At 71.4% G+C, this 56,731-nt stretch carries 54 protein-coding genes (2 of these 54 running past the window's edge); 18 read left to right on the top strand and 36 right to left on the bottom strand.

Features of this window, described 5'->3' with window-relative positions; genetic code table 11:
- Nucleotides 1–178: the 5' end (the start) of a MurR/RpiR family transcriptional regulator gene (locus AC27IY_RS40200; protein WP_344218553.1), read on the bottom strand. The gene continues 701 nt to the left of window position 1, outside the view; 178 of the gene's 879 nt are visible here — the first part of the coding sequence; it begins with the start codon at nt 176–178; its stop codon lies beyond the left edge, outside the window.
- 85 nt (nt 179–263) lie between these two features.
- Here AC27IY_RS40200 and AC27IY_RS40195 point away from each other — a divergent pair, with 85 nt between their 5' ends.
- The 9 genes from AC27IY_RS40195 to AC27IY_RS40155 are packed head-to-tail and all read left to right on the top strand — an operon-like array spanning nt 264 to nt 9,739.
- A complete protein-coding gene (locus tag AC27IY_RS40195; RefSeq protein ID WP_371251683.1) occupies nt 264–1,823 on the top strand; it encodes an ABC transporter substrate-binding protein in 1,560 nt (519 codons plus the stop codon).
- Nucleotide 1,824: 1 nt separating this feature from the next.
- Nucleotides 1,825–2,793 (top strand): ABC transporter permease, encoded by a 969-nt coding sequence (locus AC27IY_RS40190; protein WP_344218549.1) that lies wholly within the window; start codon nt 1,825–1,827, stop codon nt 2,791–2,793.
- The gene (locus AC27IY_RS40185; RefSeq protein WP_344218547.1) at nt 2,790–3,617 is read left to right on the top strand and encodes an ABC transporter permease; all 828 of its coding nucleotides are present in this window, start codon (nt 2,790–2,792) and stop codon (nt 3,615–3,617) included. Before AC27IY_RS40190 ends, AC27IY_RS40185 begins: the two co-directional genes overlap by 4 nt.
- Complete coding sequence (gene murQ / locus AC27IY_RS40180) at nt 3,614–4,513, top strand: N-acetylmuramic acid 6-phosphate etherase (RefSeq protein WP_487181175.1); 900 nt, start codon at nt 3,614–3,616, stop codon at nt 4,511–4,513. Before AC27IY_RS40185 ends, murQ begins: the two co-directional genes overlap by 4 nt.
- Nucleotides 4,510–5,688 carry an anhydro-N-acetylmuramic acid kinase gene (locus AC27IY_RS40175; RefSeq protein WP_449945458.1) on the top strand — a complete coding sequence of 393 codons (1,179 nt, stop codon included), beginning with the start codon at nt 4,510–4,512 and terminating at the stop codon, nt 5,686–5,688. Before murQ ends, AC27IY_RS40175 begins: the two co-directional genes overlap by 4 nt.
- On the top strand, nt 5,685–6,752 hold the full coding sequence (locus AC27IY_RS40170; protein WP_487181174.1) for a serine hydrolase domain-containing protein: 1,068 nt from the start codon (nt 5,685–5,687) through the stop codon (nt 6,750–6,752). The genes AC27IY_RS40175 and AC27IY_RS40170 overlap by 4 nt, the downstream gene beginning before the upstream one ends.
- Nucleotides 6,749–8,344: an ABC transporter ATP-binding protein gene (locus tag AC27IY_RS40165; protein ID WP_487181173.1), complete on the top strand. Its 1,596-nt coding sequence runs from the start codon at nt 6,749–6,751 to the stop codon at nt 8,342–8,344. Before AC27IY_RS40170 ends, AC27IY_RS40165 begins: the two co-directional genes overlap by 4 nt.
- A 4-nt stretch (nt 8,345–8,348) precedes the next feature.
- The gene (locus AC27IY_RS40160; RefSeq protein WP_449945464.1) at nt 8,349–9,095 is read left to right on the top strand and encodes a carbon-nitrogen hydrolase family protein; all 747 of its coding nucleotides are present in this window, start codon (nt 8,349–8,351) and stop codon (nt 9,093–9,095) included.
- Nucleotides 9,096–9,133: 38 nt separating this feature from the next.
- Nucleotides 9,134–9,739: a VOC family protein gene (locus AC27IY_RS40155; RefSeq protein WP_344218535.1), complete on the top strand. Its 606-nt coding sequence runs from the start codon at nt 9,134–9,136 to the stop codon at nt 9,737–9,739.
- Between the two features lie 53 nt (nt 9,740–9,792).
- Here AC27IY_RS40155 and AC27IY_RS40150 read toward each other — a convergent pair whose 3' ends face one another.
- On the bottom strand, nt 9,793–11,418 hold the full coding sequence (locus AC27IY_RS40150; RefSeq protein WP_487181171.1) for an endo-1,4-beta-xylanase: 1,626 nt from the start codon (nt 11,416–11,418) through the stop codon (nt 9,793–9,795).
- Nucleotides 11,419–11,707: 289 nt separating this feature from the next.
- Between AC27IY_RS40150 and AC27IY_RS40145 the strand changes: the two genes are divergently transcribed.
- The 4 genes from AC27IY_RS40145 (at nt 11,708) to AC27IY_RS40130 (ending at nt 15,760) form a co-directional block, all read left to right on the top strand.
- Nucleotides 11,708–13,372 (top strand): class I adenylate-forming enzyme family protein, encoded by a 1,665-nt coding sequence (locus AC27IY_RS40145; protein ID WP_487181169.1) that lies wholly within the window; start codon nt 11,708–11,710, stop codon nt 13,370–13,372.
- A 186-nt stretch (nt 13,373–13,558) separates the two neighbouring features.
- On the top strand, nt 13,559–13,966 hold the full coding sequence (locus AC27IY_RS40140; RefSeq protein ID WP_344218529.1) for a hypothetical protein: 408 nt from the start codon (nt 13,559–13,561) through the stop codon (nt 13,964–13,966).
- Between the two features lie 19 nt (nt 13,967–13,985).
- Complete coding sequence (locus tag AC27IY_RS40135; RefSeq protein ID WP_364445116.1) at nt 13,986–14,357, top strand: nuclear transport factor 2 family protein; 372 nt, start codon at nt 13,986–13,988, stop codon at nt 14,355–14,357.
- A 107-nt stretch (nt 14,358–14,464) separates the two neighbouring features.
- Nucleotides 14,465–15,760, top strand: coding sequence for an MFS transporter (locus AC27IY_RS40130; RefSeq protein ID WP_423450379.1), 1,296 nt, complete (start codon nt 14,465–14,467; stop codon nt 15,758–15,760).
- Between the two features lie 93 nt (nt 15,761–15,853).
- Here the strand turns inward: AC27IY_RS40130 and AC27IY_RS40125 are convergent, their stop codons facing one another.
- Nucleotides 15,854–16,099, bottom strand: coding sequence for a hypothetical protein (locus AC27IY_RS40125; RefSeq protein WP_344218523.1), 246 nt, complete (start codon nt 16,097–16,099; stop codon nt 15,854–15,856).
- Between the two features lie 77 nt (nt 16,100–16,176).
- Here AC27IY_RS40125 and AC27IY_RS40120 point away from each other — a divergent pair, with 77 nt between their 5' ends.
- Complete coding sequence (locus AC27IY_RS40120; protein ID WP_487181168.1) at nt 16,177–16,782, top strand: Uma2 family endonuclease; 606 nt, start codon at nt 16,177–16,179, stop codon at nt 16,780–16,782.
- Nucleotides 16,783–16,829: 47 nt separating this feature from the next.
- On the opposite strand, the gene AC27IY_RS40115 is transcribed toward AC27IY_RS40120, so the two are convergent.
- The 16 genes from AC27IY_RS40115 to AC27IY_RS40040 form a co-directional block, all read right to left on the bottom strand.
- Nucleotides 16,830–19,385 carry a phenylalanine--tRNA ligase subunit beta gene (locus AC27IY_RS40115; protein WP_487181167.1) on the bottom strand — a complete coding sequence of 852 codons (2,556 nt, stop codon included), beginning with the start codon at nt 19,383–19,385 and terminating at the stop codon, nt 16,830–16,832.
- A complete protein-coding gene (pheS, locus tag AC27IY_RS40110) occupies nt 19,385–20,425 on the bottom strand; it encodes a phenylalanine--tRNA ligase subunit alpha (RefSeq protein WP_344218608.1) in 1,041 nt (346 codons plus the stop codon). The genes AC27IY_RS40115 and pheS overlap by 1 nt, the downstream gene beginning before the upstream one ends.
- A 141-nt stretch (nt 20,426–20,566) precedes the next feature.
- Nucleotides 20,567–21,661, bottom strand: coding sequence for a sensor histidine kinase (locus AC27IY_RS40105; protein ID WP_344218517.1), 1,095 nt, complete (start codon nt 21,659–21,661; stop codon nt 20,567–20,569).
- Between the two features lie 50 nt (nt 21,662–21,711).
- Nucleotides 21,712–22,515, bottom strand: coding sequence for a TrmH family RNA methyltransferase (locus tag AC27IY_RS40100; protein WP_020547115.1), 804 nt, complete (start codon nt 22,513–22,515; stop codon nt 21,712–21,714).
- Nucleotides 22,516–22,608: 93 nt separating this feature from the next.
- Nucleotides 22,609–22,992 (bottom strand): 50S ribosomal protein L20, encoded by a 384-nt coding sequence (gene rplT / locus AC27IY_RS40095; RefSeq protein WP_020547116.1) that lies wholly within the window; start codon nt 22,990–22,992, stop codon nt 22,609–22,611.
- Nucleotides 22,993–23,016: 24 nt separating this feature from the next.
- Entirely contained in the window at nt 23,017–23,211 is a 195-nt protein-coding gene (gene rpmI / locus AC27IY_RS40090) for a 50S ribosomal protein L35 (RefSeq protein ID WP_344218514.1), read from the bottom strand.
- Nucleotides 23,212–23,337: 126 nt separating this feature from the next.
- Entirely contained in the window at nt 23,338–23,907 is a 570-nt protein-coding gene (gene infC, locus AC27IY_RS40085; RefSeq protein ID WP_329592416.1) for a translation initiation factor IF-3, read from the bottom strand.
- Nucleotides 23,908–24,249: 342 nt separating this feature from the next.
- A complete protein-coding gene (locus AC27IY_RS40080) occupies nt 24,250–25,119 on the bottom strand; it encodes a shikimate dehydrogenase (RefSeq protein ID WP_423476379.1) in 870 nt (289 codons plus the stop codon).
- A gap of 122 nt (nt 25,120–25,241) precedes the next feature.
- Nucleotides 25,242–26,399: an endolytic transglycosylase MltG gene (mltG, locus tag AC27IY_RS40075; RefSeq protein ID WP_423450389.1), complete on the bottom strand. Its 1,158-nt coding sequence runs from the start codon at nt 26,397–26,399 to the stop codon at nt 25,242–25,244.
- Between the two features lie 211 nt (nt 26,400–26,610).
- Nucleotides 26,611–27,735 carry an endolytic transglycosylase MltG gene (gene mltG / locus AC27IY_RS40070; RefSeq protein WP_487181166.1) on the bottom strand — a complete coding sequence of 375 codons (1,125 nt, stop codon included), beginning with the start codon at nt 27,733–27,735 and terminating at the stop codon, nt 26,611–26,613.
- Between the two features lie 649 nt (nt 27,736–28,384).
- Nucleotides 28,385–28,864 carry a Holliday junction resolvase RuvX gene (ruvX, locus tag AC27IY_RS40065; protein ID WP_449945475.1) on the bottom strand — a complete coding sequence of 160 codons (480 nt, stop codon included), beginning with the start codon at nt 28,862–28,864 and terminating at the stop codon, nt 28,385–28,387.
- A 7-nt stretch (nt 28,865–28,871) separates the two neighbouring features.
- The gene (alaS, locus tag AC27IY_RS40060; protein WP_423450392.1) at nt 28,872–31,544 is read right to left on the bottom strand and encodes an alanine--tRNA ligase; all 2,673 of its coding nucleotides are present in this window, start codon (nt 31,542–31,544) and stop codon (nt 28,872–28,874) included.
- A gap of 60 nt (nt 31,545–31,604) precedes the next feature.
- On the bottom strand, nt 31,605–31,838 hold the full coding sequence (locus tag AC27IY_RS40055; RefSeq protein ID WP_344218504.1) for a hypothetical protein: 234 nt from the start codon (nt 31,836–31,838) through the stop codon (nt 31,605–31,607).
- Entirely contained in the window at nt 31,835–32,236 is a 402-nt protein-coding gene (locus tag AC27IY_RS40050) for a DUF948 domain-containing protein (RefSeq protein WP_344218502.1), read from the bottom strand. Before AC27IY_RS40050 ends, AC27IY_RS40055 begins: the two co-directional genes overlap by 4 nt.
- Nucleotides 32,237–32,299: 63 nt before the next feature.
- Nucleotides 32,300–33,565 carry a replication-associated recombination protein A gene (locus AC27IY_RS40045; protein ID WP_344218604.1) on the bottom strand — a complete coding sequence of 422 codons (1,266 nt, stop codon included), beginning with the start codon at nt 33,563–33,565 and terminating at the stop codon, nt 32,300–32,302.
- 69 nt (nt 33,566–33,634) lie between these two features.
- Nucleotides 33,635–34,117, bottom strand: coding sequence for a hypothetical protein (locus AC27IY_RS40040; protein WP_449945478.1), 483 nt, complete (start codon nt 34,115–34,117; stop codon nt 33,635–33,637).
- Nucleotides 34,118–34,284: 167 nt separating this feature from the next.
- On the opposite strand from AC27IY_RS40040, the gene AC27IY_RS40035 reads away from it, so the two are divergent.
- Nucleotides 34,285–35,181 (top strand): peptidylprolyl isomerase, encoded by an 897-nt coding sequence (locus AC27IY_RS40035; RefSeq protein WP_364445097.1) that lies wholly within the window; start codon nt 34,285–34,287, stop codon nt 35,179–35,181.
- A gap of 63 nt (nt 35,182–35,244) precedes the next feature.
- On the opposite strand, the gene aspS is transcribed toward AC27IY_RS40035, so the two are convergent.
- From aspS to AC27IY_RS40020, 3 genes are read right to left on the bottom strand one after another with little or no spacing between them, the layout of a single operon-like run.
- Nucleotides 35,245–36,978, bottom strand: coding sequence for an aspartate--tRNA ligase (gene aspS / locus AC27IY_RS40030; RefSeq protein WP_344218496.1), 1,734 nt, complete (start codon nt 36,976–36,978; stop codon nt 35,245–35,247).
- Nucleotides 36,975–38,231: a histidine--tRNA ligase gene (hisS, locus tag AC27IY_RS40025; protein WP_344218494.1), complete on the bottom strand. Its 1,257-nt coding sequence runs from the start codon at nt 38,229–38,231 to the stop codon at nt 36,975–36,977. Before hisS ends, aspS begins: the two co-directional genes overlap by 4 nt.
- On the bottom strand, nt 38,231–38,911 hold the full coding sequence (locus tag AC27IY_RS40020) for an MBL fold metallo-hydrolase (protein WP_344218492.1): 681 nt from the start codon (nt 38,909–38,911) through the stop codon (nt 38,231–38,233). Before AC27IY_RS40020 ends, hisS begins: the two co-directional genes overlap by 1 nt.
- A 138-nt stretch (nt 38,912–39,049) precedes the next feature.
- Here AC27IY_RS40020 and AC27IY_RS40015 point away from each other — a divergent pair, with 138 nt between their 5' ends.
- The 3 genes from AC27IY_RS40015 to AC27IY_RS40005 all read left to right on the top strand — a co-directional run bounded on the left by AC27IY_RS40015 (nt 39,050) and on the right by AC27IY_RS40005 (nt 42,433).
- Complete coding sequence (locus tag AC27IY_RS40015; protein WP_344218490.1) at nt 39,050–39,919, top strand: peptidylprolyl isomerase; 870 nt, start codon at nt 39,050–39,052, stop codon at nt 39,917–39,919.
- A 62-nt stretch (nt 39,920–39,981) separates the two neighbouring features.
- Nucleotides 39,982–41,211, top strand: coding sequence for a DUF349 domain-containing protein (locus AC27IY_RS40010; RefSeq protein ID WP_344218488.1), 1,230 nt, complete (start codon nt 39,982–39,984; stop codon nt 41,209–41,211).
- Nucleotides 41,212–41,341: 130 nt separating this feature from the next.
- A complete protein-coding gene (locus tag AC27IY_RS40005; RefSeq protein WP_449945486.1) occupies nt 41,342–42,433 on the top strand; it encodes a cupin domain-containing protein in 1,092 nt (363 codons plus the stop codon).
- Between the two features lie 10 nt (nt 42,434–42,443).
- On the opposite strand, the gene AC27IY_RS40000 is transcribed toward AC27IY_RS40005, so the two are convergent.
- The 14 genes from AC27IY_RS40000 to AC27IY_RS39935 all read right to left on the bottom strand — a co-directional run.
- A complete protein-coding gene (locus AC27IY_RS40000; RefSeq protein WP_364445165.1) occupies nt 42,444–44,636 on the bottom strand; it encodes a RelA/SpoT family protein in 2,193 nt (730 codons plus the stop codon).
- Nucleotides 44,637–44,839: 203 nt separating this feature from the next.
- Nucleotides 44,840–45,358 (bottom strand): adenine phosphoribosyltransferase, encoded by a 519-nt coding sequence (locus AC27IY_RS39995; RefSeq protein ID WP_364445092.1) that lies wholly within the window; start codon nt 45,356–45,358, stop codon nt 44,840–44,842.
- 323 nt (nt 45,359–45,681) lie between these two features.
- The gene (gene secF / locus AC27IY_RS39990) at nt 45,682–46,680 is read right to left on the bottom strand and encodes a protein translocase subunit SecF (RefSeq protein ID WP_344218482.1); all 999 of its coding nucleotides are present in this window, start codon (nt 46,678–46,680) and stop codon (nt 45,682–45,684) included.
- A 1-nt stretch (nt 46,681) separates the two neighbouring features.
- A complete protein-coding gene (gene secD, locus AC27IY_RS39985) occupies nt 46,682–48,508 on the bottom strand; it encodes a protein translocase subunit SecD (protein WP_364445091.1) in 1,827 nt (608 codons plus the stop codon).
- Between the two features lie 40 nt (nt 48,509–48,548).
- On the bottom strand, nt 48,549–48,926 hold the full coding sequence (gene yajC, locus AC27IY_RS39980) for a preprotein translocase subunit YajC (RefSeq protein WP_487181165.1): 378 nt from the start codon (nt 48,924–48,926) through the stop codon (nt 48,549–48,551).
- A 211-nt stretch (nt 48,927–49,137) separates the two neighbouring features.
- A complete protein-coding gene (ruvB, locus tag AC27IY_RS39975) occupies nt 49,138–50,169 on the bottom strand; it encodes a Holliday junction branch migration DNA helicase RuvB (protein ID WP_344218475.1) in 1,032 nt (343 codons plus the stop codon).
- A gap of 678 nt (nt 50,170–50,847) precedes the next feature.
- A complete protein-coding gene (ruvA, locus tag AC27IY_RS39970; protein WP_487181164.1) occupies nt 50,848–51,468 on the bottom strand; it encodes a Holliday junction branch migration protein RuvA in 621 nt (206 codons plus the stop codon).
- 69 nt (nt 51,469–51,537) lie between these two features.
- Nucleotides 51,538–52,068, bottom strand: a complete 531-nt coding sequence (gene ruvC, locus AC27IY_RS39965; protein WP_344218471.1) for a crossover junction endodeoxyribonuclease RuvC — start codon at nt 52,066–52,068, stop codon at nt 51,538–51,540.
- Nucleotides 52,069–52,199: 131 nt separating this feature from the next.
- A complete protein-coding gene (locus AC27IY_RS39960) occupies nt 52,200–53,345 on the bottom strand; it encodes a GNAT family N-acetyltransferase (RefSeq protein WP_423450404.1) in 1,146 nt (381 codons plus the stop codon).
- A 114-nt stretch (nt 53,346–53,459) separates the two neighbouring features.
- Nucleotides 53,460–54,218, bottom strand: coding sequence for a YebC/PmpR family DNA-binding transcriptional regulator (locus tag AC27IY_RS39955; protein WP_091082748.1), 759 nt, complete (start codon nt 54,216–54,218; stop codon nt 53,460–53,462).
- 3 nt (nt 54,219–54,221) lie between these two features.
- Entirely contained in the window at nt 54,222–54,800 is a 579-nt protein-coding gene (pdxT, locus tag AC27IY_RS39950) for a pyridoxal 5'-phosphate synthase glutaminase subunit PdxT (protein ID WP_329574837.1), read from the bottom strand.
- Between the two features lie 86 nt (nt 54,801–54,886).
- Nucleotides 54,887–56,107, bottom strand: coding sequence for an MFS transporter (locus AC27IY_RS39945; protein WP_487181163.1), 1,221 nt, complete (start codon nt 56,105–56,107; stop codon nt 54,887–54,889).
- 27 nt (nt 56,108–56,134) lie between these two features.
- On the bottom strand, nt 56,135–56,557 hold the full coding sequence (locus tag AC27IY_RS39940) for a MarR family winged helix-turn-helix transcriptional regulator (RefSeq protein ID WP_344218464.1): 423 nt from the start codon (nt 56,555–56,557) through the stop codon (nt 56,135–56,137).
- Nucleotides 56,558–56,602: 45 nt separating this feature from the next.
- Nucleotides 56,603–56,731, bottom strand: the 3' end of a protein-coding gene (locus tag AC27IY_RS39935) for an alkaline phosphatase D family protein (protein ID WP_423476384.1). 1,536 nt of this gene lie beyond the right edge of the window; 129 of the gene's 1,665 nt are visible here — the last part of the coding sequence; its start codon lies off the right edge, out of view; it ends in the stop codon at nt 56,603–56,605.

Raw genomic sequence — 56,731 nt, 5'->3', positions numbered from 1 at the left:
GGTAGAAGCGGACGACCGAGGTCGTCGAGGTGGCGCAGCGGGCGGCGAGGTCGGCGATCGACAGGTTGGCCGCGGCGGGGTCGGCGGCGAACGCCTCGGCGATGCGCCGCTCGGACGGGCGCAGGCCGGGCATGGCCGCGCGGATGCGGATCAGCAAGGTGCCGGCGTCCTCGGCCATCGTCAACCATCCCGGTCAGGAAAAGAAAATACCCTGGTGGTAGGGTCTCGGTAATTTTATAACCCAATGTCCTGAGGAGGCCACCATGCCCCGTGGCGCGCTTTCCGCGGCCGCCCTCGCCGCGACCCTGTCCCTTGCCCTCGCCAGTTGCTCGTCCTCCTCCGGGTCCGACTCCTCCGGGCCCGCCCCCGGCGCCGAGGGCACGGGCGGCGGCAAGCCGCTGGTGGTCGGCGTGACCTCCGACCCGGACACCTTGTTCCCCTGGAAGGCCACCCAGTTCCAGGCCGTCAACGTGCTGCAGAACCTGTACGGCACGCTGACCGAGTTCGACAAGGACCTCAACGTGGTCCCCGGGCTCGCCGAGTCGTGGGAGGCGTCGGAGGACGGCAAGACCCTGACGCTCAAGCTGCGCCAGGGCGTCACCTTCGCCGACGGCAGCGCCTTCGACTCCGCGGACGTCAAGTCCTCCCTCGACAAGATCATGGACGAGAAGACCGCGGCCGTGGCCCGTGCCTCGCTGTCGTCGGTGAAGTCCGTCGAGGCGCCCGACGCGACCACGGTGGTGCTCAAGCTGTCCGCCCCGGACGCCGCGCTGCCCGCCAACCTGGCCACGGTGAACATGGCGATGCTCTCCTCCGACGACACCGAGGAGAAGCTGTCGGCCACCCCCAACGGGACCGGTCCTTTCAAGCTGGGCAAGCGGGTGCCGAGTCAGTCGATCACGCTGACCAGGAACGACGCGTACTGGGGCGCGGAGAAGGCGAAGTCGCCGGCGGTCGAGTTCCGGGTGATCCCCGACGAGTCGTCCATCGTCTCGGCCATGCAGTCGGGCAACGTGCAGCTCGCCGTCTTCAACGACCCGCTGGTGGCGCAGACCGCCGAGGGCGGCGGCACGATCACCGTCGCCAAGACCCCGCAGCTCAACTATCACGTGCTCCAGCTCAACGCGCGCCGCGGCGAGCTCGGCGACGTCAACGTGCGCCTGGCCGTGCAGTGCGCCATCGACCGCAAGCAGGTGCTCGACACCGCCGCGCTGGGCGAGGGCGAGGTGACGGGACCCAACACCGCGCCGGCCTTCAAGTCGGACCCGAACAAGCGGCCCTGCCCCGCCCGCGACCTGGCCAAGGCCGCCGACTACCTCGCCAAGGCCGGCAAGTCCGGCGGGGTGACCATCAAGACCATCGTCTCCCAGGGCGAGTACGCCACCTCCGTCAACGAGGCCCAGAACCTCAAGGCCCAGCTCGCCGAGGCCAAGATCAACCTGGACCTGGAGGTGCTGGAGTCCGGCGCGTTCGTGGACCGCTGGGTGGCCGCCGACTTCGACGCGGCCGTGGCGCTCAACGGCGGCCGTCCCGACCCCGACGGCTCCTACGGCCGCTACTTCACCAGCGACGGCAACCTCAACAAGGTCGCCGGCTACAGCTCCGACAAGCTGGACAAGCTGTTCGCCGAGGGCAAGGCGACCACCGACCAGGCCGCCCGCAAGGCGATCTACGACCAGGTGGCCGCCGAGCTGGAGGACAACGCGGCCTGGATCTGGCTGTTCTCCGGCTACACCTACACGGCGACGACCTCGGGCGTGCAGGGCTTCACGCCGATGGCCAACGGCTCGCTGCAGTCGCTGCGCGCCGCGTCCGTCTCCTGACATGAGAGCGTTCCTCCGCAACCGGGCCGTCCGGCGGGCGGCGGGCACGGCGGGCACCCTGTTCGGGGTGGCGGTGTTCGTGTTCGTCATGCTCCGGGCGATCCCCGGCAACCAGATCACCGCGGGCCTCGGCACCGAGGCCGCCGCGCTCACCCCGGCCCAACAGGCGGCGCTGGAGCGCTACTACGGGCTCGACCGGCCCCTGGTCGCGCAGTTCTTCGCCTGGCTCGGCAACATGTTCACCGGCAACTTCGGCTACTCCGCCCGCAACCAGCAGAGCGTCCTCGACCTCACGTTGCGCTCGCTGCCGGTGACGGCCGAGCTGGCGGTGCTGTCGATCCTGCTGGCGCTGCTCATCGGGGTGCCGCTCGGCATGCTGGCCGCCTCCCGCCCGAACGCGGCGCGGGACGCGCTCGGGCAGGTCGTGAGCCTCGCCGGGCTGTCGATCCCGGCGTTCCTGCTGGCCACCACGCTGCTGTCGGTGTTCGCCGCCTCGTTCGGCTTCAACCCCAACGGGCAGGGCTTCGCGACGCTGGCCGAGGACCCGCTGCTCAACCTGCGGCAGATGGTCCTGCCCGCGCTCGTGCTGGGCTTCGGCATCGCCGCGCCGATCCTGCGCACCACCCGGGCGGCGGTGCTGGAGGTGCGCTCGGAGGACTTCGTCCGCACCGCCCGCGCCAAGGGCGTGCCGGAGCGGCGGCTGCAGGTCAGGCACGTGCTCGGCAACGCGCTCGTGCCCATCGTCACCATGACCGGCCTGCAGTTCGGCTACCTGCTCGGCGGCGCGGTCGTGGTCGAGCAGATCTTCTCCGTGCCCGGCATCGGGCGGCAGGTGCTGCTCGGCATCCAGCAGAAGGAGTACGCGGTCGTGCAGAGCACCGTGCTGGTGATCGCGCTGGCGTTCGTGCTGGTGAACCTGCTGACCGACGTGCTCTACCGGGTGATCGACCCGCGGGTGAGGGCGTCGTGAGCGCGCTGCGCAGGAGCCCCGCCGCGGTGTCGGGAACGGTGATCCTGGTGCTGCTGGCCGTGGTGGCGGCGCTGTCGTTCCTCGGGCTGCTGCCCTATGACCCGATCGCGCAGAACCCGCCGGAGCGCTTCCTCGCGCCGTCGGGGTCGCACCTGTTCGGGACCGACCAGTTCGGCAGGGACGTGTTCGCGCGGGTGGCGGCCGGGGTCGGCAACTCGGCGCTCATCGCGGTCGTCGCGGTGGCGTTCGCGACCGCGCTCGGCACGCTCGGCGGCCTGGTGTCCGGCTTCTACCGGGGCCTGGCCGACGGCGCGATCGGCGGGGTGACGAACGTGCTGTTCGCGTTCCCGCCGCTGCTGCTGGCGCTGTCGCTGGCGTCGGTGCTGGAGCGCAACTGGTTCACCGTGGCGGTGGCCATCGCCATCGTGTACGTGCCGATCTTCATCCGCGTCACCCGCGGCCCCGTGCTGTCGCTCAGGGAGATCGAGTACGTCAAAGCCGCGGTGGCGACCGGCCAGAGCCGCGCGCAGATCATGTTCCGGCACGTGCTGCCCAACATCACCTCGATCATCGTCATCCAGGTCGCCCTGTCGTTGTCCTGGGCGGTGCTGACCGAGGCGTCGCTGAGCTTCCTGGGGCTCGGCACGCCGCCTCCCGCGCCGTCGCTCGGCTCGATGATCTTCGAGGCGCGCAGCCTGGTGTTCGTGGCCCCGTGGACGCTGATCGCGCCTGGCGCGGTCGTCGTGCTGCTCGTGGTGGGGCTGAACCTGCTGGGCGACGGCCTGCGTGACACACTCGACCCGCGAAACCGAGGTAAGCGGTGAATCTGACCAACCTGACCACAGAAGCGGCCGACCCCCGCTTCTCCGGCATCGACACGATGAGCGTCGCGGAGCTCGCCGCGACCATGAACGCGGCCGACGCCACCGTCCCCGCCGCCGTGGCGGGAGCGCTGCCCCAGATCGTCGCGGCCATCGAGGCCACGGCCGAGCGCATGCAGCGCGGCGGGCGGCTGATCTACGTGGGTGCGGGCACGCCGGGGCGGCTCGGCGTGCTGGACGCCTCCGAGTGCCCGCCGACCTTCGGGACGCCGCCCGACCAGGTGTTCGCGATCATCGCGGGCGGCCCGCGGGCGATCGTCGCGCCCTGCGAGGGGGCCGAGGACGACGAGGAGGCCGGCGCCGCCGCGATCGACGGGGCCGGCGTCGGGCCGCTCGACACCGTCGTGGGCATCGCCTCCAGCGGGCGGACGCCGTACGTGGTGGCCGCGGTGCGGCGGGCGGCCGAGCGCGGCGCGCTGACCGTGGGCCTGGCCTGCAACACCGGTACGCCGCTCGGCGCGGCGGCCGCGTACGCCGTGGAGGTGCCGGTCGGGCCCGAGGTGATCAGCGGCTCGACCCGGCTCAAGGCGGGCACGGCGCAGAAGCTCGTGCTCAACATGTTCTCGACCATCGTCATGGTGCGGCTCGGCAAGACGTACGGGAACCTGATGGTGGACGTGCGGCCGAGCAACGGCAAGCTGCGCGAGCGGGCCGTGCGCATCGTGCGCGCGATCACCGGGGCCGGGCGCGCCGAGGCGCTGTCCGCGCTGCGGCAGAACGGTTTCAACGTCAAGCAGGCGGTCGTCGCCTCGCGCTTCGACCTGACGCCCCAGGAGGCCGCGGCGCGGCTGGCCGGGGCCGGCGGGCGGCTGCGGGCGGCTCTTGGGGAGCGGGTATGAGGATTCTCGGGATGATCTCCGGCACCTCGCACGACGGCATCGACGTGGCCGTCGTCGACTTCACGCCGGAGGGTGAGGTGCTGCGCGGCCGGGTCGGGCACACGGCGAGCACGCCGTACCCGGCGGAGCTGCGGGCGCGGCTGCTCGCGGCGCTGCCGCCCGCGCCCGTGACGCTGGCGGAGGTGTGCGTGCTGGACACGCTCATCGGGCAGTGCTTCGCCGAGGCCGCGGCGGCGGCGATCGAGGCGGGCGGGCCGGTCGACCTGATCGTCTCGCACGGGCAGACGGTGTTCCACTGGGTGGAGGAGGCGCACGCGCGCGGCACCCTGCAGATCGGGCAGCCGGCCTGGATCGCCGAGCGGACCGGCGTGCCGGTGCTGTCGGACGTGCGCATCCGCGACATCACGGCGGGCGGGCACGGCGCGCCGCTGGTGTCGGTGCTGGACGGGCTGCTGCTGGGCGGCCTGGAGAACGGCGCCGCCGCGCTGAACCTGGGCGGCATCTCGAACATGACCGTGCTGCGCGACGGCCGGCTGTACGCCTACGACATCGGCCCGGCGAACGCGCTCATCGACGCCGTGGTGACCGCCCGCGGCCTGGACCCGAGGGGCTACGACGCCGGCGGCGCGATCGCGGCCTCCGGGCGGGTGCACCCCGGTCTGCTGGCGGCGCTGCTGGACGAGCCCTACTACCGGCTGGCCCCGCCGAAGAGCACCGGCAAGGAGCTGTTCCACCTGGGCTACGTGGAGGCCGCCCTGGCGGGCCTGCCAGAAGGGGGCACGGACGGGGAGGTGAGCGACGCCGACCTGGTGGCGACGCTCGCCGAGCTGACCGTGCGGACCGTGGCCGCCGACGTGCGAGCCGCGGGGGTGGCGACGCTGGTGGTCTCGGGCGGCGGCTGCCGCAACCCGGTCATCATGGACGGCCTGCGCGCGGCCCTGCCCGGCGTGCGGGTGTCGCCGTCGGACGCCTACGGGGCGCCCGCCGACGACAAGGAGGCCATCGCGTTCGCGCTGATCGGCTGGCTGAGCGCGCACGGCCTGCCCGGCACGGTGCCCGGCGGGACGGGCGCGTCCGCGCCGCGCGTCCTCGGCACGCTGACCCCGGGCGCGGGGCCGCTGGTGCTGCCCGCGCCGGTCACGTCGCCGCCCCGATCGCTGGTGCTGGCCCGATGAGCGGGGTTCCGGCCGCCGCCGAGCGGCCGCCCGAGCCGCCGCCCGGCCTGATCACCGCCGCCCGCACGCCGTGGTTCGACCTCGACGAGTGCACCGGCCACCGCACCGTCCGCCAGGAGGGCGGGGCGCTGGCCGGCGAGGCCCCGATGACGCCGGACACCCACCACGACCTCGCCTCGGTCACCAAGGTCGTGGCGACCACGACGGCGCTCATCCGGCTGGTGTCGGAGCGGCTCGTGGACCTGGACGCGCCGCTGAGCGCGTACCTGCCGCACTCGTACGAGGCGATCACCGTACGGGACCTGCTGCTGCACCGGGGCGGCCTGTGGGAGTGGTGGCCGCTGTACGTGCGGGCCGACCTGCCGCCGCCCCGCTACCGGCCCGGCCGCGCCCGGCACTACTCCGACCTCGGCTTCATCCTGCTCGGCCGGATCGTCTCGGCCGTGACGGGGCTGCGGCTGGACCGGGCCGTGGCCGAGCTGGTGACCAGGCCGCTCGGCCTGACCCGCACCACCTACGCCCGGCCCACGGGCACCGAGGTCGCCATGAGCGCGCTCGACGACCGGGTGGAGATGACCATGCTCGACACCGGCCGCCCGTACCCGGTCCCCTACCGCAGCTCCGACTTCGCGGGCTGGCGGCGCGGGCCGGTGCTGGGCGAGCCGGCCGACGGCAACGCCTTCCACGCCCTCGGCGGCGTCGCCGGGCACGCGGGGCTCTTCTCGACCGTGCCCGACCTGCTGCGCTACTGCCTGGTGATGTCCCGGTACGAGGAGCACGACCGTCTGTGGCGGCCGGAGACGGTCCGCGAGTTCTTCGCCCCCGGCCCCGACCCCGAGCAGGCGCTCGGCTTCCGCCGCTACGCCCTCGACCTGGGGGGCGAGAGCGTGACCGTGCTCGGCCACCCCGGGTACGTCGGCTGCGCGATCGGCTTCGTCCCCGGCCGGGACGTGGCCCTGGTCGTGGCGAGCAACCGCCTGCTCGTCACGGGCGAGCCGACGCCGACCGACGACCTCTGGCACGGCCTGCTGCAGGCCGTCACGCGACAGACGAGGAACGCATGACCCCGCTCCTGGAGATCCGCGGCCTGTCGGTCGCCTTCCGCACCCGCAAGCAGGACGTCACCGCCGTACGGAACGTCTCGATGGACATCCTGCCCGGCCAGACCGTCGCGGTCGTCGGCGAGTCGGGCTCGGGCAAGTCGACCACGGCCGCCGCGATCAACCGGCTCCTGCCGGACAACGGCCGCATCACCGCCGGGGAGATCCTGTTCGAGGGGCGCGACCTGGCGCGGGCGAGCCGCAGGGAGATGACCGCGATCCGCGGCGCGGGCATCGGCCTGGTCCCCCAGGACCCCATGTCGAACCTCAACCCGCTCATGAAGGTCGGCGACCAGATCGCCGAGGCCCTGGAGGTGCACGGCGCGGCCACCGGCAGGGCGGCCCGCGCGCGGGTGCTGGAGCTGCTGGACCTGGTCGGCATCCCCGACCCGGAGCGGCGGATCGGGCAGTACCCGCACGAGTTCTCCGGCGGCATGCGCCAGCGGGCGCTGATCGCCATGGGGCTGGCCTGCCGGCCGCGGCTGCTCATCGCCGACGAGCCCACCTCCGCGCTGGACGTCACCGTGCAGCGGCGCATCCTCGACCAGCTCGCCGCGCTCACCGCGGAGATGGGCACGGCGGTGCTGCTCATCACGCACGACCTGGCGCTCGCGGCCGAGCGGGCGGACGTGGTGGCCGTGATGTACCAGGGCGAGATCGTGGAGACGGGACCGGCGGGCGAGATCCTGGCCGCGCCCGGCCACGACTACACCAGGCGGCTGCTGCGCGCGGCCCCGAGCCTGTCGTCGGTGCGCGTGGCCGAGCCTCCGGGACCGCCGCCCGAGGACCTGGTCGTGGTCGAGGGGCTGCGCAAGGTCTTCCCGCTGCGCGGCACGGACGAGGAGCTGGTCGCGGTGGACGACGTGTCCTTCCGGATCCCGCGCGGGCGTACCGTCGCGATCGTGGGCGAGTCCGGCTCGGGCAAGTCCACGACCGCCAACCTGGTGCTCGGCCTGGAGGCGGCCACCGCGGGCGGCATCCGGTTCGACGGCACCGACCTGGCCGGGCTGGGGCGGCGCGAGCTGTTCGCCTTCCGCCGCCGGGTGCAGCCGGTCTTCCAGAACCCGTACGCCTCGCTCGACCCCCGCTACACCGTCGAGAAGTCGATCACCGAGCCGCTGCGCGTGCACGGCGTGGGCACCGCGGCCGAGCGCCGCAAGGCCGCCGCCGATCTGCTGGAGCAGGTGTCGCTGCCGGCGTCGATGGGCGAGCGGCTGCCGCACGAGCTGTCCGGCGGCCAGCGACAGCGGGTGGCCATCGCGCGGGCCCTCGCCCTGTCGCCCGAGCTGGTCGTGCTCGACGAGGCGGTCTCCGCGCTCGACGTGCTGGTCCAGGCGCAGATCCTGGAGCTGCTCGGCGAGCTGCAGCGCGAGCTGGGCCTCAGCTACCTGTTCATCAGCCACGACCTGGCGGTGGTCCGGATGATCTCGCATCAGGTGCACGTGATGCGGCGCGGCCGGATCGTGGAGAGCGGCACGACGGAGGAGATCTTCGACCGGCCGGCCGACGGCTACACGCGGGAGCTGCTGGCCGCCATCCCCGGGGGGACAGAGTAGGAGGGTGAAGATCCTCCTTGTGCAGCCGCCGCGCTACTCCCCCGACGGCCACGCCAACTTCGACGCCGTCGAGGCGCTGGTCACCCCCGGCTCCGCCGAGCTGATGATCCTGCCCGAGCTGGCCGGCGCGTCCCTGCCGCGCGCCGACTATTTAGCGAGGGTGCGGGAGCTGGCCAGGGGCTCGGGGATGGCGGTGGTCGGCGGCTCCCACTACGACGACTCGGCCCCCGGCGGGCGGGTCAACCGGGGCGCGGCGGCCGGCCCGGACGGCACGCTGCTCACCGAGTACGACAAGGCCCACCCCTACGGGCTGGAGCTGCGCTCCGGCGTCGTCCCCGGACGTCCCGGCGGCGGCTTCGAGCTGCACGGCCGCCGCCTGCACGTGCTGCTCTGCGCCGACCTGTGGTATTCGGCCAGCCTGGCGGGCGCGGACGGCCCGGACGCCGTGCTGGTGCCCGCCTTCTCGGTGACCCGCTGGGACGGCCCCGCCCCCGCCCGGCAGCTCTGGCAGCACATGAGCGTGGCCCGCGCGTACGAGTTCATGACGTACGTGGCCGTGAGCGACTGGCACCACGAGACCACCTACCACGGGCATCCGTGCGCGGGCGTGACCGGTCTCGCCAACCCCTGCCCGCACACCCATACCGGTTTCTTCACCGGGCCGCCCGACGACGCCGTCTCCGTCCACGAGCTGGACTTCGGCCGTCTGGACGCCTTCCGCCGCGACCGGTCAGAGCGCGGCTTCCGTTAGGGCTTACCTGCGATAGTTGAAAGGCATACGGTTGACGTATGGCTGAGACCCCCGATCAGGTGCACTGGCGCGGCGTGCACCATCTCGCCCTGGTGACCGCGGACATGGACGCCACCGTGCGCTTCTGGCACGGCGTGCTCGGCGCCCGGCTCGTCGCCACCCTGGCCGTCCCCGCGTTCAAGCACTACTTCTTCGACGTCGCGCCCGGCAACACGGTCGCCTTCTTCGAGTACGCCGACCAGCCGCTCGACAGCTTCGCCAAGCCCGCGGGCGTCCCGTACGCGCGGGCGGCGCAGTTCGACCACCTGTCGCTGCACCTGCCGGACGAGGAGGCGCTGAACCGCATGCGCGACCGGCTGAAGGCGCACGGCTGCGAGGTCACCGACGTCATCGACCACGGTTTCCTGCGCTCGATCTACTTCAGCGACCCCAACGGCATCGCCCTGGAGGCGTCCTGGTGGACGCTCGACCCGACCGGCCGCCCGGCCGACCACTCCGACGAGCGGCTGTTCGCCGACCCCGACCCGGTGCCGGCCGTGCGCGAGCTGCGCGAGGAGGGCCGGCTGCGCCACACGGTCGCCACCCGGCTGGTCGACGGCGTGATCGAGGACCTGCGCCGCGAGGGCATCACGCTGGAGCGCTGAACGGGACGGGCACCCCCGGAGCGCGGTCCAGGGGTGCCCGGTCTGCCCGGCCGTCAGGCGCAGGTGTAGGTGGAGGGAGTCTGCGTGTTCCCGCTCGGGCGGCTCACCTGGAAGCCGAACGAGGTGGCGGCGTTCGGGGCCAGGTTGCCGTTGTAGGCGGCGTTCTTGGCGGTCACGGTCTGGCCGCTCACCGTCAGGGTGGCGTTCCACGAGCCGACCAGGGTGTGCCCGGCGGGCAAGGTGAAGGTGACGGTCCAGCCGGTGACGGCGGAGGTGCCGGTGTTGGTGACGGTCACGGGCTGGACCACGTAGCCGCCGCTCCACTGGGTCTGCACGGTCCCGGTGGCGGTGCAGCCGCCGCCCCCGCTCGGCCCGTCCTGGGTGGTGAACGTGGCGAGCGCGGAGTTGCCGGACAGGTTGCCCGCGCCGTCCCTGGCGCGCACGTACACCTGGTACTGCGTGCTGGGGCTCAGCCCGGTCAGCGTGATCGAGGCGGTGCTGCTCTGGCCGAGCAGCGTGTCGGTGGCGCCCTGCTCGCGGTAGACGTTGTAGCCGGCCAGGCCGCTGCCGCCGGTGTCGGTGGAGGCGCTCCAGGTCAGCGCGGCGGAGTTGGAGGTGACCGTGCCGACCGTCGGCGTGCCGGGAGTGCTCGGCGGGGTGGTGTCGCCGCTCGTGCCGCCCGCCAGCGCGTCGTGCACGGCCGTGTACGCCGGCTTCTGCTGGTAGTTGGCGTCCCACGGCAGCGCGAAGCCCTCGTTGGGGAAGGTGTCCGGCACCCAGGAGTGCTTGTCGGTGAAGCCCCAGATGGTGACGCCGGCGCAGGCGGTCACCGCGAGGCAGGCGTTGACGACGTTGCGGTAGTAGGTGGCCTGGGTGGTGTCCTTGGAGCTGTCGCGCGGCGTCGGCATGCGCACGTCGAGCTCGGTGACCCGGACCTGCACGCCGAGCGCGGCGAAGCGCTCCATGTTCCGCTGCATGTCGCTCGGGAAGCCGTACTGGATGGAGAGGTGGCTCTGCAGGCCCACGCAGTCGACGGGGACGCCCTGCTGGCGCAGCGACGAGACGAGGTTGTACATCGCGGTGCTCTTGGCGTTGATGCCCTCGACGTTGTAGTCGTTGATGCACAGCCGGGCGTCGGGGTCGGCGGCGCGGGCGGCGCGGAAGGCGTCGGCGACGAAGCTCTGGCCCAGCGTGTTGTACCAGAACGACGAGCGCCAGCCGCCGTTCTCGTCGAAGACCTCGTTCACGACGTCCCAGGAGACCACGGCCGGGTTGTCGGCGTAGTGGCCGACGACCTGGGCGATGTGGCTCTGCATCGCCGAGCGCATGGCGCTGGCGCCGAGGCCCTGCACCCAGCCGGGCGTCTGCTGGTGCCAGACCAGGGTGTGGCCGTGGACCTGCTGGTTGTTCTGGGTGGCGAAGGCGACGATCTGGTCGGCGCCACTGAAGGTGAACTGGCCCGGGTTGGGCTCGGTGGACTCCCACTTCATCGCGTTCTCGGCGGTGATCTGGTTGAACTCGGTGCCCGCGATGGTGCGGTAGGAGGTCTCACTGCCGAGCGGGCCGGTGGCGAGCGCCGTGCCGATGAACTTGCCCTTGGCCGCGGCGTGCGTGCGCAGCGGCGCGGACGCCTGGGCCGAGGTGGTGGGCAGCAGGAAGGCTGCGAAAATCCCCAGCAAAGTGAGGATTCTGACGAGCGCGGACGAAAGCACGGACATCGACCTCCGGGGGGCGGGGCATTCGATCCGAAAGTTTCGATCCCTCATGGATCGCATCGCCGACGGTATTGACAGGCCCGTTCAGGGTCAATGCCGGGGCTCGCCGGACGCCAAAGCAGCAGTTGGGAGCCTGAAAGTATCGGCACAGTCATGAAAGTTTCATGAAGAACGTAACTCTAGCGAAACGTACTGACCGGTCGGTACTGTGACTTATCCAGAATAATCGTCCACAGCGGGGAGCGTTCTGCAGATGACCCTTACGCACGCCCAGGTCCAGGCCCAGCTCACCGGCCCCGGCCAGCTCTTCGAGATGGAGGAGATAGGCGACACCGGGGTACGAACGTGGAAGCACGCACCCACCCATTTCCGGGCGCTGCTGGAGATGAGCAGGTTCCACGGCGAGAAGGTCTTCCTCGTCTACGAGGACGAGCACATCACGTTCGAGGACCATTTCCGCCGTGCCGCGACGCTGGCCCACCGCCTGATCGACGAGTACGGCGTGCGCAAGGGCGACCGCGTGGCCGTGGCCATGCGCAACTACCCGGAATGGGTGATCTCCTTCTCCGCCGTGCTGGCCGCCGGAGCCGTCGCCGTGCCGCTCAACGCCTGGTGGACCGAGAACGAGCTGGCCTACGGCGTACACGACTCCGGCGCGAAGGTGCTCATCGCCGACGGCGAGCGGGCCGGACGGCTGGCCTCCACCGGCGTGCCGATGATCGTCACCAGGGGCGAGGCCACCGGCGGGGCGCGGGCGTTCGCCGACGTCCTGGGCGAGGTCACGGCCGACGTGACGCTGCCCGAGGTCGAGCTGTCCCCCGAGGACCCGGCCACGATCTTCTACACCTCCGGCACCACCGGCAACCCCAAGGGCGCGCTCGGCAGCCACCGCAACATCGGCCAGTCCCCCATGACCGTCGCCTACGGCCTCATGCGCGCGGTGGCGCTGGCCGGCAAGGACCCGGCCGCGGCGACCGGGACCCGCCGGATCACGCTGCTGACCGTGCCACTGTTCCACGTCACGGGCTGCTTCTCGGCCATGACGACGACGATGTTCAGCGGCGGCGGCCTGGTGCTCATGTACAAGTGGGACGCCGGGCAGGCGCTGCGCCTCATCGAGCGGGAGAAGGTCAGCGCCATGATCGGCGTACCGACCAACGCCTGGCAGCTCATGTCGCACCCCGACTTCGACAAGCACGACCTGTCGTCCCTCTCCACGCTCGGCTACGGCGGCGCCCCCGCCCCGCCCAAGCTGCTGGAGCGCATCACCACCAACCTGCCCGACCGCGCGCCCTCCAACGGCTACGGCATGACCGAGACCAGCGCCCTCGCGATCGGCAACGGCGGCGCCGACTACCACGCCAAGCCGGACAGCATCGGCGTGCCCTCACCCGTCGTGGACGTACGCGTCGTGGACCCGATGGGCGAGCAGCTCGCCCCCGGCGAGGTCGGCGAGCTGTGCATCCGCGGCCCCAACGTCATCCTCGGCTACTGGAACAAGCCCGAGGCCACGGCCGAGACGTTCGTCGACGGCTGGGTGCACACCGGCGACCTGGCGAAGATCGACGAGGACGGCTTCGTCTACATCGTGGACCGCGCCAAGGACATGGTCATCCGCGGCGGCGAGAACGTCTACTGCGCCGAGGTCGAGGCGGCCCTGTTCGAGCACCCGGCGGTGGACGACGCCGCCGTGATCGGGGTGCCGCACGACGAGCTGGGCGAGGAGGTCGGCGCCGTCGTCAGGCTCGCGCCGGGCGCCTCGGTCACGGCGGACGAGCTGCGGGAGTTCCTGGCCGGGCGGCTGGCCAAGTTCAAGATCCCGGTGCACGTGTGGTTCCGCGAGGGCGAGCTGCCGCGCAACCCCGGCGGCAAGATCCTCAAGACGCACCTGCGCCGCGAGGTCCTCGGCACGTCCTGATCAGCTACGGCGGCGCGGTCGCTCCGAGGGGGCGACCGCGCCTTCTTGCGCCCATTTTCGCCGCCGTCTCCCCAGCTCAGCCCCCGTTTCCGCACCTTCGCTTACCTGACGCGTAATCGCGCCCCCTACCCCGTGGCTGACATCTTCGAGGTGTCGCAAGGACAGCCACCCCAAGGAGGGCCCGATATGACCGCCGTAACCGTCACCGCCGACAAGGCCAGATTCCTGCGCCTCGCCCTTGTCGCCGACGCCGTCGTCACCGGCGGCAACGGCCTGGTCTACCTCGCCTTCGCCGGCCCCGTCGCCGACCTGCTCGGCCCCGACACGGGCCTGCTGCGCGGCATCGGCGCCTTCCTCCTGGTCTACGGCGTGGCCGTCGGCCTGCTGGCCACCCGCCGCGACCTCGGACAGGCCGGCCCGCGGACCGTGATCGCCCTGAACGCCGCCTGGACCCTCGGCAGCCTCGCCGCCGTGGTGACCGGAGCCCTGGGCCTCACCACCGTCGGCGCGATCTGGGCCATCGCCCAGGCCGTCACCGTGGCCGCCTTCGCCGAGCTGCAGATCATGGGCCTGCGCAAGGCCCGCGTCAGCTGAACGAACAACCCCTGAGGAGATGACGATCATCATGGACAACACCCTCGTCGAGCGCTACGTCGCCGCCTGGAACGAGACCGACGCCGAGGCCCGCGCCAAGGCCGTGGCCGAGCTGTGGACCGAGGACGCCACCTACACCGACCCGCTGGCCGACGTGGCCGGGCACGACGGCATCGCCGCCGTGATCGCCGGCGCGCAGGGCATGTTCCCCGGCCTGGTGTTCACCCCGGGCGAGGTGTACGACGCCCACCACCACATCGCCCGCTTCACCTGGCACCTCGGCCCCGCGGACGGGGAGCCGGTCGCCGTCGGCTTCGACGTGGTGGAGCTGGCCGAGGACGGCAGGATCCGCCGGGTGCTGGGCTTCCTGGACCGGGTCCCGGCCGCCTGACCCGCCATCGACAGGGCCCCGGGGGGAACGCCCCCGGGGCCCTGTCGCGTTTCGCGATCCGAAATCGATTTGCGGTTTTCCGCCCTCGCCCCGGACAATCTGAGGTCGTGCCTGGCCTCGTCAAACGCATCTTCCGTGACCTCCGTATCGACGTGAGCCCGTTGCGCGACTCCCGGGACTACCGGCTGATGTTCGCCTCCGGGCTCATCACGATGTTCGGCACGTTCATCTCCGTGGTGGCGGTGCCCTACCAGATGAAGGAGCTCACCGGCTCCTACCTGGCGGTCGGGCTGGTCAGCCTGGCCGAGTTCGTGCCGATGGTGGTGTGCGGGCTCTGGGGCGGCGCCATCGCCGACGCCCTCGACCGCCGCAAGATCATCGTACTGAGCGAGCTGGGACTGCTGTTCACCTCGCTCGCGCTCATGGTCAACGCCATGCTGCCCACGCCCCAGATCTGGGTCCTCTACGTGATGGGCGCGATCTCCACCGGCATCGGCTCGCTCCAGCGGCCCAGCATGGAGGCGTTCTTCCAGCAGGTCGTCAAGCACGAGCAGCAGGCGGCGGCCGCGGTGCTGTCCAGCCTCCGCTGGAACTTCGGCGCCATCGTGGCCCCGGCGCTCGGCGGCCTGCTGGTGACCTCGGCGGGGGTCGCGGCGGCGTACGGGGTGGACGCGCTGACCTTCCTCGGCTCGCTGGTGCTGCTGTGGCGGATCCGGTCGCTGCCGCCCGCCGAGGACGCCGCGCCCGCGTCGCTGCGCTCCCTGGTCGAGGGCGTCCGCTACGCGGTGGGACGCCGCGACCTCATGGGCACCTACCTGGTGGACATGGCGGCCATGGTGTTCGCCATGTCGACGGCGCTGTTCCCGTTCCTCGCCGACCAGTTGCGCGCGCCACAGGCGCTCGGGCTGCTGTACTCGGCGGGCGCGATCGGCGCGCTGATCGCCTCGCTCACCGGGGCGTGGGCGGCCCGCGTGCACCGCCACGGCCTCGGCGTGATCGTCGCGGCGGCCCTGTGGGGCGCGGCCGTGGCGCTCGCCGCGCTGGCCCCGAACATCTGGCTCGTCGTCGTCTGCATCGCCCTCGCGGGCGCGGCCGACATGATCAGCGGCATCTTCCGTTCGACCATGTGGAACCAGACGATCCCGAGCGAGCTGCGCGGCCGGCTGGCCGGCATCGAGCTGCTCTCCTACGCCAGCGGCCCGATGCTCGGCAACGCCCGGGCGAGCCTCATGGCCAACCTCGGCGGCGTCCGCTTCTCGCTGGGCGCGGGCGGCCTGCTCTGCGTCGGCGCGGTGCTCGCCCTGGCCGCCGCGCTGCCGTCGTTCCGCCGCTACGACGCCCGCACCGACGAGCACGCCCTCGCCGAGAAAGCCCGCCGCCAGGTCGCCACCCAGTCGACCTGACCCAACCCACGTAACCTCGCCCGCACGCCGGCCGGCCTCCCAGCCCGCCCCGGGCCGACCGGCGCCTCAGCCCGCCCCGGGCCGGCCGGCGTCTCAGCCGGTCTCACGCCACCCGTCGTAACGCTCGGCCAGCTCGTCCAGGCCGGCCAGCGCCGCCTCGTCCAGCCCCTCCCCGAGCCCTTCCGCCACCACGAGCCACTGCGCGTCCTCGGCGTCGTCCTCCCCGGCCAACGTCTCACGCACCACCCGCGGCACCCCGAGCGCCGGATACCACTCCCCCAGCGTCTCGGCCACCTCCTCGGCATCCTCCCGCTCGCCGAACACCAACAACACCGTCATGCGCCCATTGTCCCAGCCGCGCCGCCGTATCCGACCGTTCACGTGGCGTGAGGAGAATAGGTTGGTAGCTTGAGACCATGACTGCCGAAGCGGTGACCGTTGAGATGACTTCTCCCTCACTGCCCGACTGGGTGTTTCCGCCTGCCCGAGGGTTCACTGCAGAAGACCTCGATCACATTGCGGATTTGCCTGCACACACAGAGTTGATTGATGGAAGCTTGGTTTTCGTGAGCCCCCAAGCCTCCTTCCACATGTGCGTGGTGTCGCTGCTGGAGGGCGAGTTGCGTCGCGCCGCCCCGGAGGAGCACCGCGTCCGGCGGGAGATGAGCGTGATCCTCGATCCCGCCCAGCGGCCCGAGCCGGACGTCTGCGTCGTCCGGGCCGACGCCGTCACGGGCGGGAGGCAGACCTTCTTCCGGGGGCAGGACGTCGTTCTGGTGGTCGAGGTGGTCTCGCCGGAGTCGCGCGTCCGGGATCGCAAGCGCAAGCCGGTGCTCTACGCGGAGGCCGGCATCCCGCACTTCTGGCGGATCGAGGAGCAGGCCGGCAAGCCGGTCGCCTACGTCTACGAGCTCGACCCCGCGACCGGCCTCTACGCCCTGACCGGCCTGCATCACGACCGGCTGAAGCTCACCGTTCCCTTCGACCTCGACGTGGACCTCGGCGAGGTCGACCGCATGTGAAAGGGCCGGCCCGGCAGAAGCCGGGGCCGGCCCTTCGACAGCCAGGGTCAGGAGCTGCGGAGCTGGGCGCCGACGCGGTCGGCGGCCAGCGCCACCGCGGCGTCCCTGGCCGCCGTCGTCTCCTCGACCGTCAGCGTACGGTCCGGCGCCCGGAAGCGCATCGTGTAGGCGAGCGACTTGTTGCCCTCGCCCACCTGCTCCCCGGCGTAGACGTCGAACAGCCGGATCGACTCCAGCAGCTCACCGGCCCCGTCGCGCAGCGCCGCCTCGACGTCGGCCACCGGCGTGAAGTCGGGCACGATCAGCGCGACGTCCTGGGTGGCCACCGGGTAGGCCGACACCGCGGGCGTCTGCACCGGCCCCGGCATGGCCTGCTCCAGCCGGGTCAGCTCCAGCTCCATGGCCGCAGTGCGCGGCGGCAGCCCGTACGCCTCGATGACCCGCGGATGCAGCTCACCGGCGTGCCCCACCAGCGTGTCGCCCACGTAGAGCGCGGCGCACCGGCCGGGGTGCCACGGCTCGTGCTGGTCGGCGCTGATGGACAGCTCCAGCCGGGCCTCCCCGGCGACCAGCCGCGCGGCCTGCACGGCGTCGGCCCAGGACGCCTGGCGTCCCTTGCCCCACCAGCCGGAGCGTTCGAACTCCCCGGTCAGCACCACGGCGACCCGCACCGGCTGGTCGGGCAGCGCCGCCTCGATCGAGGCCAGCTCCTCGGGCGTGGGCCGCCGCTCGACGCCGAGCACCGGCGCGGTCTCGGGCGCGCTGGGCCGCGGCCGGTAGACCGGCCCCGTCTCGAACAGCGCCACGTCGGCGAAGCCGCGCCCGACGTTGCGTACCAGGGTCTTCAGCAGCCCCGGCAGCAGCGTGGTGCGCATGAGCGGCTCGTCCTCCGACAGCGGGTTGGCCAGCCGCATGGCCGCGCGCCGCGCGTCGTCGGCCGGCAGCAGCAGCCGGTCGAAGTCGTCGGGACTGATGAACGGGTAGCTCAGCACCTCGACGTAGCCGCCCTCGGCCAGCGCCCGCCCGGCCCGGCGGCGCAGCCGCTGCCCCTCGGTGAGCCCGGCCCCGGCGGGCGCGCTGGGCAGCACCGACGGCAGGCTCTCGTAGCCCTCCAGCCGGATGACCTCTTCGGCCAGGTCGTTGGGGTCGGTGAGGTCGGGCCGCCACGACGGCGGGGTGACGGTGATCATGTCGTCGCCGGTGACGGCCAGCCTGGCCGCCAGCGCGCCGCCGGTCACGACCCCGGTCGGGGCGACGCCGCCCTTGCGCACCGCGGGGTCGTCGCCGTCGGCCACGGTGCAGCCGACCTGCCGCAGCCGGGCGATCACGGTGTCCTTGGAGTAGGGGACGCCGGCCACCCGGCCCGGGTAGCTCGCGGGGATCGCGATCCGCGCGGGCGTGACCTCGACCTCGGCGTGCGTGACCCCGGGTCCGACCTGGGCGCCGCCCAGCTCGGCCAGCATGCGCACGGCCTTCCAGGACGCGACCAGCGGCAGCTCCCTGTCGACGCCGCGCTCGAACCGCTTGGACGCCTCCGACACGAGCCCGTGCCGGCGCGACTCCCGGGAGATGCCGGTGGCGGAGAAGTGGGCGGCCTCGATGACGATGTCGGTCGAGCCCTCGGAGATCTCCGTCTCCAGCCCGCCCATGGTGCCCGCCATCGAGATGGGCCCGGACTGGTCGGTGATGAGGATGTCGTCGGGGTCGAGCTCGCGTACGACGTGGTCGAGGGTCTCCAGCCGCTCGCCCGGCAGGGCCCGGCGTACGACGATCTCGCCCTGCAGCTTGCCCCGGTCGAAGGCGTGCAGCGGCTGCCCGAGCTCCAGCATCAGGTAGTTGGTGACGTCGACGGCCAGCGACACCGGCCGCATGCCGGCGCGCGACAGCCGGGTGCGCATCCACAGCGGGCTCGCGGCGGCCGGGTCGAACCCGGTCACCTCGCGCAGCACGAACCGGTCGCAGGCGGTCGGATCGGCGATCGAGGCCGGCCACGACGGCTCGTCCGTGGCGGGCACCTCGACGTCGGCGGGGTCGTGGAAGGCCACCCCGAACGCGGTGGCCGCCTCGCGCGCCACGCCGCGGATGGACAGCGCGTAGCCGATGTCGGGGGTGATCTCCAGCTCGATCACGTCGTCGCGCAGGCCGAGCAGCTCGACCACGTCGGCGCCGACCGGCGTGTCGGGCGGCAGCACCATGATGCCGCCGTGCTCGTCGCTCAGCCCGAGTTCGCGCTCGGAGCAGATCATGCCCTCGGACATGCGCCCGTACGTCTTGCGCGCCCCGACCTCGAACCCGCCGGGCAGCACGCCGCCGGGCAGGACGACGGGCACGCGGTCGCCGGCGGCGAAGTTGGTGGCGCCGCAGACGATCTCGCGCGGCGTCGCCTCCCCCACCTCGACCCGGCAGTGCCTGATCGGCTTCTTGAACCCGGTCAGCTCCTCGATCTCCAGCACCTCGCCGACGACGACGTTCTTGACGTCGTGGCCGTGGGAGGTGATGGCCTCGAGCTTGAGCCCGGCCGCGGTGAGCTTGTCGGCCACCTCGTGCGCGGTGACCGCCGGGAGATCGACATACTCCCGCAGCCAGGAGAGCGGGACCTTCATCAGATCTCCATTCCGAACGGGAGCGTGAAGCGCACGTCTCCTTCGACCATGTCACGCATGTCCTCGGCGTTGTGCCGGAACATCAGGGTCCGCTCGATGCCCATGCCGAAGGCGAACCCGGAGTAACGCGAGGGGTCGACGCCGCAGGCGACCAGCACCCGCGGGTTGACCATGCCGCAGCCGCCCCACTCGATCCAGCCCTCCGACTTGCAGGTGCGGCAGGGCGGGTTGCCGGGGACCGCCGAGGCGCCGCGGCAGACGAAGCACTTGAGGTCCATCTCGGCGGACGGCTCGGTGAACGGGAAGTAGTTGGGCCGGAACCGGGTGGTGATGCCCTTGCCGAACATGACCTCGGCGAACCGGTCGAGCGTGCCCTTGAGGTGGGCCATGGTCAGGCCCTCGTCCACGGCCAGGCCCTCGGTCTGGTGGAAGACCGGGGTGTGGGTGGCGTCGAGCTCGTCGGTGCGGAACGTCTTGCCCGGCGAGATGACGTAGACCGGCAGCTCGCGCTGGAGCAGCGCGCGGATCTGCACCGGCGAGGTCTGCGTGCGCAGCACCATGCCGGAGCCGGTCGAGCCGACGAAGAACGTGTCGTGCTCGGAGCGGGCCGGGTGGTCCTGGGCGATGTTGAGCGCGTCGAAGTTGAACCACTCGCCTTCGAGCTCGGGCCCCTCGGCCACCTCGTAGCCCATGGCGACGAACGCGTCGGCGATGCGCTCCTGCAGCGTGGTGAGCGGGTGGCGGGCGCCGCGCGGCCGGCGGTCCCACGGCAGGGTGACGTCGACGGTCTCCTCGACGAGCACCCGCGCGTCGCGCTCGGCCTCCAGCTCGGCCTGGCGCGCGGCCAGCGCCTCGTTGATCGTTCTGCGCGCGCCGCCGACGCGCTTGCCCGCCTCGGCGCGGGCGGCCGGCGGCAGCGCGCCGATCTCGCGGTTGGCCAGGGCGATGGGCGAGCGGTCGCCCGCGTGCGCCAGCCTGGCCTGCTTGAGTGCGTCGAGGCTGTCGGCCGCCTTGATCGCCGCGATGGCGTCGGCCTCCATGCGCGACACCTCGTCGGCATGCAACGGTGTCACCTCGACGGGGTCGTAGTCAGACAAGAGTGAGCTCCGTATCCAGGGCTTGAGCGGAAAAGAGTCTAGTGGGGTCGGCCCACCGGCCCCGAATCCCGCTTGCCGGGCCTGTCAGGCGGACGTCGCGAAATCGGGGGTGCCGGTGGGCACGGTAAATCGGAACTCCGCCCCGCCCTCGGGCGCCCGCTGCACGACGATCGTGCCGCCGTGCGCCTCGACCAGGCCCTTCACGATGAACAGGCCGAGCCCGGTGCCGCCGCGACGGCGGCTGTTGCCGCCGCGCCAGAACTGCCGGAAGACGCGCGGGGCCAGCTCGGGCTCGATGCCCTCGCCCTCATCGCGGACCGACACGGCAACTCCCCATCCGACGGACTCGATCTCCATTGTCACGGTGCCGCGGCCATGGCGCAGCGCGTTTTCCACCAGGTTACTCAGAATCTGGTCAACTTTGTCCTGGTCGAGCCACGTCTCCGGCAGGTCGTCGTGGACGACGAGCCGGAACCGGTCCTCGGGCTCGCCCGCCGCGACCCGCCCGGCGATGATCCGGCGGGCGCGGGCCGGCAGGTCGACGACCTGGCGGCGCACCTCCAGCCGCCCGGACTCGATGCGGGAGACGTCGAGCAGCTCGGTGATGAGCCTGGTGACGCGGTCGGCGTCGTTGTTGACCGTCTCCAGCATGACGAGCTTCTGCTCTTCAGTGAAGCGGCTCCACTTGGCCAGCAGGGTCGCGGTGAACCCCTTGACGCTGGTCAGCGGCGAGCGCAGCTCGTGGGCAACGGTCGAGACCAGGTCGGCGCGGCTGCGCTCCAGCCGGGCGCGGGCGCCGCCGTCGCGCAGCGTGATCGCGACGCGCTCGACCTCGCCGCCGCGCTCCGGCTCGCGGACCAGCCGGGCGGTGACGTAGAGCTCCTGCCCGCCGGGCAGGTGCAGCGGCCGCTCCGGCACCCGGACGCGGCTGCGCAGCCCGCCCTCGGGGTCGAGCGCCTTCCACCAGTCGCGCCCGTCGTGGTCGCGGAAGGGGAACACGTCGTTCATGTGGCAGCCGACCGCGCGCTCCATGCGGACGCCGGTGAGCCTCGCGGCGGCGCGGTTGACGGCCAGCACCCTGCCATATCGGTCGGCCACGATGAGGCCGTCGGGAAGGTCGTCGATGGCTATCGTGCACGCGGCGGCCACTACTTGCCCGTCGGTTTCTGCGCCGTGCACGACCTCGCCTCCTCCGCCTACAACGCCGACAATAGCGGGTTTCCGGCCGCCTAGGGCACTCGCTGAGCCCTGGCGGAGGAGTAAAGGCATACCGCCGCGGCGGTGGCCAGGTTGAGACTTTCAGCCTGTCCGTAGATGGGCACTCTGACCACATCATCCGCTTCGGCGCGTATCTCCTCCGGCAGTCCCCAGGCCTCGTTGCCGAAGATCCACGCGGTGGGACCCGACAGATCGACGTCGTCGAGCGTGTGCTTGCCCGCGCCGTCGGCCGCCAGTACGCGCAAGCCTCGCTCCTTGAGTTGACGCACGGAGGGACTCACCGGTGCACCGATGACGACGGGCAGATGAAAAAGGCTTCCGGCGCTGGCGCGTACGCACTTGCCGTTGTACGGGTCCACGGAGGCGTCGGTGAACACCACCGCGTCGGCCCCCGCGGCGTCGGCCGCCCGCATGACGGTGCCGGCATTGCCCGGGTCGCGTACATGGGCGAGCACCGCGACCAGCCGCGGCGTGCCCTCCAGCGCCCGCTCCAGCGGCACGTGCACGAGCCGGCAGACCGCGACCAGGCCCTGCGGGGTGACGGTCTGGGTGAGCTCGGCCATGACCTCGCCGCTCGCCCGGTGCACCGGCACGCCCTGGAGCGTGGCCTCGGTGATCAGCTCGGCGTGGCGCAGCTCGGCCTCGGCCGTGGTGAACAGCTCCAGGGTGACGTCCGCCAGCCGCAGCGCCTCGCGCACCGCCTGGGGGCCCTCGGCCAGGAACTTGCGGTCCTGATCACGGAAGGCGCGCTTGGTGAGCCGGCGCGCGGCCTTCACCCGCGGCGACTTCACGTTGGTCAGCTCGGACCCGGCCATGCGACTCCCCCTGGGTCGTACACGTTCACTACTGCGGTCGTGCGGGTACAGCAAAGGGCCCACCGTCAACGGTGGGCCCTCGTCACAAAATGTTCAGCTCGCGGCCGGCGCGTTCACGTTCGCCGGCAGCGCCTTCTTGGCGGCCTCGACGAGCGTCGCGAAAGTCTGGCCGTCGTTCACCGCCAGGTCGGCGAGGATCTTACGGTCAACCTCGATGCCGGCCAGGCGCAGACCCTGGATCAGGCGGTTGTACGTCATGCCGTTCTGCCTAGCCGCGGCGTTGATCCGCTGGATCCACAGGCGGCGGAAAGCGCCCTTGCGGTCCTTGCGGTCACGGTAGGCATAGGTCATCGAGTGGAGCATCTGCTCCTTGGCCTTGCGGTACAGCCTCGACCGCTGGCCACGGTAGCCGCTGGCCCTCTCAAGGACGACCCTGCGCTTCTTCTTGGCGTTGAGCGCCCGCTTCACGCGTGCCATGTTTCTTCTCCCCGGGGAATCGCGCTACTTGCCGAGCAGCTTCTTGATCTTCTTGGTGTCGGCGTCGGAAAGGACGACCTCGTTCTTGAGACGGCGCGTCAGCGTGGACGACTTCCACTCGTTGTAGTGCGCGCGGTTGGCACGGCGACGCTTGATCTTGCCGGAACCGGTCAACCGGAACCGCTTCTTCGCACCACTGTGCGTCTTCATCTTCGGCATGTCGCCGTCTCTCCTCGTTTCGGTCGTGCCGGTAGCCGGGCCGGTGGTCGGCCGACCCGGTCGCGGCGTCTTTCGTCTGCCGGCGGCTGGCGCGGGGCGCTCTGTAAGGCTAACCCCTACCGGAGGTCACGCTTCCTGTGGGGAATCGTCCTCGCCGTCACGCTGTGCCTTGGCCGCCGCCTTCTCGGCCTTGGCCTCGGCCTTCTTCTTGTGCGGACCGATCACCATGATCATGTTGCGGCCGTCCTGCTTGGCGTGGGACTCCACGAAGCCGAGCTCCTGGACGTCGTCGGCCAGCCGCTGCAGCAGCCGGAAGCCGAGCTCCGGCCGGGACTGCTCGCGTCCGCGGAACATGATCGTGACTTTGACCTTGTCCCCCGCCTTGAGGAACCGCACCACGTGACCCTTCTTGGTCTCGTAGTCGTGCGGGTCGATCTTCGGCCGGAGCTTGATCTCCTTGATGATCGTGTGCGCCTGATTCTTGCGCGCCTCGCGCGCCTTCATCGCGGACTCGTACTTGAACTTGCCGTAGTCCATGAGCTTGCACACGGGCGGTCGAGCCGTGGCCGCGACCTCGACGAGGTCAAGGTCGGCTTCCTGGGCGAGCTTCAGGGCGTCGTGAATCGAGACGATGCCAACCTGCTCGCCGTTCGGGCCCACGAGGCGAACCTCGGGAACTCGGATACGCTCGTTGATGCGGGGCTCAGTGCTGATGGGGCCTCCTAGGTTTGCGATCCCTACGTGCTCGTCGTGCCCAAGGCCCTTCGCATTACCCCTAACGCGAAAAACCCCGCACGTCGCGCATGCGGGGCCACTGAGCTCTTTGGCTTTCGTGGCCTCGAGCTCCCCGGAGTAGTCCGGCGTGATCCTGGACCCGGCCACCTTTCGGTGACTCAGGTGGGAGGGAGACCTCCGCTTGCGCGTCCAGCAAACATGCCGGACCGATCAGAGAGCTACATTACCACAACAGCCAGGGACGCTCGAATCTTCCCGCCGGTCACAAACTTTCCCGGCCGTCAGGCCGGAACCCTCGGGCCGTCAGGCCGGGGCTGTGGCCGCCCGTCTGCGGATCTCGGCCTCGCCGGCCGCGCGCATGGCCTCCACCGGCACGTCCGCGCGCCCGGTCATCAGCTCCACCTGCCGCACCGCCTGGTGCAGCAGCATCGCGAAGCCGCCCACGACCGTGCCGCCCGCCGCCGCGACGGCCGCGGCCGCCCTGGTCGGCCAGGGCGAGTAGACCACGTCGAACAGCGCGGGCACCCGGGCCAGCCGGTCGGCGAAGGCGTCGGCCGCGCCGCCAGGCAGCGTCGAGACGACCAGGTCGGCCCCGGTGAACACGTCGAGCTTGTCGAGCGTCTCCACGGCCAGCGCCATGCCCAGCCGCTCGGCCACCTCGGCGGTCCCGGCGGCGCGGGCCGGCTCGCGGACCAGGAGGGTGGCGGCGTGCAGGCCGAGGTCACGCAGCGCCGCGAGCGTGGAGGCCGCCGTCGCGCCGCCGCCCAGCACGACGGCCGAGCGCGGAGCGTGGACGCCGGCCTCGGCCAGCGCCCGCACGATGCCGTACACGTCGGTGTTGTCGCCGTGGCGGCGCCCGTCACGGAACACCACCGTGTTGGCCCCGCCGACCTCGACGGCCAGCTCGGAGACGGTGTCGAGCAGCGGCAGCACGGCCCGCTTGAGCGGCATCGTGAGCGACAGTCCTGCCCAGGCGTCCTCGCCGGCGTCCTCATCGGCGCGGCCCTGTCCGCGCACCGGGGTCAGCTCGCCCAGCAGCTCCGGCAGGCGGGCCTCGTCGCACTCGAACGCCTCATAGCTCCAACCGGCCAGCCCCATCTCGCGGTAGGCGGCGCGGTGCAGGAACGGCGAGAGCGAATGGGCGATGGGCGACCCCATGACGGCGGCGCGCATCCGCGGCTCCTTCCCCTGACGAACAGCACGACCCTATCGCGGGCCGCGCCGCTCCTCGTACGACGCCGCCCACCTGCGATTCGTCGTCGCAGGTGGGCGGGGTCGGCGGGCGGGAGGGCGGGTCAGCCGCCGCAGCCGCCGTTCGCGGTGCACTCGGCGAGCAGCGCCTGCCGCTCGGCGTCCGTGGTGGCGAACTTGGTGACCGAGCTCTTGGGGTCGGTGGCCACGAAGTACAGCCAGGAGCCCTTGGCCGGGTTGAGTGCGGCCTCGATGGCGTGGTCGCCGGGGTTGGAGATCGGGCCCGGCGGCAGCCCCAGGTGCTTGTAGGTGTTGTACAGGGACTTGGTCTCCAGCTCGGCGTGGGTCGCGTAGGTGCGGTACTTGCCGAGCGCGTACATCACCGTGCTGTCCATCGACAGGGTCATCGGCGGGTTCCGCTCGAGGCGGTTGTAGATGACGCGGGCGATCTTCGGCATGTCCTCGGCGCGGCCGGCCTCGGCCTGGATGATGCTGGCGATGACCATGATCTCGTGCGGCTTGCGGCCGAGGGCCTTGGCGCCGCCTTCGAGGTCGATGCGCTCGGCGGTCTGGTTGAACCGCTTGACCATCTGCGCGAGCATCTGCTTCGGCGTGGCCGTGGGCTGGAACTCGTAGGTGGCGGGGAAGGCGTAGCCCTCCAGCTTGCCCCTGGCGTACGACGGCAGCTCCAGGTCGTCGGCCTGCTTGGCCGCGGCCTGGAACTCCTTGACCGGCTTGCCGGTCTCCTTCGCCAGCGTGGCCAGCGTGTCCGACAGCCGCAGGCCCTCCTTGAGCGGCACCCTGACCAGCAGCTTGTTGGTGGGGGTGAGCGCGTCGACGGCGGCGGCGGCCGACATCTTCTTGCGCATCTTGTACGTGCCCGGTTGCAGCGAGCCGCTCTTGTTGGCGTTGCCGATCGCGTTGGTGAACGCCCTGGCGCTGGCGACAACCCCCTGCTTCTCCAGCTCCTGCGCCACCTCCGACGCGCTCTGGCCGTCCTGGATCTCGATGACGACCTCTCCGGTGCCCTGACCGGTGTAGTCGTCGGGCACGAGAGCGTCGCTGAGCCAGAGGTAGCCGTAGTAGCCGCCGCCGCCGATGATGCCGGCCAGCACGACGAAGGCGAGCAGCGGCGCGATGAATCCACCCCGGTTACGACGGCGGCGGCGTCTCCGGTTGCCGCGGCCGCCCCGGGCGCGCCGTCGGGACTGACCTTCGTCGTCCTCGGCGCCGAGCAGCGTGTTCAGATCGAGATCGCTCATAGGTTCGCAGGCCAATCTCCCGGTACGGCCGGCCAGGCGTCAAGCGGAAGTGCCCAACCGGCACAGCTCACCGAGCGGAACTGGGGGGTCCGCCGATCATGTTCCCACGACCAGCGGAGATCACTCTGGGTAGCCATGCTAGAGGACAGAGAGAGGAGATGTGTCCCCTTCTGCGACATTTGCGCGGGAGCGCAGGAAGCCACGTCGAACATCAGCTCGTCCCGAGGTTCTTGTTCAACTCTTCCCGGTATCTCACGAACTCGCTCTCTTTGTTGGTGAATTTGGTGATTCTATGCGCCGGATCTGTCGTCACAAACCAGTGCCAATCGCCGTCCGCCGGGTTCAGAGCCGCCACCAGCGCCTTGGCGCCGGGATTGGCGATGGGGCCGGGAGGCAGCCCCTTGCGACGGTAGGTGTTGTACGGAGAGTCGACCTTGGTGTCCTTCTCGGTCACTCTCAGCGTCCGCCGCTTCTGCGCGTACAGGACGGTGCTGTCGATCTCCAGCGGGGTGCCCCGCTGGAGCCGGTTGTAGATCACCCTGGCGATCTTGGGGTAGTCGGCGTCGGTGCCGCCCTCGGCCTGGATCATGCTGGCCACCGTGACCGCCTCCAGCGGCGTCAGGTGCACGCGGGCGGCCTGCTCGGCCAGGCGGAGCCGGCGCGCCTCGGCGCCGAAACGCTCCACCATCGCCGCCAGCACGTCGACGGGGGTGTCGCCGGGCTCGATCTCGTACGTGGCCGGGAACAGGAATCCCTCCAGGCCGGGCGCGTACGACGGCAGGCCGACCAGCCCCTTGTCCACCGCCAGGAACTCGCGGAGCGACAGGCCCGTCTGCTTGGCCAGGCGGGCCAGCACTTCGCTCACCCGCATGCCCTCCGGCACGGTCACCCGCTTGACGACCCGTGAGCCTGCGTCGAGCAGCAGGTCCAGCGCCGCCGTCGCGGCCATGCCCTTGCGCAGGCGGTAGGTGCCGGGACGCAGCCGTCCGGTCACCGCGCGGTCCTCGGTCGCGCGTACGAACGACCCCGCGCTCGCCACCACCCCGGCGTCGGCCAGGGCCACGCCGATCGCCTGGGCGCTGGAGCCGGGCGGGATGCGGACCGTCACCGTGCCCTCGCCCCTGCCCTCGAAGTCGGCGGGGCTGAGATACGGCTTGACCACCACGATGACGCCGACACCGGCCGCGATCAACGTCACCGCCAGCCCGGCGGCCACCAGCCCCGCCTTGCGCGCGGCCCTCCGCCGCCCGCTCTTCCCGGCTTCAGCCGTCGTCCCGCCGTCCTGGTCGCCGGACACAGCCCCCGCGCCCTCGTGGCCGGCGGACCCGAATTCCACACCCTGGCCCTCGGCCGCGGGCCCCTCGCTGCCCTCGGCTGATTCCGGCCTCGCACCCGCGCCCCCGAGCGCTGGTCCATCGGCGGCGCCATCGCCCAGCCCGCGGGAGGTCTGTCCCGTGGAGGTCTGTCCGCTGGAGGCAGAGCCCTCGCTCAGGCCGGCGGGCGCCGTGGCATCGCCCTGGCTTCCAGGTGCTTCGGCAGTCTCTCCCGTCGCGTGGGCAGGCCCACTCACGCCGCCACGCGGAGCAGCCGAAGCCACCCCGACCGGCCCATCACGATCCGACCCGTCACCGGCCACCCCGACGGGCCCATCACGATCCGACCCGTCACCGGCCACCCCGACCGGTCTCGCACGATCCGACCCGTCACCGGCCACCCCGACCGGTCCGTCGCCGGCCGCCCCGGCCTGGTCGTCTTGCGGCTCCTCCGTTGGCCCGTCGATGGGGGTCGTTTTCGAAGGTGCGGCGTCCGTCGCGTCGTCGGTGGCCGGCCTGAGGCCGTCATCTCCCACGACCTCATCCTCGGAATCGAACGGGATGAGGTCACCGCTGTCGTCCTGCTCCTCGGGCAGGCGGCCGTCCGGTGTCTCGTTCACGGCGTCACCGCCCCGGCGCCCGCCGCGCTCCCCCGCCCCGTGCGCCCCCGGCTCATTGGGCAGGTCCGTCGGCCGCCGCGGGCGGTTCGACGGGCCTGCCTGGTGGTCTGTCGGTGGCGCGTTCGGAGTCGAGCGCGTCCTGCAGCAGCACGACGGCCGCCGCCTGGTCGACGACGCCCCGCTGCTTCTTGGCCTTGACGCCGCTGGCCCGCAGGCCGTGCTGGGCGGCGACCGTGGTCAGCCGCTCGTCGAACAGCCGGACGGGCGTCGGCGCGAGCCGGGCGGCGAGCCGCTCGGCGTAGGCGCGGGCCAGCTCCGCCGCCTGCCCCTCGCGCCCGGACAGCGACCGGGGCAGCCCCACGATGACCTCGATCGCCTCGTGCTCGGCGACGATCGCCGCGATGCGGTCGAGGTCGCCCTTGCCACGCCGGACGGTCTCGACCGGCGTGGCCAGCATCCCCGAAGGATCGCTGCGGGCCACGCCGACCCGCACGGAGCCGACGTCCACGCCGATCCGTGAACCGAACCTCATCTCAGCGTCAGCCGAGCTGACCCGCGATGGCCTCATCGACCAAGCGCAACGCCTCGCCGATCGCCTCCGGTCGCGTGCCACCGCCTTGCGCGACATCGTCCTTGCCGCCACCGCCACCCCCAAGCGCCTTGGCGGCGACGCCGACCAGCTGCCCAGCCTTGAGCCCCCGCTCGCGCCCCGCCTCGTTGACCGCGGCAACCACCACAGGCCGGTCGGAGGGGACACCGGCGATCACGACGACCGCCGGCCTGTCGGACGGGAACCTGCCACGCACATCAAGCGCGAGCTTACGCAGATCATCCGAGCCCGTGCCATCAGGCGCGCGGTGTGTCACGACGGAGACGCCGCGCTGGTCACGGGCCTGCGCCACCAGCTCGCCCGCCACCGCGAGCACCTGCGCCGAGCGCAGCCGCTCCAGCTCCTTCTCGGCCGTGCGCAGCCGGGTGACGATGCCGTCGATGCGCTCGGGCAGCTCCTCGCGGCGCGCCTTGAGCTGCTCGCTGAGCTGGTGGACCAGCACGCTCTCGCGGGCCAGGAAACGGAAGGCGTCGATGCCGACCAGGGCCTCGACCCGTCGCACGCCCGCGCCGACCGACTGCTCGCCGAGCACCTTGACCAGGCCGAGCTGCCCGGAGCTGTGAACGTGGGTGCCGCCGCACAGCTCGCGCGAGTAGTCGCCGATCTCGACCACGCGGACCTCGTCGCCGTATTTCTCGCCGAACATGGCGAGCGCGCCCATCGCCCGCGCCTCCGCCTGGGAGGTGTAGAAGGCGTTGACCTTGAGGTCGTTGATGAGCACCGCGTTGACCTCGTCCTCGACGTCGCGCAGCACGCTCGGCGGCACGGCGCCGGCCGCGGTGAAGTCGAAGCGGAAGCGGCCGGGTGAGTTCTCCGAGCCGGCCTGCGCCGCCGTCTCGCCGAGCGCGTTCTTGAAGCCGCGGTGGACGAGGTGGGTGGCGCTGTGGCTGCGCGAGATCGCGCGGCGGCGTTCGAGGTCGATCTCCGCCTGCGCCTCGTCGCCGACCTTGAGCTCGCCGCTGCGGACCTTGCCGCGGTGGACGATGAGCCCGGGAAGCGGCTGCTGCACGTCGGTGATCTCGACCTCGGCGCCGCCGGTGCGGATGACGCCCTGGTCGGCGAGCTGGCCGCCGCCCTCGGCGTAGAACGGGGTGCGCGCGAGCACGACCTCGACCGTGCTGCCCGCGCCCGCCGCCGGGACGGACGCGCCGTCGATCAGGATGCCGACGACGCTGGTGTCGGCCTCGGTGTGGTCGTAGCCGAGGAACTCGACCTTGCCCGCCGCCTCCAGCATCTGGCCGAACACCGAGATGTCGGCGTTGCCGGTCTTCTTCGCCGCGGCGTCGGCCTTGGCCCGCTGCCGCTGCTCTTTCATGAGCCGGCGGAAGCCCTCCTCGTCGACCTTGAGCCCCTGCTCGGCCGCCATCTCCAGGGTGAGGTCGATCGGGAAGCCGTAGGTGTCGTGGAGCTGGAACGCCTGCTGGCCGGACAGGGTGCTGCCGGACTTGCGCTTGGTCTCCTCGACGGCCACGTCGAAGATCGCGGTGCCGGTGCGGAGCGTGCCGAGGAAGCTCGCCTCCTCGGCGTCGATGACCGCGTGGATCTGCGGCGCGTCGACCTTGAGCTCGGGGTACTGCTCGCCCATGACGTTGATCGCGACGTCGGTGAGCTCGTGCATGTAGCGCTCGTCGCCGGAGCCGAGCAGGCGCAGGTTGCGTACGGAGCGGCGCAGGATGCGGCGCAGGACGTAGCCGCGGCCCTCGTTGCCGGGCAGGACGCCGTCGGCGACCAGCATGGTGCCGGTGCGCACGTGGTCGGCGACCACCCGCAGGCTCACGTCGGAGCGGCGGTCACGGCCGTAGCGGGTCTTGGTGAGCTCGGCCGCCTTGTCGAGGATCTTGTAGGTGGTGTCGATCTCGTAGATGTTGTCGACGCCCTGCAGGATCGCCGCCATGCGCTCCAGGCCCATGCCGGTGTCGATGTTCTTGGTCGGCAGCTCGCCCGCTATGTCGAAATCGACCTTGGTGCGGACCGCGCTGAGCTGGTACTGCATGAAGACGAGGTTCCAGACCTCGAGGTAGCGGTCCTCGTCGGCGACGGGGCCGCCCTCCTTGCCGTATTCGGCGCCGCGGTCGTAGTAGATCTCCGAGCAGGGGCCGCCGGGGCCGGGCACGCCCATGTGCCAGTAGTTGTCCTCCAGGCCGCGGCGCTGGATGCGGTGCTCGGGCAGGCCGACCTTGTTGCGCCAGATGTCGTACGCCTCGTCGTCCTCGAGATAGACCGTCGCCCACAGCTTGTCCTCGGGGAAGCCGAAGCCGCCGTCGGACTCGGAGCGGGTCAGCAGCTCCCAGGCGAACGGGATCACCTCGGCCTTGAAGTAGTCGCCGAAGGAGAAGTTGCCGAGCATCTGGAAGAACGTCGCGTGCCTGGTGGTCTTGCCGACCTCTTCGATGTCGGGCGTGCGGACGCACTTCTGGGCGGTGGCCAGCCGGGACGCCGGAGGCTTGCGCTGCCCCAGGAAGTACGGCTTGAACGGCGCCATACCGGCCGGAACCAGGAGAAGCGTGGGGTCCTCTGCGATCAGGCTGGCCGAGGGCACTATCTTGTGCCCACGCTCCTCGAAGAAGCGCAGGAAGCGGCGCGCGATCTCTGCCGACTCCATGGTGGCCATCCTTTGCGTTAGTCGTCGTGTCGGGTCGAACGAATGTGTCAGCGGTCGGTGTCAGCGGGGGGTGTCTTCAGCCTGGTCGAGCCCGAGGCGTGCCCGCAACTCGGTTTCGCGCACCGCGGCCTCGCCGAGCGCGTCCGAGGTAAAGTCTCTCACCCGCTGGAGCATGCCCGCCGCCCCGGCGGCCGTGCGGCGGGCGACGTGGTCGGGGTGCAGCGCCTGCAGCCGGCGCATCACCCAGAAGGCGAGGAACGCGCCGAGCGACAGGTAGAACAGCCTGCGGATCATTTGACCCGCCCCGGCCGGGCGCCGTTGACCGGCCGGCCGCGCCGGACCGGCCGGCGGGCCTCGATGGCCCGGCGCACGCCGTAGCCCAGCGAGGACACCTTGATCAGCGGGCCGGTGAACATGGTGTCGGTGACCGCGCTCAGCCGGGCGGCGTGGCCGCTGACCTGCTTGACGTCCTTGGCGATGGCCTCGACGGCCATGAGCTGCCTGTTGGTCTCGTTGACGGTGAGGCTGACGTCGTCGAGCAGCGGCGTGAGGCGGTTGTTGAGCTCGGTGACCGCCTTGGTGGTCTCCTTGAGCAACCGGGCGAGCTTGACGAGCACCATGGCCAGCACGCAGACCAGGACGACCCAGCCGGTGGCGGCGATCAGACCGGCGACCTCTCCGGCGGTTAGCATCCGCTCATCTCCCTTGTGTGCTGGGCAGGAACGGCACGACCCTATCGCGTCCCGCTGACAACATCAGTGAGGACCGCGAGGCGTGAGGGGGCCACCGCGCAGGAACTCGCGGATCTTGGCCCAGCGCTCGGCGACCGGAGCCTCGGCGCCGTGCCGGGTGGGCTCGTAGTAGCGGCGCTCGCGCACCTGCTCGGGCGCGTAGTCCTGGCGGACGAGCCCGTGGTCGAAGTCGTGCGGGTATTTGTAGCCCTCGCCGTGGCCGAGCTTGGCCGCTCCGCCGTAATGAGCGTCGCGCAGGTGGCCGGGCACCTGGCCGATCAGCCCCTTGCGCACGTCGCCGATCGCGGCGCCGATGGCCTTGACGACCGCGTTGGACTTGGGGGCCAGCGCGCAGTGGATGACCGCGTGCGCCAGGTTGATCTGCCCCTCGGGCAGGCCGATGAGCTGGACGGCCTGCGCGGCGGCGACGGCGGTCTGCAGGCAGGTGGGGTCGGCCATGCCGACGTCCTCGCTGGCGAAGATGACGATGCGGCGGGCGATGAAGCGGGGGTCCTCGCCGGCCTCGATCATCCGGGCGAGGTAGTGGAGCGCGGCGTCGGCGTCGGAGCCGCGCATCGACTTGATGAAGGCGCTGATCACGTCGTAGTGCTGGTCGCCCTGCCGGTCGTAGCGCACCGCGGCCTTGTCGACGGCCTTCTCGACGACCTCGACGGTGATGTCCTCGGCCAGCAGCGCGGCCGCCTCCAGGTAGGTGAGCGAGCGCCTTGCGTCGCCGCCCGCGAGCCGTACGAGGTGCTCCAGCGCCTCGGGGGCGAGCCGGTGGCGCCCGCCGAGCCCGCGCGGCTCGGCCACCGCCCGCTCCAGGACGGCGCGGATGTCGTCGTCGGACAGCGACTCCAGGGTGAGCAGGAGCGAGCGCGACAGCAGCGGCGAGATGACCGAGAAGTACGGGTTCTCGGTGGTGGCGCCGATGAAGGTGACCCAGCGGTTCTCCACGGCGGGCAGCAGGGCGTCCTGCTGGGCCTTGTTGAAGCGGTGGACCTCGTCCACGAACAGCACGGTCTGGCGGCCGGTCATGCCCAGCTCGCGGCGGGCGTTGTCGATGGCCGCGCGGACGTCCTTGACCCCGGCGGAGACGGCGGAGATCTCCACGAAGCGGCGCTGGGTGACGTTGGAGACGACGTAGGCGAGCGTGGTCTTGCCGGTGCCGGGCGGCCCCCACAGGAACAGCGACATGGGGGCCTCGCTCTCGACCAGGCGGCGCAGCGGGGTGCCGGAGCCGAGCAGGTGGCGCTGGCCGATGACCTCGTCGAGCGTGCGCGGGCGCATGCGCACCGCCAGGGGCTGCGGGGTGGCGTCCTCGGCCGCCGAATCGAACAGGCTGTCCACAAAGCGAGATTACAGGCCCCAAACAGCCCTCGCGCCCGAGTCCCCTGCCAGGAAGCAGAAGTAGCCCGCCACGGCGGCCAGCACGACCGTGAGCCCGGACAGGACCAGCGAGACGGGACGGCCGAAGCGGTCACGGCCGACGGAGTCGCGGGCCGGGCGGGTGGCGTGCACCAGCAGCAGCGTGACCGCGGCCAGGCCCGACGCCGACAGCAGCAGCGGGTCGGCGAAGCTCTCGTGCGTGGCGATGGCCCGGCCGAGCTCACCCTCCGCGGTGGCGAAGCGGGCCTCCTTCAGCCGCTCGCCGCTCTCCTTGGCCGCGAACACGGACACGGGCCCGGCCAGGGAGAGCAGGATCGCGGCCCAGGCGACGTACGGACGCCACCGCGGCACCAGCGCGTAGACCGCCGCCACCGCGGCGAGCAGCGGCATCAGCACGACGGCGAAGTGGATGACGAGCGCGTGGGCCGGCAGGCCCAGGATCTGGTCGAACATGACGGCTCCTTTGTGCTCTTTTCAACTACGTTCGGGAGCACGATAAGGTTCGCCGCCCCATCCGTCGCATGTCACGGCTTTGCCACTTACATCCGGCACATACCGAGGGCCGGTAGCATGCGCGGAGTTGTTTGGTCATGTGTCGGCAAAGATGAAGGAGACATGCGGTGAGCGGCGAAGACCGCAAGAGCGACCTCGCGCGGGAGCACAAGGAGCGGCAGGAGAAGCGCGCGGCGGCCGAGGGCTCCTCCAAGGCGAAGCGGAACGCCTTCATCGGCGCGGGCGTGGCTGTGGTGGTGGTGGCCGGCGGCATCTTCGCCGCGACCACGCTGAGAGGCGGCGACGGGCCGGACCCCGCCGCGGCGGAGAGCTCGGCCTCCGCGTCGGCGTCGGCATCGCCCTCGGCGTCGCTGCCGATCGCGCCGACGACGACCGCGGCGGCGGGGCCGGTGACGTGCACGTACAAGCGGGACGACTCCGTCCCGAACAAGTTCGTGGGCCTGCCCGGCAAGAAGCCCAACATGAAGTTGAAGAAGATGACGATCAACTTCAACCGCGGCAAGGTCGTCGTCGACCTGATGACCGAGGCGGCCCCGTGCACGGTCAACGCGCTCAGCTTCCTCAACAAGAAGCACTTCTACGACAACATGAAGTGCCACCGGCTGGTCACCACGGACGTCTCCGGCGTGCACCTGCTGCAGTGCGGCGACCCGCAGGCCAAGGCCGACGGCAAGAACCCGACCGACGGCCAGGGCACCGCGGGCTTCGTCTACGGCGACGAGAACGTCGAGATCCCGCCGGCCAAGGGCGTGGTCTTCATGTCCCAGCCGGGCGACTCGGTGGGCCAGAACAACAGCCAGTTCGTCTTCTCGCTGTCGGACGAGAACACGCAGCTCGGCGGTGGCTTCTCCACCGTCGGCGTGGTCAGCGAGGGCCTGGACATGCTGGTCGGCCTGGCCAAGGACGGCTCGGACCTCATCGTGAACGAGGCCGACATCACGGGCGACGGCGGCACCACCGCCCCCAAGAAGCCGGTCATCATCAAGAGCATCACGTTCTCCTGACCCGCGCGCGCAAGAAGCCGGCAGGGCGCCCGCCCCGCCGGCTTCTCTCATGCCGGGCCCGGATCAGTCCTTGCGCGGCGTGGCGTCGACGCCCGCCTCCTTGCGCTGTCCCGCCGTGATGGGCGTGGGCGCGCCGGTCAGCGGGTCGAAGCCCGAGGCCGTCTTGGGGAAGGCGATGACGTCGCGGATCGACTCGCCGCCGGCCAGCAGCATGCAGATGCGGTCCCAGCCGTAGGCGATGCCGCCGTGCGGCGGCGGGCCGTACTTGAACGCCTCCAGCAGGAAGCCGAACTTGCTCTCGGCCTCCTCCTTGGAGATGCCGAGCACGTCGAACACGCGCTGCTGCATCTCGGCCCGGTGGATACGGATCGAGCCGCCGCCGATCTCCATGCCGTTGCAGACCATGTCGTAGGCGTAGGCCAGCGCCTCGGCCGGGTGGTCCTGGAAGTTGTCGGCCCACTCGGGCTTGGGGCCGGTGAACGGGTGGTGCACGGCCGTCCAGCCGCCCTCGCCGTCCTCCTCGAACATGGGGGCGTCCACGACCCACAGGAACGACCACTGCGACTCGTCGATGAGCCCGCAGCGGCGGCCGATCTCCAGCCGGGCCGCGCCGAGCAGGTCGCGGGCGGCGTTGCGGGCGCCCGCGGCGAAGAAGATCGCGTCGCCGGGGGCGGCGCCGACCTTGGCGGCCAGCCCGGACAGCTCCTCCTCCGACAGGTTCTTGGCGACCGGGCCGCCGAGCGTGCCGTCCTCCTGCACCAGCACGTAGGCCAGGCCCTTGGCGCCGCGCGAGCGGGCCCACTCCTGCCAGCCGTCGAGCTCCTTGCGGGTCTGCGAGGCGCCGCCCGGCATGACGACCGCGCCGACGTAGTCGGCCTGGAAGACGCGGAAGGTGGTGCCGGCGAAGTAGGAGGTCATCTCGACCAGCTCCTGGCCGAAGCGCAGGTCGGGCTTGTCGGAGCCGTAGCGGGCCATGGCCTCGGCGTACGTCATGCGCGGCAGCGGCGTCGGCAGCTCGTAGCCGGCGAGCTCCCGCCACAGGCGGGCGATCAGCGTCTCGCCGACCTGGATGACGTCCTCCTGGTCGACGAAGGACATCTCGACGTCGATCTGGGTGAACTCCGGCTGGCGGTCGGCGCGCAGGTCCTCGTCGCGGTAGCACTTGGCGAGCTGGTAGTAGCGCTCCAGGCCGGCCACCTGCAGGAGCTGCTTGAACAGCTGCGGCGACTGCGGCAGGGCGTACCAGTTGCCGGGCTGCAGGCGCACGGGCACGAGGAAGTCGCGGGCGCCCTCGGGCGTGGAGCGGGTCAGCGTCGGGGTCTCGACGTAGACGAAGCCGAGCTCGTTCATGACCTCGTTGGCGAGGTAGGTGGCCTTGGAGCGCACCCGCATGGCATGGGCCACCTGCTGGCGGCGTACGTCGAGGTAGCGGTACTTCAGCCGCGCCTCCTCCGACACCCCCACGTTGCCCTCGATCGGGAACGGCAGCGGCGCCGACTCGCTCAGCACCTCGACGGTGTCGGCGACGACCTCGATCTTCCCGGTGGGCAGCTCGGGGTTCTCGTTGCCCTCCGGGCGCAGGCGGACCTCGCCGACGACCTTCACGCAGTATTCGGCGCGCAGGTCGTGGGCGTGGTCCTCCTCGCGGAAGACCACCTGCGCCGAGCCGGAGGCGTCGCGCAGGTCGATGAAGACCACGCCGCCATGGTCGCGGCGGCGGGCCACCCAGCCCGCGAGCGTCACCTTCTGCCCGGTGTGCTCCTCGCGGAGCGACCCGGCCGTATGCGTGCGGATCACTGCACTTTCCCCTTCAAGACGTCCACGACCTGGGCCAGCGGCACCTCGGTCTGGTCTGCTGTGGTCAGGTCCTTCACTTGCACGGCCTGGGCCGCGAGGTCACGCTCGCCCAGGATCAGTGCGAAACGGGCGCCGGAACGGTCGGCTCCCTTCATCGCGCCCTTGAGCCCCTTGCCGCCGAAGGCCATGTCGGCGGCGACGCCGGCCGCGCGCAGGTCGTTCACGAGGGTGAACATGGCACGGGCCGCTTCGTCGCCCAGCGCCACACCGTACACCTCGCAGCGGGCGGGGGTGGCGAGCTCGACGCCCTCGCGCTCCAGGGCGATGACGGTGCGGTCGAGGCCGAGCCCGAAGCCGATGCCGGGCAGCGCGGGCCCCCCGATGGCCTCGGACAGGCCGTCGTAGCGGCCGCCGCCGCCGATGCCGGACTGCGCGCCGAGCAGCGGGTGGTCGAACTCGAACGTGGTGCGCGTGTAGTAGTCGAGCCCGCGCACCAGCCGCGGCGAGTCCTCCCACGGGATGCCGAGGTCGGCCAGGAGCTGCTTGACCCGGTCGTGGTAGGACTTGCAGCCGGCGCACAGGTGGTCGCCGATGAGCGGCGCGTCCGCGAGCTGCTCCTGCACCTCGGGCCGCTTGTCGTCGAGCACCCGCAACGGGTTGATCTCGATGCGGGCGCGGGTCGCCTCGTCGAGGTCGAGCGCGCGCAGGAACTCCTGCAGCCGGGCGCGGTAGATCGGGCGGCACTCGCGGCAGCCCAGCGAGTTGAGCAGCAGGCGGACCCGGGTGAGCCCCAGCGTGGTGTACCACTGCCAGGCCAGCGCGATCGTCTCGGCGTCGACCGCGGGATCCTCGCTGCCGATGGCCTCCAGGTCGAGCTGGTAGAACTGGCGGTAGCGGCCCTCCTGGGGCGCCTCGGCGCGGAAGACCGGGCCGTCGGTCCACACCTTGACCGGGAGCTGGCCGCGGTGCAGGCCGTGCTCCAGGACCGCGCGCAGCACGCCGGCGGTGAACTCCGGGCGCAGCGTGAGCGAGCGGCCGCCGCGGTCGGTGAAGGTGTACATCTCCTTGCTCACGACGTCGGTGGACTCGCCGACGCCACGGGCGAAGAGCTGGGTGTCCTCGAAGACCGCGGTCTCGAGGTAGGAGTAGCCCGCGCGCCTGGCCGTCTCGGCGAACGCGGCGCGGATCGCGTAGAACGTCGAGGCCTGCGGCGGAACGTATTCCTTGACGCCTTTTGGTGCTTGGAAGCTCATTAGATCCCTCGTGTGGGACCGGCGTGCGGCGCTGCTTCCTTCAGGTAGGGGTTGGTCGCGCGCTCGCGGCCGATCGTGGTCTGTGGTCCGTGGCCCGGCAGGACGACCGTATCGTCCGGCAGCGGCAGACACTTGGTAGCCAGGCTGCGCAGGATGGTCGGATAGTCGCCGCCGGGAAGATCGGTGCGGCCGATGGAGCCGGCGAACAGCAGGTCGCCCGAGAACATCACGTCGTCCGAGGGCAGCCGGAAGCTCACCGACCCCCTGGTATGGCCGGGGGTGTGGTCGACGACCAGCTCCAGGCCGGCCAGCTCCAGCACGGCGCCGTCGGTCAGCTCGCGCACGTCGTCGGGCTCGCTGAAGGTGAGGCCGCCGAACAGCGCGGCGCTCTCGCGGGAGAACCCGGCGCCGGGGTCGCTGAGCAGGTGGCGGTCGTCCGGGTGGATCCAGGCCGGCACGTCGCGGGCGCCGCAGACGGGGGCCACCGACCAGACGTGGTCGAGGTGGCCGTGGGTGAGGATCACGGCGACCGGCTTGAGCCGGTGCTCGCGCAGCAGGTCGTCGACGCCTTCCGCGGCGTCCTGGCCCGGATCGACGATCACGCACTCCTCGCCGGCCGCGGGCGCGACGACGTAGCAGTTGGTCTGGAAGGCCCCTGCGGGGAAGCCGGCGATGAGCATCTGCCTCAGGTGATCTCGTCGAAAAGCCAATGGGAATGTAACCGAAGGGTACCGGTGCGGGTCGCCGGGCTGCGAATCATTACCCATTGGCCGATACGATTCGCCCACCTTGGTTGATTGACTATGGGAGGCAAAGCGGTGGCCACGGGGAAGGACCGGCAGAAGCAGCTGGCGCGTGAGCACTACGAGCGGCAGATGCAGCGCCGTCTCGAGCGCGAGCAGAAGGCCAAGCGCACGGCGATCATCGGCTCGACGGTGGGCGTGGTGATCGTGGTCGGCGGAATCGTGGCCGCGGTCGCGCTCCTGGGCGGCGGCGACACGGGCACGGAGGCGGCCGCCTCGCCGAGCGCCTCGGCGGCGGAGACCGCCTCGGCCTCGGCGAGCACAGGACCCAAGCCGTACGACGCGGCCACGGGCACCTGCGACTACGTCAAGGACACCACCGGCGGCACGGTCAAGGACGTCGGCATGCCGCCGGCGAAGGTCAAGACCACTCCCGCCAAGAAGACCATGACGCTCAAGACCAACCTGGGCGACGTCGTGGTCGAGCTCGACAACGCCAAGGCCCCCTGCACGACCAACTCGCTGGAGTTCCTGGCGAAGAAGAAGTACTACGACGGCAGCAAGTGCCACCGGCTGGGCAGCGAGAAGTTCCCCATGCTGCAGTGCGGCGACCCGACCGCCAAGGCCGACGGCAAGAGCCAGGACGGCGCGGGCGGCCCCGGCTACGTGATGGCCGAGGAGAACCTCGAAGGAGCCCAGTACAAGCGCGGCGTCATGGCGATGGCCAAGACCAGCGCGCCCGGCACCACGGGAAGCCAGTTCTTCCTGGTGTTCGGTGACATCCAGCTCACCCCCGATTACACGCCTGTGGGTACGATCACGAAGGGTCTCGACATCCTGGACAAGGTGAACAAAGCAGGCGTCATTGCCGACATGGGCGACGGGACCGGGGCGCCGAAGGAAACCATGGAAATCAAAGACGTGACAATCGCCAGCAAGAGCTGACGTAATACAAACTAGGGACGAAGTAGTCCCGAAGGGTCTGATGGAGAGTGCGGGAGGACACGGTGAGCACCGACCCGTGGGGCCGGGTAGACGACGACGGCACCGTCTACGTGCGTACGGCTGAGGGAGAACGGGCCGTCGGCTCCTGGCAGGCCGGTGAACCCGAAGAGGCACTGGCCTACTTCCATCGCAAGTACGACGAGCTGGCGGGCCAGGTTCAGCTGCTCGAGCAGCGGGTGCGGGGCACCGACCTGGCTCCGGCCCAGGCCGAGGCCAGCATCGCCAAGCTGCGCGAGGCGGTCGCCGACGCCCACGCCATCGGCGACCTGCAGGCGCTGACGGCGCGCCTCGACGGCCTGACCGAGCTGGTCGCCCAGCGTCGCGAGGAGGTGAAGGCGGCCCGCGAGCAGGCGCGCGCCGAGGCGAGGACGGTCAAGGAGCGCATCGTCGCCGAGGCCGAGCGCATCGCGGACGAGACCACCCACTGGAAGTCCGGCGGCGAGCGGCTGCGCCAGCTCGTCGAGGAGTGGAAGGCCGCCGACCGCATCGACCGGGTCACCGAGGCCGCGCTGTGGAAGCGGCTCTCGGCCGCCCGTACGGCCTTCGCCAAGCGGCGCAAGCAGTACTTCGCCGGCCTGGACGAGCAGCGCGAGGGCATCCGCGCGACCAAGGAGCGCATCGTCGCCGAGGCCGAGGCGCTGGCCGGCTCCACCGACTGGGGCCCCACGGCGGCGGTCTACCGCGAGCTGATGCAGCAGTGGAAGAGCGCCGGCCGGGCCTCGCGTGAGGCCGAGGACGAGCTGTGGGGCCGTTTCAAGGCCGCCCAGGACCAGTTCTTCCAGGCCCGCTCGGCGGTCTTCGCCGAGCGCGACGCCTCGCTGGCCGCCAACGCGCAGGTCAAGGAGGAGCTGCTGGCCGAGGCGGAGAAGATCCTGCCGGTCACGGACGCCCGCACGGCGCGCGCCGCGCTGCGTCACCTCCTGGAGCGCTGGGAGGCCGCGGGGCCGGTGCCGCGCGAGCAGCGCGACCGGCTGGAGGGCGGGCTGCGCCGCGTGGACGAGGCCGTGCGCAAGGCCGAGGACGCCGAGTGGAAGCGCTCCAACCCCGAGGCCAGGGCCCGCGCGCAGAGCACGGTCGACCAGCTCCGCACCTCGATCGAGCAGCTGGAGAAGCGGCTGTCCAAGGCGCAGTCGGCCGGCCGCGCCAAGGACGTCAAGGAGGCCGAGGAGGCCCTGATCGCCCGCCGCTCCTGGCTGGAGGAGGCCGAGCGCACGCTGGCCGAGTTCAGCTGACGCTGCGGGCAGGTTCGCTGACCTGCGGGTAGGGCGCGCCGGCCGGACCGCCGCGTCCACGTCCCTGCTTTCCGCCCGATCACGGGGAATCGGGCGGCACGCGGCCCATCCCGCGATCTAGGCTGACCGCATGGATCCGGTCAGTGTCGCGCGTGCGCTCGTCGAGGAGCTGTTCCCCGGCGCCCTGTACGCCTTCGTCGGCGGCAGCGTGCTCACCGAGCGCCGCACCAGCACCTCCGACCTCGACGTCGTCGTGGTGCTCGACGGCCTGCCCACGCCCTACCGCGAGTCGCTGCGCTGGCGGGGCTGGCCGGTGGAACTGTTCGTCAACAGCGAGACGAGCCTGCGCGCCTACCTCGACCGCGACTTCGACCGGCGGCAGCCGAGCCTCGCGCGCATGTGCGCCGAGGGCGCGGTGCTGACCGACCGCACCGGCGGCCGGGCCAGTGACCTGCAGGCGGCGCTGGGCGAGCGCCTGGCGGCCGGGCCCGGCGGGCTGAGCGACGGCGAGGCAGCGCGGGCCCGCTACGTGCTGTCCGACCTGCTGGACGACCTCGCGGGCGCGGGCGATCCCGGGGAGCGGGCGTTCATCGCCTGGCAGGTGGTGCAGGACACCGCCCGGCTCGCGCTCGGGTTCGGGCGGCGCTGGCAGGGCAGCGGCAAGTGGCTGCTGCGTGAGCTGCGCGCGCACGACCCCGAGCTGGCCGAACGGCTGCTGGCCGCCCGCGACGACCCCGCCCGCCTGGCCGCCGTCGCCTCCGGTGTCCTCGAACGGGCGGGAGGGCGCCTCTGGGAGGGCTACCGGGTCGAGGGCGACCCCTTCCACCGGCCGCTGCGTCACGTGCCCGCAGCGACGCTCTCGGACGAGACGGCGCAGAGCCCCGGCATGCGCCGGCTGGCCGCCGTCAGCGGCGCGAACGCCGGCTCCGAGCGGCTGTGGATGGGCCAGACGCACGTCGCGCCCGCCACCCGCTCCGCCGACCACCACCACGGGGCCTCCGAGACCGCGATCTACGTGGTCAGCGGCACGCCGTCCTTCGTGTTCCTGCGCGACGGCGAGGAGGTGCGGCTGGAGACCGGGCCCGGCGACTACGTGTTCGTGCCGCCGTACGTGCCGCACCGCGAGGAGAACCCCGACCCCGAGCGGGAGGCCGTGGTCGTCATCGCGCGCAGCACCCAGGAGGCGATCGTGGTCAACCTCCCCGACCTGCGCCCCCGCTGAGGAAGCCGGCTCAGCCGCCGGCGCCGCTCACGCGGTAGACGTCGAAGACGCCCTGGATGTTGCGCACGGCCTTGAGCACGTGGCCCAGGTGCTTCGGATCGCCCATCTCGAAGGTGAACTTGCTGATCGCCACCCGGTCGCGGGACGTGGTGACCGAGGCGCTCAGGATGTTGACGTGCTGGTCGGACAGCGTGCGCGTGACGTCGGACAGCAGCCGCGGCCGGTCCAGCGCCTCGACCTGGATGGCCACCAGGAAGACGCTGTCGTCGCCCGGCGACCAGCTCACCTCCACCAGCCGGTCGGGCTGCGACTTGAGCTGCTGGACGTTGGTGCAGTCCGAGCGGTGCACGGACACGCCGTGGCCGCGGGTGACGAAGCCGACGATGTCGTCGCCGGGCACCGGCGTGCAGCACTTCGACAGGCGCACCCACACGTCGGCGTCGCCCGCCACGACCACGCCCGCGCCGCCCCCGCCGCGGGGACGCCCGCGCAGCCGGGTGGGCAGCGAGGTCTCGGCGATGTCCTCTTCGGCGCTGTCGACGCCGCCGATCGAGGCGACCAGCTTCTGCACCACGGCCTGGGCCGCGATGTGGCCCTCGCCGACGGCCGCGTAGAGCGCCGAGACGTCCGAGTAGCGCAGGTCGCGGGCGAGCGCCAGCAGCGCCTCCCCCGACATCAGCCGCTGCAGCGGCAGGCCCTGCTTGCGCATGGCCCGGCCGATGGCCTCCTTGCCCGCCTCGATCGCGGTCTCGCGGCGCTCCTTGGAGAACCACTGCCGGATCTTGTTGCGGGCCCGGCCCGACTTGACGAACTTCAGCCAGTCGCGCGACGGCCCCGCGTCCGGCGACTTGGAGGTGAAGATCTCGACGGTGTCGCCGTTGCCGAGGCGCGACTCCAGCGGCACCAGCCGCCCGTTGACGCGCGCCCCGATGCAGCGGTGGCCCACCTCGGTGTGCACCGCGTAGGCGAAGTCGACCGGCGTCGCCCCCTCGGGCAGGGCGATGACCTGGCCCTTCGGGGTGAACACGTAGACCTCGGAGACCGACAGGTCGAAGCGCAGCGACTCCAGGAACTCGCCCGGGTCGGCGGTCTCCTTCTGCCAGTCGAGGAGCTGGCGCAGCCAGGCCATGTCGTTGCCCGGCTTGACCTTGCCACCGGCGCCCGCGACGCCGACCTCCTCTTTGTACTTCCAGTGCGCGGCGACGCCGTATTCGGCCCTGTGGTGCATCGAGTGGGTGCGGATCTGCAGCTCCACCGGCTTGCCCTCGGGGCCGATGACCGTCGTGTGCAGCGACTGGTACATGTTGAACTTGGGCATCGCGATGTAGTCCTTGAACCGTCCTGGCACCGGGTTCCACCGGGCGTGGATGGTGCCGAGCGCCGCGTAGCAGTCGCGGACGGTGTCGACGAGGACGCGGATGCCCACCAGGTCGTAGATGTCGTCGAAGGCGACGTCCCTGGCGATCATCTTCTGGTAGACCGAGTAGTAGTGCTTCGGCCGGCCCTTGACCACCGCGCGGATCCTCGCCTCGCGCAGGTCGCCGGAGACCTTCTCGATGACCTCCTGCAGGAACAGGTCACGGCGCGGGGCCCGCTCCGACACCATGCGCGCGATCTCGTCGTAGCGCTTGGGGTAGAGCATGGCGAACGCGAGGTCCTCGAGCTCCCACTTGATGGTGTTCATGCCCAGGCGGTGGGCCAGCGGGGCGAAGATCTCCAGCGTCTCGCGGGACTTCTGGTGGCGCTTGTGCTCCGGCAGGTAGCGCATGGTGCGCATGTTGTGCAGCCGGTCGGCCAGCTTGATGATCAGCACGCGGATGTCGCGGGACATCGCCACGACCATCTTGCGCACGGTCTCGGCCTGCGCCGCGTCGCCGAACTTGACCTTGTCGAGCTTGGTCACGCCGTCGACCAGCGAGCCGATGGTGTCGCCGAAGTCGGCGCGCAGCTCGTCGAGGCTGTAGGCGGTGTCCTCGACGGTGTCGTGCAGCAGCGCCGCACACAGCGTCTCGTCGTCGGTGCCGAGCTCGGCGAGGATCGTGGCCACGGCCAGCGGGTGCGTGATGTAGGGGTCGCCCGACTTCCGCTTCTGGTCGCGGTGGTGGTAGGCGGCCACGTCGTAGGCCCGCTCGATGACGCGCAGGTCGGCCTTGGGGTGGGTGGCCCTGACCGTACGGAACAGCGGCTCCAGCACCGGATTCATGGCCCCACCCCCGAAGCGCCGGCGGCGCGCGGCGGGGGCGCCGGACGGCTCGGCACTGCCGGAGTCGGTTATCTCGGGCACGACCGCATCACGGGGCACTCAGACTCCTCCCGCAATGGCTCCTCACGCACATGGCTCCTCACGCTCGGGTCCAGATGCACCAGTGTATCCAGGTGACGAACCCAAGCCGTCGGCGGCCGGGCTCAGACGATCACCAGGGAGTGCACCGGTATTCCGTCCAAACGCTCGCGGCCCTGCAAAAATGCCAGCTCCATCAGGACCGCGATGCCGACGACCGTGCCACCGGCCCGTCGCACCAGCTCCACGGCCGCCTGGGCCGTGCCGCCCGTGGCCAGGACGTCGTCGACGATCAGGACCCGGTCGCCCGGGGTGAACGCGTCGCGGTGCACCTCGATCGTCGCCGAGCCGTACTCCAGATCGTAGGACTCCTCCAGCGTGGCGGCGGGCAGTTTCCCCTTCTTGCGCACGGGGACGAAGCCGGCGGCCGCGCGGTAGGCCACCGGGGCGGCCAGGATGAAGCCGCGGGCCTCGATGCCGACGATCTTGTCGACCTCGTACAGGCCGGCCAGTCCGTCCACGACCGCCGCCATGGCCACCGGGTCGCCGAGGAGCGGAGTGATGTCCTTGAACATGACGCCCGGCTGGGGATAGTCGGGGACGTCCCTGATCCGGTCGAGGATCATCGTGCTCAGCTCGCTCATGCCGTCTCCCTTGCTCTTCTCCGCCGGCCGGATGCCCGGCACCATGATGGTGCATCCCGGCCCTCCCCCGGACCACCGATCCTCCCGGCCGGCCCCACCGCGCTCCGCCGGGGCGGCGCCCGCGCCGCGGAACGCGTCAGACGGGGCTCAGAGCCGTCCTCCGGTCCTCCGGGACGTGGCGGGACGTCCTGACCGTCCGGAACATCCCGCGGCGTCCCCTGCCATCCCAGAGCGTCGTACGGGACCGCCCGGACACGGCGACGCCCCCGCTCCGTCTACCCGGGAGCGGGGGCGTCGGCGAGTCGAACGGCCGGAGCGGCGGGTCAGCCCTTGGCTACCGCGGCGCTTTTGGGCCCGCCCTTCGCCCCCTTGCCCGAGCCCGTGGAGGCCAGCCGCTTGGCGATGGCCTGGTACTTCGGCTCGCGCTCCTTCAGCGTCACCAGCAGCGGCGTCGCCACGCACAGCGAGGAGTACGTGCCGACGACCATGCCCACGAACAGAGCCAGCGACAGGTCCTTCAGCGTGCCCGCGCCGAGCAGCGTGGTGCCGATGAACAGGATCGCCGCCACCGGCAGGATCGCGACCAGCGAGGTGTTGAGCGACCGGATCAGCGTGTGGTTGAGCGCGTTGTTGGCCGCCATCGAGTACGTCATCTTCGACGTGTGCCCCAGCTTGGCCGTGACTTCCTTGATCATGTCGAACACCACGACCGCGTCGTAGAGCGAGTAGCCGAGGATGGTCAGGAAGCCCAGCAGCGTCGCCGGCGTCACCTCGAAGCCCGACCAGGCGTAGATGCCCGCCGTGATGACCAGGTCGTGGAAGAGCGCGACGATGGCGGCCAGCGCCATCTTCGGCTCGAACGCCATCGACAGGTAGAGGATGATCGCGAGCATGAAGACGCCGAGGCCGATCCAGGCCTTCTGCGACACCTCGCCGCCCCAGGTGGCGCCGATGGCCTGCACGCTGACGTCGCCGGCCGGGACGTTGAAGTCCTTGGCGATCGCGGACTGCACCTCGGCCCGGAAGTCCTCCTCCAGGGTCTCGGTGGTCACCCGCCAGCCGTCGCCGGCCGACTGGACGATCACCTGGTGCACGCCCTCGTCCTGGATGTCCTCACGGATCTGCTCGACAGTGAGGGTCTGGGACGTCTTGAACGAGAAGACCGTGCCGCCCCTGAACTCCACGCCCAGGTTGAGCCCGTTGATGAGCAGCCCGACGATCGAGACGAGCAGCAGCACACCCGACAGGCTGTACCAGAGCCTCCACTTGCCGACGAAGTCGACGTCGATCTCGCCCCGGTAGAGGCGACGCGCGAGTCCCATGTCAGGCCTCCTGCGGGGTGGTCGGGCGGGCGTTGCCGCCGGCGTCGCTCATGCGCTCGGCGTCGAGCCCGGACAGCGGATGCCCCTTGGCGAAGAACTTCAGCTTCGCCAGCAGGGCGATGAACGGCTTGGTGAACAGGAACACCACCACGACGTCGATGAGCGTGGTCAGGCCCATCGCGAAGGCGAACCCGGCCACACCGCCCACCGCCAGGAAGTACAGCACGATCGCGGCGATGAACATGACGGCGTCGGCGATGAGGATCGTACGCCGGGCGCGGACCCAGGCGACCTCGACGGCCGCCCGCAAGGTGCGGTGGCCCTCCTTCATCTCGTCACGTATGCGTTCGAAGTAGACGATGAAGGAGTCGGCGGTGATGCCGATCGAGACCACCAAGCCGATGATGTGCGGCAGCGACAACCGGAAGTTGGCGTTGTGGCCGAGCACGACCACCGAGCAGTACGTGATGATCGTCGCCACCACGAGGCTCAGCACCGCCACGATGCCGAGGCCCCGGTAGTAGAACATGGAGTAGATCACCACGAGCACCAGGCCGATGACGCCGGCGATCAGACCGCCTTTGAGCTGGTCCTGGCCGAGCGTCGAGGAGACGGTGTCGATGGAGCTGCGGTTGAACTTCAGCGGCAGCGCGCCGTACTTCAGCTGGTCGGCCAGGGTGGTGGCGCTGGCCTGGTCGAAGCCGCCGGTGATCTCGGCGCGGCCGCCGGGGATCGGGCTGATGATGTTGGGCGCGGTGATGACCACGCCGTCGAGGACGACCGCGACCTTGTTGCGCGGGTCCTGCGAGTTGTACGCCTTCTGCGTGAGGTCGGCCCAGGCGCCCGCGCCCTTGCTCTTGAAGTCGAGCTGGACGACCCACTCGGTGGTGCCCTGGCGGATGCCGGCGCTGGCGGTGTCGATGTCGGTGCCGACGACCTTGGCGACGTCGAGGACGTACTTGTAGCTGCCGTCGGCCTCGCAGCCGGCGTACTGCTTGTTGGGGTCGTCCTGGACGCCCTGGCCGCGGTTGGCCGGGTCGGCGCAGTTGAGCTTGTTGAACTGGGCCAGCACGGCCGGGTCGATGCCCTCGGGGTTGACGCCGGGGTTCTGCTGCTGGGCGGGCGGGGTGCTCGCCTGCTGCGACGGCGACGCGCTCGGCGTGGCCTTGGCGTTCTGGCCCTTCTTGGCGCCCTGGTCGTTCTGGCTCTGGTCGTTCTGGCCCTGGGCGCTCCGCGTGGCCGACGGTTCGGCCGGCGCGGAGGCGCTCGGGGTCGGCGCGGTCAGCGCCGACGACAGGGCCTTGCCGGTCGGCGAGGCGCTGGGCGCCGGGCCGGCCGACTGGGAGGAGCGAGGCTGGGACGGCTGCGTCGACGGCGTGCCCGTCCCCGTCGCCGATGGGGCGGCGCTCGGGGAGGGGGCGTTGGTCGCGAGGTCCTGCGGGATCTGCGTGGCCTCCATCGCGAGCACCTGACGGAAGCGGAGCTCCGCGGTGGTGGCGACCAGCTTGATGGCCTCGCTCTGCCCGACGCCGGGGATGGAGATGATGATGTTGTCGCCGGACTTGGCGACCTCCGCGTCGGAGATGCCGGTGCCGTTGACCCGGTCGCGGATGATGTTTACCGCACGGTCAAGGATCTCCTCCGGAGGACTCGCGTTGTTGAGAGTCACCGGAGACAGAGTCACCGTCGTTCCGCCGGCGAGATCGAGCCCCAGCTTAGGCGTGAACGCCTTCTGCAGGAGCATCGTCGCGCCCATGGCGAGGATGAGCGCCAGCAGCACCAGGAGCGTTCGCCCCGGTCGGCTGTGGCGGCTGGTCGGTCGGGCCACTGGTCGTCAGTTCTTTCGGATAGAGGATTGTCGCAGAAGCTTAATCACGCCGCTTGGTGCTGGAGTCCTCGCCGTTGTGATCGGCGGCGATCTCGGACTCGTTCTTCTCATCGACGGCCTCGTCGGCGACCGGCTCGCCGGCCGGCGCGTCACCCGGGGTGACGACACGGCCGATGGCCGCCTTGACCCAGCGGGTCTCGACGCCCGGCGCGACCTCGAGGATCACGTCCTCATTGTCCACGGCGACGACGGTGGCGAACAGACCGGTCGTCGTCATGACGCGACTGCCCGGCGTAAGGCTGTTCTGCATCTGGATCGCCTCTTGCTGGCGCTTGCGCTGGGGGCGGATCAGCAGGAAGTAGAACACCACCACCAGAAGGATCAGCGGCAGGATGCTTCCGAGTTGTCCCATGTCCATAAGGGGCGACCTTCCATCGTCGTACAAGGAGTTGACACTGGCCTCGCGCCGGAAATTCCGTGCGTTGCGTCGGGCCGCGCCGCTCAGCCCGTCAGCCTACACAGCCAGCCAAGCCACGGAGTGTAGGCGCTTGTTGCGAAACGCGGCAACGAGGCAGCGTTTCGGCGCGCGGGGAAGTTCCCGATTTGAGATGGTTGCAACCGATCTGTGATCAGTCCACGACGGCCGCCCCGAAAGCGTCCGGTGGGGGCGTCAGCCCGAGATGGGTCCAGGCGGCGGCCGTGGCCACCCGGCCGCGCGGCGTCCTCGCCAGCAGCCCCTGACGGACGAGGAACGGCTCGGCCACCACCTCGACCGTCTCCGGCTCCTCCCCCACCGCTACCGCCAGCGTGGACAGGCCGACCGGGCCGCCGCCGAACTTCTTCAGCAGCACGCCGAGCACCGCCCGGTCGAGCCGGTCGAGCCCTTCGGCGTCGACCTCGTACAGGTTGAGCGCGGCGGCCGCGATGTCACGGTCGATGACGCCGTCCGCGCGGACGTCCGCGAAGTCGCGCACCCGGCGGAGCAGGCGGTTGGCGATGCGGGGCGTGCCACGGGAGCGGCGGGCGATCTCGTGCGCGCCGTCGGGCGGCAGCTCGACGCCGAGCAGCCGGGACGAACGGTAGAGCACCTGCTCCAGCTCGGCCGGCTCGTAGAAGTCCATGTGGGCGGTGAAGCCGAACCTGTCGCGCAGCGGCGCGGGCAGCAGCCCGGCCCGGGTGGTCGCGCCGACCAGCGTGAACGGGGCGATGTCCAGCGGGATGGCGGTCGCGCCCGGGCCCTTGCCGACGACGATGTCGACCCGGAAGTCCTCCATGGCGAGGTAGAGCATCTCCTCGGCGGGCCTGGCCATCCGGTGGATCTCGTCGATGAACAGCACCTCGCCCTCAGACAGGGTGGACAGGATCGCGGCGAGGTCGCCGGCCCGTTCCAGCGCGGGGCCCGAGGTGATGCGGAGCGGCGCGTTGAGCTCGGCCGCTATGATCATGGCCAGCGTCGTCTTGCCCAGGCCCGGGGAGCCGCTCATCAGCACGTGGTCCGGCGGGCGACGGCGGCGCAGGGCGCTCTCCAGCACCAGGGAGAGCTGCTCGCGCACCCGCGACTGGCCGATGAACTCGTCGAGCCGCTTGGGGCGCAGGGCCGCCTCGATCTGCACCTCGTCGCCGGCGGCGTCGGGCGACACCAGCTCCCGATCAAAACCCACGCCGACCACGCCCTCTCCCGACCTCCGACATCCCCCGAGCCCCCCGCCCCCACGACGCCACCGAGACTCCCAGGCCCCCGGCCACCCGCCCTGTCCACCATCCACCCGCCGAGCAACGACCGCTCGTGTGGAGGCCGGTCGTATGGAGGCCGGTCGTATGGAGGCCGGTCGTATGGAGGCCGGTCATGTGGACGCTGCTCGCGTGCAGGCTGCCCGTGTGCAGGCTGCGCGCGTGGCGGCCGTTCGCGTGCGGTCCGCTCAGGTGACGGCCGCTGATGGACTGCCGGTCCGCGAGTCGGCCGCTCACATGCGGCACATGCACGTGACGGCCACTCATGTGCTGTCCGCCCGCGTGCTGCCCGCCCATGTGACGGTCGCTCGTGCGACGCCCGCTCATGTGCTGTCCGCCCACGTGCAGCCCCTCCACGTGACGGCTGCTCACGTGCTGGCCGCTTGTGCTGTGAGCGCTCCCCTGCCCGCTGCTCGCCCGGTGGGCGGGTGGGTGAGGGGGCGGGGTGCTGGGGGGCAGGGCGGTGCTGACGGGCACGGCGGCGCTGAGGGCGGTCGCGCTGACGGGCACGGCGGCGCTGAGGGCGGTCGCGCTGACGGGCACGGTGGTGCTGAGGGCGGTCGTGCTGAGGGGCACGATGCTGGGGGGCTGGGGTGGGGGGTTGAAGGTCATCGGGTGCTCAGGGATCGGAGGGCGGCCTTCAGGAGGGCGGCGACCTGGGGTTGGCGGCCGGCGGTGAGGTCGGCGTCGGCGAGGGGCTCCACGGTGGCGATCGCCTCGTCGGCGTCCTTGCCGGAGTAGCCGAGCCCCACCAGTCCCGAGTGGACCTGCTCGCGCCACACCGCCACCCGCCGCTCGCCGTTGAGCGCGGCGTCCACGGCCGCCTCCGGCGTGCCGAGGCGGTCCTTCAGCTCCAGCACGATGCGCTGGGCGCCCTTCTGCCCGATGCCCGGCACCTGGGTGAGCGCCTTGAGGTCGGCGCTCGCCACGGCGACGCGCAGCGCGTTGGGCGTGTGGACGGCGAGCATGGCGAGGGCCAGCTTGGGGCCGACGCCGCTCGCGGTCTGCAGCAGCTCGAACACCGCGCGCTCGTCGTCGGTGGCGAAGCCGTAGAGGGTCAGGGACTCCTCGCGCACGACCAGCGACGTGGCCAGCCTGGCCTCCTCGCCGACCCGCAACTGGGCGAGGGTGCCCGGCGTGCAGTGGGTGAGCATCCCGACGCCGCCGACCTCGATGACGGCGGCGTCCGGCGCGATCGCCGTCACCTTCCCTGCCACCGACGCGATCACAGCCTGTCCTCCGCCGCTCCTGAAACGTTCACGGTCACCGACCCTAGACCCCTCGCCCCGGGCCCGGCGTCATCGTCGGGCGCCCTTCGGGGTGGCGCGGGCCAGGGCGGCGGCCAGCCGGCTCTGCGCGCCGCCGCGCCAGACGTGGCAGATGGCGAGGGCCAGGGCGTCGGCGGCGTCGGCCGGCTTGGGCATCTCCGGCAGGCGCAGCAGCCGGGTGACCATGGCGCCGATCTGCTTCTTGTCGGCGGTGCCGCTGCCGGTGACGGCCGCCTTGACCTCGGAGGGCGTGTGCAGCGCCACGGGCAGCCCGCGCCGCGCGGCGCACAGCACGGCGATGCCGGCGGCCTGGGCGGTGCCCATCACGGTGCGTACGTTGTGCTGGCTGAAGACCCGCTCGACCGCGACCGCGTCGGGCCGGACGTCGTCGAGCCACTGCTCGATGCCCGCCTCGATGCCGACGAGCCGGGTGCCGAGCTCCTGGTCGGCGCCCGTGCGGACCACCCCGACCGCCAGCATGGTCAGCGGCGCGCCCGGCCGCCCTTCGACGGCGCCCAGGCCGCACCGGGTCAGCCCCGGATCGACGCCCAACACCCGCACCCGATCGCCCTCCCCGCACGCCGCCGAACATCTGTTCGGCACGAGACTTTACCGCGCCGGGCCCGGCCGCGCACCGTGCGACGCACGGCGGGGCACCGGCCGGATCGCCCGGCCCGTACGGGGAAAGCCCGTCAGAAGTAGTCGAGCATGTACGGCTTCGCGGCGAAGGCCGCGTCGAGGGCCTCGTCGAAGCGCTCGTCGCCGGACATCAGCCCCGCGACCCGCAGCGTGCCGGTCGGCACCCCGGAGTAGAGCGCGGACAGGCCGTTCGCCGTGAGCACCGCGCCGGGCGCTCCAGCCGCCGGCGTGGCCGTGCCCGAACCACCCGAGATGTCCAGCCGCCAGGTGCCCTCGCCCCGCACCGGGTCCTGGACGGTGACCACGGCCTCGCAGGTCACGGCGGCCGGATAGCCCCTGCGCTCGACGGCGGCGGCGACGTCCAGCACCCGGAACATCCACCGCTGCTCGGTGGCGTGATCCGCCGAGCGTTCCGGCAGCAGCCACAGGACGGGGTCGTCGGGCGCCAGCGGGGCGATGACGTTCTTGGCGACGGAGGAGGAGGTGCCCACCATCGACCACAACGCCCTGGCCGTCTCGGGCGACCCGGCGACGAGGGTGTCGATCTGGATGTCCTGGCCGTGCCAGCCGTAGATGACGAGGCCGTCGTCGGCGATGTAGCGGAAATCGTCGTCGTCGCCGAGCCACAGGCCCCAGGTGCGCTCGTCGTAGGAGACGGGCCCGCTGGAGCGGGCGCCGCCGTACACCTTGTGCAGGACGGCGATCAGCTCGGCGGCGTCGGACGGCCCCATCCTGCGCAGCTTGACCTGCCCGGACGGGCGCAGGCCGCGCAGGGCCTCGGCGGGCAGGGTCACCTTGCGCAGGCCGCCGGCGTGCTCGTAGCCGAGGGAGCGGTAGATCGGCGTGGTGGCCGGGTAGAGCGCGGACACCGCGTCGCCGAGCTCGACGCCCCGCTCGATGACGGCGCGCATGAGCCGGGTGCCGAGGCCCCGGCCGCGGTCCTCGGGGCTGACCGTGACGCCCGCGACGCCGGCCATGGGCTGGGGCCTTCCGTGCCACCACTGCGTGAACTGGCGCAGCCGCGCAGCGGCGGTCAGCCGGGAGCCGTCGAAGACGCCCAGGTAGCGTCCCTCGCCCAGCACCGGGGTGACGGCCTGCCGCCAGGTCTCCATGTCGGCGGCGGGGATCGGGCCGAAGGCCCGCTTACGGAGGTCGAGGACCTGGTCGAGGTCGTCGGGGGTCACGTCGCGAAGTTCCACAACCGTTCAACCTACGCAGCGGCGGCCTTCCGGCGCGAGCCATTTCCGGCCCGGCCGGACGTGCCGTTCGTCACGATGGCGAGCGGGTCGCCGCCGAGGCGCCCGAGGCGGGCGTCACTCGGCGCCCAGGCGCTCCAGCACCGCGTCGCTGACGTCGAAGTTGGCGTAGACGTTCTGCACGTCGTCGCTGTCCTCCAGGGCCTCCACGAGCCGGAACACCTTCTTGGCGCCCTCCTCGTCGAGCGGCACGCTCATCGTGGGCAGGAAGCTCGACTCGGCCGAGTCGTAGTCGATGCCCGCGTCCTGCAGCGCCTTGCGCACCGGGACCAGGTCGCCGGCCTCGGAGACGACCTCGAAGGAGTCGCCCAGGTCGTTGACCTCCTCGGCGCCCGCCTCCAGGACGGCCATGAGGACGGTGTCCTCGTCGAGCCCGTCCTGCTTGGGGACGATCACGACGCCCTTGCGGTTGAACATGTACGAGACGGACCCCGGGTCGGCCAGCGAGCCGCCGTTGCGGGTCAGCGCGACGCGCACCTCGGAGGCCGCGCGGTTGCGGTTGTCGGTGAGGCACTCGATGAGCACCGCGACGCCGCCGGGCGCGTAGCCCTCGTACATGATGGTCTGCCAGTCGGCGCCGCCGGCCTCCAGACCACCGCCGCGCTTGCGGGCCCGCTCGATGTTGTCGTTGGGCACCGAGTTCTTCTTGGCCTTGAAGATGGCGTCGAAGAGCGTGGGGTTGGCGTCGGGGTCAGGGCCACCGGTGCGGGCCGCCACTTCGATGTTCTTGATGAGCTTGGCGAACAGCTTGCCGCGCTTGGCGTCGAGCGCGGCCTTCTTGTGCTTCGTCGTCGCCCATTTGGAGTGGCCGGACATTACTTAGAGCTCCCTAACCATGTCTACGAAGTAACGGTGCACGCGCGTGTCCCCGGTGAGCTCAGGGTGGAACGACGTCGCGAGCAACGGACCTTGACGGACCGCGACGATCCTATCCCCAGGCTCGCACATGGCCAGCACCTCGACGTCGCCGCCGATGGATTCGACCCACGGCGCGCGGATGAAGACGGCGTGCACGCGCTCCCCCGCGAAGTCCAGGTCCGACTCGAACGAGTCCACCTGGCGGCCGAACGCGTTGCGCCGGACCACCATGTCGATGCCGCCGATCGTCTGCTGTCCCGCGATGCCGTCCTCGATCCGGTCGGCCAGCATGATCATGCCGGCGCAGGAGCCGTAGGCGGGCATGCCCTCCTTGATCCGCAGGCGCAGCGGTTCGAGCAGGTCGAAGATGTCGGCGAGCTTCCACATGGTGGTGGACTCGCCGCCGGGGATGACGAGGGCGTCGACCGCGTCCAGCTCGGCGGGCCTGCGCACGGCGACGGCCGTCGCGCCTGCCTCCTGAAGCATGCGCTGATGCTCGCGCACGTCTCCCTGGAGAGCGAGTACACCGATCGTGGGCACAGTCGATCCTTCCGTCCGGGTGCGGATTCAGGCTATTCAACACCAGCGCGGCCCCGCATCTTCCAGCTGGGCCGCGCGAGGAGGGCTCAGCGGGCGGGGGCCGCCGCGAGGTCCTGCCGGGTGTGGTCGGCGTCGACGCGGACGAGCGTCCGCAGGTGGTGCCGGCGCAGGTAGAGGATCATCATGCCGACGAAGCAGCAGACGGCGCCCAGCACGTACGGCACCGCCACCCCGATCTCCTCGCCCAGCTTGGTGGCGACGAACGGGGCCAGCGCGCCGCCCATCCAGCGGACGAAGTTGTAACCCGCGGAGGCGACGGGCCGGGGCGCGTCGGAGACCTCCATGGCCGACTCGGTGAAGACGGTGTTGTTCAGCCCGATGGGGATGCCGGACAGGACCACGCACACGACGATCCCGGCCTTCATGCCGGTGACGCCGAACACGGCGATGCCGGCCTGCAGGACGGCGAGCAGCGCCAGCGCCAGGTGCAGCACGTTGACCGAGCCGACGCGGCGCTGCAGCGGCGGCGCGCCGAAGACCGACGCCAGGGCGACGCAGACGCCCCATCCGAAGAAGACCGCGCCGATCCCGTACGGGCTCATGCCGAGGATGAACGGGGTGAAGGCGAGGATGGTGAAGAAGGCGAAGTTGTAGAACAGCGCGGTGAACGCGGTGGTGGACAGGCCGCCGTGCGCGAGGGCGCGGATGGGGGCGCTGAGCGCCGTCCTGGTGGCCGGCCTGGGTGTGGCCTTGAGCAGCGTCAGGATGAGGACGAAGCCGACGGCCATGAGCGTGGCGGTGCCGAAGAACGGCGCCCGCCAGTTCCAGTCGCCGAGCAGCGCGCCGACCAGCGGTCCCGCGGAGATGCCGAGGCCGAGCGCGGCCTCGTACAGGATGATGGCCGATTCTGCGCCGCCGCTCGCGGCGCCGACGATGACGGCGAGCGCGGTGGCGACGAACAGGGCGTTGCCGAGTCCCCAGCCGGCGCGGAAGCCGACCAGCTCGGCGACGCTGGTGGAGGTGCCGGCGAGCGCGGCGAACACGATGACCAGCGCGAGGCCGGCCAGCAGGGTGCGCTTGCCGCCGATGCGGCTGGAGACCCAGCCGGTGATCAGCATGGCCACGGCCGTCACCAGGAAGTAGCTGGTGAACAGCAGCGACACCTGGCTGGGCGTCGCCTTCAGTCCCTGCGCGATGCTGGGGAGGATGGGGTCGACGAGGCCGATCCCCATGAAGGCCACGACCGCGGCGAACGCGGTGGCCCAGACGGACATCGGCTGGCGCAGAATCCCTCCGCCGGTCTGCATGGTGCTCCTTCTGTGGTGGTGGTGCGTCTAGCTGCGGCCGAGCTTGGCCAGGACGGGCAGCGCCGCCGCGAGCGTGGCGCGCTCGTCGTCGGTGAGTGCCGCCAGTTCCTCGGTGAGGTGGGCGATCCTGGCCGCGCGTACGGCCCGCAGCCGCTCGCGCCCCTCGTCCGTCAGCCCGACCGTGCGTACGCGGGCGTCGGCGGGGTCGCCGCCGCGCGTGACCAGCCCCGCGTCCTCCAGCCGGTTGATCTGCACGGTCATGGTGGGCAGTTGGACGGCGTGCTCCTCGGCCAGCTCGGTCATCCGGCGCGGGCCGGGTTCGAGCGAGCCGAGGACGCCGTACTGCTGGCTGGTGAGCGGCTGTCCGGCGACCGTGCGCCGGAGGAGCAGCACCAGGTGACGCAGCACCGTTGAGACCTGTTCTGCCAGGCGGGCGGGATCGTCCCTCATGCCTGACCCAACTAACTTAGCCTGGCTAATATTCCTCCGGGAGCGTCAGGGGCGCTCGGTCTCCTGCCGGACGGTGTCCTCGGCCGTGACCGGCGCGAGGCGCAGGCTCGGGTCGAGCGGCCGCAGGTACGTCTGCTGCACGCCCGGCACCCGGTCCTCGATCACGAACGTGGC

It is taken from the genome of Nonomuraea sp. B208 (assembly GCF_057536035.1).
The sequence above is the reverse complement of the archived record's forward strand: the minus strand, read 5'-3'. Positions and strand labels throughout refer to the sequence as shown.

Excerpts from the sequence above, each read along its gene's own strand:
- AC27IY_RS40195 (WP_371251683.1), top strand. The coding sequence starts at position 264 with ATGCCCCGTGGCGCGCTTTCCGCGGCCGCCCTCGCCGCGACCCTGTCC.
- AC27IY_RS40190 (WP_344218549.1), top strand. The coding sequence starts at position 1,825 with ATGAGAGCGTTCCTCCGCAACCGGGCCGTCCGGCGGGCGGCGGGCACG.
- AC27IY_RS40175 (WP_449945458.1), top strand. The coding sequence starts at position 4,510 with ATGAGGATTCTCGGGATGATCTCCGGCACCTCGCACGACGGCATCGAC.
- AC27IY_RS40170 (WP_487181174.1), top strand. The coding sequence starts at position 5,685 with ATGAGCGGGGTTCCGGCCGCCGCCGAGCGGCCGCCCGAGCCGCCGCCC.
- AC27IY_RS40165 (WP_487181173.1), top strand. The coding sequence starts at position 6,749 with ATGACCCCGCTCCTGGAGATCCGCGGCCTGTCGGTCGCCTTCCGCACC.
- AC27IY_RS40155 (WP_344218535.1), top strand. The coding sequence starts at position 9,134 with ATGGCTGAGACCCCCGATCAGGTGCACTGGCGCGGCGTGCACCATCTC.
- AC27IY_RS40145 (WP_487181169.1), top strand. The coding sequence starts at position 11,708 with ATGACCCTTACGCACGCCCAGGTCCAGGCCCAGCTCACCGGCCCCGGC.
- AC27IY_RS40140 (WP_344218529.1), top strand. The coding sequence starts at position 13,559 with ATGACCGCCGTAACCGTCACCGCCGACAAGGCCAGATTCCTGCGCCTC.
- AC27IY_RS40135 (WP_364445116.1), top strand. The coding sequence starts at position 13,986 with ATGACGATCATCATGGACAACACCCTCGTCGAGCGCTACGTCGCCGCC.
- AC27IY_RS40125 (WP_344218523.1), bottom strand. The coding sequence starts at position 16,099 with ATGACGGTGTTGTTGGTGTTCGGCGAGCGGGAGGATGCCGAGGAGGTG.
- AC27IY_RS40120 (WP_487181168.1), top strand. The coding sequence starts at position 16,177 with ATGACTGCCGAAGCGGTGACCGTTGAGATGACTTCTCCCTCACTGCCC.
- AC27IY_RS40115 (WP_487181167.1), bottom strand. The coding sequence starts at position 19,385 with ATGAAGGTCCCGCTCTCCTGGCTGCGGGAGTATGTCGATCTCCCGGCG.
- pheS (WP_344218608.1), bottom strand. The coding sequence starts at position 20,425 with ATGGAGGCCGACGCCATCGCGGCGATCAAGGCGGCCGACAGCCTCGAC.
- AC27IY_RS40100 (WP_020547115.1), bottom strand. The coding sequence starts at position 22,515 with ATGGCCGGGTCCGAGCTGACCAACGTGAAGTCGCCGCGGGTGAAGGCC.
- rplT (WP_020547116.1), bottom strand. The coding sequence starts at position 22,992 with ATGGCACGCGTGAAGCGGGCGCTCAACGCCAAGAAGAAGCGCAGGGTC.
- rpmI (WP_344218514.1), bottom strand. The coding sequence starts at position 23,211 with ATGCCGAAGATGAAGACGCACAGTGGTGCGAAGAAGCGGTTCCGGTTG.
- AC27IY_RS40080 (WP_423476379.1), bottom strand. The coding sequence starts at position 25,119 with ATGCGCGCCGCCGTCATGGGGTCGCCCATCGCCCATTCGCTCTCGCCG.
- mltG (WP_423450389.1), bottom strand. The coding sequence starts at position 26,399 with ATGAGCGATCTCGATCTGAACACGCTGCTCGGCGCCGAGGACGACGAA.
- ruvX (WP_449945475.1), bottom strand. The coding sequence starts at position 28,864 with ATGAGGTTCGGTTCACGGATCGGCGTGGACGTCGGCTCCGTGCGGGTC.
- alaS (WP_423450392.1), bottom strand. The coding sequence starts at position 31,544 with ATGGAGTCGGCAGAGATCGCGCGCCGCTTCCTGCGCTTCTTCGAGGAG.
- AC27IY_RS40055 (WP_344218504.1), bottom strand. The coding sequence starts at position 31,838 with ATGATCCGCAGGCTGTTCTACCTGTCGCTCGGCGCGTTCCTCGCCTTC.
- AC27IY_RS40050 (WP_344218502.1), bottom strand. The coding sequence starts at position 32,236 with ATGCTAACCGCCGGAGAGGTCGCCGGTCTGATCGCCGCCACCGGCTGG.
- AC27IY_RS40045 (WP_344218604.1), bottom strand. The coding sequence starts at position 33,565 with ATGCGCCCGCGCACGCTCGACGAGGTCATCGGCCAGCGCCACCTGCTC.
- AC27IY_RS40040 (WP_449945478.1), bottom strand. The coding sequence starts at position 34,117 with ATGTTCGACCAGATCCTGGGCCTGCCGGCCCACGCGCTCGTCATCCAC.
- hisS (WP_344218494.1), bottom strand. The coding sequence starts at position 38,231 with ATGAGCTTCCAAGCACCAAAAGGCGTCAAGGAATACGTTCCGCCGCAG.
- AC27IY_RS40020 (WP_344218492.1), bottom strand. The coding sequence starts at position 38,911 with ATGCTCATCGCCGGCTTCCCCGCAGGGGCCTTCCAGACCAACTGCTAC.
- AC27IY_RS40005 (WP_449945486.1), top strand. The coding sequence starts at position 41,342 with ATGGATCCGGTCAGTGTCGCGCGTGCGCTCGTCGAGGAGCTGTTCCCC.
- AC27IY_RS40000 (WP_364445165.1), bottom strand. The coding sequence starts at position 44,636 with ATGAATCCGGTGCTGGAGCCGCTGTTCCGTACGGTCAGGGCCACCCAC.
- AC27IY_RS39995 (WP_364445092.1), bottom strand. The coding sequence starts at position 45,358 with ATGAGCGAGCTGAGCACGATGATCCTCGACCGGATCAGGGACGTCCCC.
- secF (WP_344218482.1), bottom strand. The coding sequence starts at position 46,680 with ATGGGACTCGCGCGTCGCCTCTACCGGGGCGAGATCGACGTCGACTTC.
- yajC (WP_487181165.1), bottom strand. The coding sequence starts at position 48,926 with ATGGACATGGGACAACTCGGAAGCATCCTGCCGCTGATCCTTCTGGTG.
- AC27IY_RS39955 (WP_091082748.1), bottom strand. The coding sequence starts at position 54,218 with ATGTCCGGCCACTCCAAATGGGCGACGACGAAGCACAAGAAGGCCGCG.
- AC27IY_RS39945 (WP_487181163.1), bottom strand. The coding sequence starts at position 56,107 with ATGCAGACCGGCGGAGGGATTCTGCGCCAGCCGATGTCCGTCTGGGCC.
- AC27IY_RS39940 (WP_344218464.1), bottom strand. The coding sequence starts at position 56,557 with ATGAGGGACGATCCCGCCCGCCTGGCAGAACAGGTCTCAACGGTGCTG.